The sequence below is a fragment of the Gluconobacter cerinus genome, from assembly GCF_002723935.1.
Lineage (GTDB): Bacteria > Pseudomonadota > Alphaproteobacteria > Acetobacterales > Acetobacteraceae > Gluconobacter > Gluconobacter cerinus.
Map to the genome: position 1 here is coordinate 346,029 of NZ_BEWM01000004.1, position 57,671 is coordinate 403,699.

Sequence of the window (57,671 nt, forward strand, 5' to 3'; positions counted from 1 at the left end):
ACTTCAGTGACCTTGCCGCTTCCTGCAGGTCTGATCATCACCGAATGCGTTGAATTGGCCATGACACTGGCCATTGCAGGCAGGAGCGCGTGAAGTTCGCCGTATCTGACCGGCGAGACGGAGACGCTTTCACTTTGCTGCGCTAGGGCGCTCATGTGGACTGGCTTGAGCCACGAAGGAGTTTCCGCCTGACAGGGTACGGACATGATGCCGAACATACAAAGCGGCAAAAAGCGTATGGTTTTCAAGGCAGTGTCCCTGTGGAAATACAGATACGCACGATGGCGCTATGCCAGGCAACCTCGGCCTGATTCAAGGTTAGAAGAGCGCGCCACGCATCCGTTCTGGCGCGTAGTGCTTCAATAAGGGGTGTCTCACCAAGGCGCCATGAATGTTCCATGGCATCTGCACGCTTCATGGTCTGGGATGCACTTGTCTGCGATTGCAGCAGCATTTCATGAGCAGCTTTCACCCGCGCCATGACCTGAACAAGTTCCGTATGAACGGCACGGCGTGCCTGAACTTCAGCACGCGTCGCTGCGGCGAGACGGTCCCGAGCAGCAGAGAGAAGGGGCGTATGTGTAACATCGCTGGGAAGAGGGACGCGCACATTCACGCCAACCTGTGTCGCCCACGGGCTGCCGTATTGCCCCTCATCAATTGCATCGATCCCTATTTCAGGATTGGGCATGAAGCTGGACCGGGCCAGATGCATGTCTTCCTCCGCAGCTACAACAGCGCGGTGAGCTGACTGTATGCGAGGATCAAGGCTTTCCAGAGCCTGAAGATTGCCCGTCGGGATACGGGCAAGCCACGGCGCCTGTGCAGACAGAATATCAGGAAGACCTGGAATGCCCAGCAGAGACAGTAACTCGGCGCGGGTCCGGGTTTGATTTTCTTCCGCTTCAGCGAGTTCAGAGCGAATATCCGCGAGCTGAGCATTGACTGCTTGCATCTCAACGCCGGTCGTTTCGCCTTGCGCCTTTGACTGGGATGTTAAAGACGCAATATGTTCCATCGACCGCACCAGCATATGCGCGGCTATGACGCGACGATCAGCCAAAATGGCCGCACCACTCTGTTCCAGCACGCGTACAGCAATTGCCATTCGCTCCACTTCAACGCGAGCAAGAGCGGCTTTGGCATCAGCCTGAGCCAGGTGCTCGGTGGCACTTCCCTGGCCAGGAAGCCAAAGCGGCACTGACACGCCCCCCTGCCACGTGATGTATCCCAGATTTGTTCCGGACGCCCGATCATCGCTGTAGCTTGCCGTCAGGATGGGGCCTCCCGCAAACCAGGACTTGGCTGCTGCTGCGCGAGCATCGGCAGATTGAGCATTGGTAGCCAGCTCCTGGCGCACCGGATCGTTGTCCCAGGCAGCGCCCAGAGCCGTATGGAGCGGAATAACTGTGTCGTCTGCACTGAGGGCAAGCGTTGGAAACCAGCCGACTGAAAGCAGGCAGGCGAGTGCCATCCTGCGCGGCACCACGAAGCAGAGATGTGCTGGAAACCGCACCTGTCTCGTTCCTTAAAAGTATTTTACAAGGAAAGAAAATTCCTGAATAGCGTCCTCACGGCTCATCTTGCCATCGGCGACGGCATCAACGATGCATCGTTCAAGATGATCCTGCACGAGCAGGCGCTTGGCACCACGGATGGTGCTTTCGATAGCCGCAAGCTGTTGAGCAAGCTCAGAGCAGGAGCGACCTTCCTCCATCATCTCTATAACTTTGGCGATATGGCCGTGAGCCTGCTTGAGGCGAGGTTTGATGAAAGTGTGTGTTTCGTGTGCCATGTCCATTCCCTACCCTGAGGGGGAGGGGGTAGTAAAGTCCAACTTTCGCTTGTAGGCACAAAATTTATTAAGCGTGACTCTCCATGTTCTTGCCGCCTCCATGCCTGAGGATAGCTCTCCAAAAACATGGGTAAGCCGTCGTTTTAGCGACTTTCCGTTGGGAGTTAGGGGCCACGCAGCAGGGAGGCATACACAAGGATGGAGCCAAGTATGATCAAGACCGATCATCTTAAGGTGTCCAAGCTCTCGCTCTTGTGAAGACTGTTATCGCTTTGCGTCAGATTGGTTTTTATTCTCCAATCGGCTCGGAGTGGGGCAGACGGTCTCCGTCTTGCCCCAACACAATTCAGAAGCCGACTGAGACACCGCCAAAGAGGCCGAAACCATCTCCCGGCTGCATGACCGACAACTGCTTACCTCCCGCAATATATTCAGGCACTACGATGGAGGCATAATGTTTATTGGTCAGGTTGTTGAATGACAGAAATACCTGACGATGCTTTCCGGGCCATTCATAGCCAACATTGGCATTATAGATATGATAGGACGGCGCGAAATAGGTATCGTCATAAGATCCGGAAACCTTTGACGAAACCTGTGCATTGAACCCCGCATAGAAACCATTTTTCAGATCGAGGCGGACTTCCCCCTGATAAAAATGCGCTGGAATTCCCGGAAGTTTGTTGCGCCCGAACACAGCATCATTTTTGAAATGAAAATCCTGGTAGGTATAGGACTGTCGCAGACCTAATGTTCCGCCGGACCATTTATACAGGTCGGTCTCCAATGACGCTTCTACCCCCTGATGCACAGTTGGAGAGGCGTTTGAGTAGGTCGCATTTCCGTAAAGCTGTGACAGCGGGGTCATAACTGACAGAAGTTCGTTCCTGACGGAGGAATAGTAGTACGTTAGGCTCCATTTATTGTGTAGCCAGTCACCTGTCGTGCCGATTTCGTATGTTGTTGCCGTCTGATTTTCGAGACTGGCCCCCGTTGCTGTCAAACCTGCGGCAGGTCCGGTCGTGTAGTTGGCACCAGACAGAAGTTGCCAGTCATTAGGTGGCTGAAAACTGCGACTGACGTTTCCATAAACAGAGACATGCGGACTGATGACATACCGAAACCCTCCGCGCGGGGTAAAGCCCACGGCCGAGGTGCCGAGAGAGCTTTGCGTTGGATACGTCACGGCCGTAGAGCGCTGTACAAAGTCCAGTGCTCCAGCGGCGGTCAGCCAGAAATTATGAAAGAGCTCGAAGTTATCTCTGATATGGAAATAATTGTCCGTTCCGCCGTAAGTAGCGTGCCGGAGCTTTGTTCCAAGAGGAATTCCGGCATACGTGCCCGTATATGTTCGTGTACGGGTGGTTTGCCAGGCATCCAGGTCACTATAGGTGTCAATCCCGAACAATGCGTCGTTGCTATGTCCCCACAGCTTGTCTTTGCGGCTGTAGCGGATCACGCCAGCGATCGTCTTGTATCCCCAAACACCGGCGGTCGTACCGTTTTCAATATCAATCGGAGCATCCTGATAATCAATTCCCAATTCAAGCTTGGAATGATCGTCAATGCGGATGGTTGTCATGTTTCCATACCATTTTGAGCCCGGCTGAATGCGTTTGGAATGTAGCGCAACGTAAGTTGATTGTGCCTGTTTTGGATTATCAATGATCTGATCGCGTGTCAGGAAGCCCGGATAGCCGTTTTGCGTCTGCCGATACCGGAAGAAGAACCGTGTGGAGACCTTGTCATTGAAGCGGTATCCATAGTTTGCGTTTACACCAAAACTGCTTGCCGCAGTCTGCTGCTGGTATCCGCCTCGATAGGATTTGGTGATACTGACATAGTAGTCAGACTTCCCGATCACTTTTCCTGAACTGATCTGTTGCTTGTTATAGTTGAAGCTTCCGGCTTCTGCCCGAACCTGGAATACGTCTGCATCGTAACCCGTCGGGGTCACGTAGTTAATGGCGCCCCCTAATTGCAGGCCTCCATAATCGAATGCATTGGCTCCACGGAGTACTTCGGTATAACGAACCCCAAGTGCCTCAAAGAGTTCGTATGGCGTACCGGCAGGGGTCGTGACAGGTAGTCCATCGAACATCATCAGGATGCCTGAGCGAAAATAGTTCGTACCAGTTTGAATCCCCGATCCACGGATAGAGAGACGCAATCCATCGCCGCCGCCCGAACTCTGGGCAAAAACACCAGGCTGAAATGCAAGAACGTCAGCATTCGTGAAGTTCCGACCTTTCAGAACTTCATGCGCGTCAATCACACTAACCCCGCCAGGAATAGTGCTCAACGCTGCCTTCGATTGGTCCACAACAGAACGCCGCCGAGTAGAAACCTTGATTGTCTCACTGCTCGGAGCAACAAAGGGTTTAGGAGGAGCAGGACGATAGAGCGTATCAGGAGACTGCGCACCATTTACGGTAGAGGACTTCGCCGGTTTTTTACTTAAAGCGCCTGTACGATGATGGTTCGTGTGGATTTTGTGCTCCGCAGCCTCGCTTACAAGCGGTGTCATGGCAACCGCACTTAACAGGACGGAAGACAGTCGTGCGCGAGACACACCGAGGCGAAAACCTGTGTGAAAATACACCCGATTTTTCATGCTCTTCATTTTCAAGCTCATTCGGAGGCGAAATTTTGCCTCATGTTTGTTGATGCTTTAGCTCGCTTGGGGAGCTCTGTATTTTATGTGTGAAGACTGCGATCGCACCTGTATTGACGATTTATGATTTTCTCCATTCTCGCGTTGTTTGACGCAAGATACAGCTACAAAACGTCTTTACCTGTGATGCGCCCGACGCAACTTCACAACAAGGCTTAATGCCTCTCAGGCATCACAACACTTACATCGCATCCAAGTATTCCTTGCCTGAAAATATATCACCAAATATGATGGTTGATATTATTATATTACTTTTCAGTTTTGATTTATATAGAGGTAAATATGAGTTTGATTCACGTCTTATATGACAAATCCCTGAGTGTTGGGGCGGCAATGAAATGTGAACCTGCCTCCAAAGGCTTCTTCATCAAGAGCTTTGATCACTTCCAGACCGTTGAACCAATATCAACGTGTGACGGTAAAAGTCCTTCCTTTAGAAATCCGTCAGCAACCTGTTGTTGTTCCTGAATAATCTCTGCACTCATAGGCGCATAACTGAAATCACGTGTTTTGATTGCAGAATAAACCGTGTCGTATGGCAATCCCGTTTGTGTTGCGAGAAGACGGGACACTTCAGGCTTATGGGCCTGGGCCCAATCATCGGTTTGCGTGATCTGGTGAAGTGCCTCCCGAAGAAGGTCAGGCTGACTTTCTGCAAATCCACGGCGAGCAAGGAAAAATTCTCGATTGGCGACGATATCCTGAGCCGTCGTCAGAATGCGCGGGCTGTTGGAGAGCGCACTGGAAAGGTAGGGGTCCCATATTGCCCATGCGTCAATCTGGCCGCTTTCAAAAGCGGAACGAGCAGAGGGAGGGGTCAGATAGGCTGGTTTGATGTCATGAAAAGACAAACCGGCTTTATGGAGAACCTGAAGAAGAAACCAGTGGACATTGGACGCGCGATTGAGGGCAATCCGCTTGCCCTTTAGATCCGCGAGGGTTCGGATCGAACTGTCTTTAGGGACGAGAATGGCTTCAGCCAATGGAGCAGGAGGCTCGTGCCCTACATACACAAGCGCATCAGGACTTGCAGCCGATGCAAACACTGGCGGAGCATCACCGGTCTGCCCCAAATCGAGGGCTCCCGCTACGAGGGCTTGCAGGAGTTGTGGACCAGCGACAAATTCTGACCACACGACATTCGCGCGGCCCGCCAATGCTTTTTCCAGGGCACCAGAAGCCTTGAGAATAACGAGAGTGCTATAGCGCTGGTAGCCAATACGGATGACAGGCGTGGCCGCATGTGCCGAAGAGGCAAGAGTGAGTGCAAGCCCCCCTGCCAACAGACTGCGACGGGTGATAACGGTACGTGGATCAGTCATGGAGCCGCCGTGTTGTATTGTGGTTCAGATGTTCCGAAAAGTTTTTCCCGCAGAGTTCCGGGCTGATATTCCGTCTTGTAACGGCCACGCTTTTGAAGCTCTGGCACGATATATGTCACGAAATCCTCGAAGCTTCCGGGGGTGATGGCATATGCGAGATTGAGGCCGTCAATACCTGTGTCTTCAATCCAGGTTTCGATCTGATCCGCGACCTTCTGAGGGCCACCAACGAACGTTACGCCCATTCCCCCGATCGCCGCATGTTCTGCGAGTTCCCTGACAGTCCAGACCCGTTTGGGGTCTACAACGGTCAAGGCATCGATGGCAGAGTGAATGGCATCGTTGCGGATATGACGGACTGGATCATCAAGATCGAAGGTCGAAAAATCGATCCCCGTCCATCCTGACATGAGCGTCAGAGCCCCTTCATGGCTGATATATTTTCTATATTCCGCCCATTTTTCCAAAGCAGCCTCATCGTTTTCGGCAGTGACGATGGTTACGAGTGAGAAAATCTTGAGTGATTTTCGGGAACGTCCCGTGCGTTGAAGCTCTGCTTCCAGCCCAGAAACAGCATGTCGTGCCACCTCTTTGGACGGACCGGCAATAAAGACGCATTCAGCGTAGTCGCCGGCAAAAGCCCGACCTTTACTGGACGTGCCAGCTTGATAGAGAACGGGCGTTCGTTGTGGTGAGGGTTCACAGAGATGAATGGCATCGACCTCAAAATACTTGCTTTTGTGCTGAAGACGATAAACCTTTGAAGGGTCTGTAAAAATTCCGACCTCTCTGTCTCGAAGAACGGCACCATCCTCCCAGCTTCTTTCCCACAAGCCCCTTAAAACCTGCATGTAGTCGCGCGCGACGTCATAGCGCTCATCATGAGACGTCTGCTGTTGCTGACCCACGCCTTTTGCCGCGCTGTTTAGATAGCCCGTTACAATGTTCCACCCCATCCGTCCGTTGGTCAGGTGATCCAATGTGCTGATACGGCGAGCAAAGGGGTAGGGATGCTCAAAGGAAAGTGTTGCTGTTAGCCCGAAACCCAGGTTCTCGGTCACAGCGGCCATGGCAGAAATCAGCATGGCCGGGTCATTAACGGGCACCTGAGATGCATTGCGCAATGCGGCTTCCGGTCCGCCGCCATAGACGTCGTAAATGCCAAGAACATCTGCGATAAAAAGACCGTCGAACAGACCGCGTTCAAGCGTTTTCGCGAGGTTCGTCCAGTATCTGAGGGTGTTGTAATGCCATGATTGATCGTCTGGATGACGCCAAAGACCGCTCGCCTGATGGGAGACGCAATTCATATCAAACGCGTTTACGGGGATAAGAGACACAGGCGCTCCTTGAAAACGATCAGGATGAAACGGCGAGGAGGTGGGCTCGGCTGTACTCAGCCCTGATTTACGAGGGCTGAGTGTTGAGGAGATGTGTCTTGCCGGGGAGCTGGCCTCAGCACGGACTTTAATGTGTCGTCGCCATCTGGGTCATAATTGAAGACATCCCAGCGGATCACCTGATGCAATGTCAGACCGATCAGAGGCGCGCTCAAAATGAACCAGAAAAGGTTCGTCCCGAAATTCGCATAGAGGCTTGGCAGAGCCCACATGGCCATGGTGGCGCCCAGGCCAGAAATGAGCCGGTTCATACCGATACCGACGCCCCGGATTTCGGTTGGATAGGTCAGAGTGGCGTAGATCATCTGCTGGCAGCCGGGTCCGAAACCTTGACCGAAAAGATACCCTGCAAAACCTGCGAGTACCGCTATGACGCCTGCCGTGGAATGTGGCGTGCCCACAATCGCCAGCGTTCCGATGGAGATCGCCTGCAAGATATATCCAGCGATATTGACCTTACGGGACGACACGTATCGCGCCAGACGAACCCCAATCAAACCACCCGTAAATGCGAAGACGAGGTTCAGAATGATTGATGTAATCAGAACCTGCTTACGGTCGAGGTGCAGCATTCCTGCAAGCAAACTTGGCGCCCCGAACGCGATTGCGGCGTAAGAGTAGGCACTGACGATGGAAATGATACTGACAAGAATTCCACGCTTCAGCAGGGGCTGACGGAAGAGGGGGGCAATCCCGTGAGGTTGTGGTCGGATAGGCGGCGCCTCGATCTGAAGAACCGGGTCAATGCCATGAGACGCCCTTAAAATTTCCGCTGCTTTTTCCAGATCTCCGTTCCGAGCGATCCAGATAGGGGACTCACTCATGTACCTGTTACGGACAAGGATGATCAGAAGCGCGGGCAGCGCGCCGAATGCCAATGACGCGCGCCACAGCCAGTCCGGATGAGTGGCTGGAACGACCGCATCAAGGGCAAAGACAAGGAAAAAGCAGAGCGAGGAAGCCGCATACCAGGTTGGGCACCATGCCGCGGCCCGGCTCGCTTTGCTTCCTTTTCCACTCAGCTTTGAAAACTCTGACAGGAATGCCATGGCCACAGGCAGGTCCATTCCGACGCCAAAACCCATTGCGAAACGGGCAAGGATCAGGATGGTGGCCGTTGGCGCCATGCCTGCTACGAGGGCTGCGATGACGAAGCAGATCATGTCCGCCATGAAAACAGCGTATCGACCAATCCGGTCAGTCAACCATCCCCCCGCGATACTCCCGACGATCGTGCCTGCACTCATCGCTGCTGCGACCATCCCTGTGGCGGATGTGGAAAGACCAAAGTGCTTCTGTACATCGCCGATGCCGTAGGAGAGCGTTGTCAGGTCGTAGGCGTCAAGAAAGACACCACCGAGAGCCAAAGCCACGATGATGTTTGCATGCCCGCCGCCTTGAGGTCCTGCATTGACGATGGCAGAAACATCATCAGCATGACGGATGACAGGGCGAGGCGTGCCGGATGTGGCAGTTTGAGCAGACGTCATGAATGCACCTGTTCAGAATGTGTCGAGATCTGAAGGATATCGGCCAGTCGGGCGGCGACAGATTGAGCGTTCGCTGTTACTTCCGGAAAACCCATAAGCTCGCCAAAGGTCCCACGGGAGAGTGGTCCGGCAATAAATAGGCCCGATACCGGGCGTCCGCCAACAAGGGCCGCGTGGTCTTCACCGGTCCAGAGCCCGAGACCAACGGGATCTTTCTGCACAAAGCCATCCTGAGCCAGACGAGAGAGAAAACCGGGCTTCGTCAGAATTCCGGCATGGTCCGGGCCAGTGGTATTGATCAGAATGTCTGTCCGGATTGCGCGGGTTCGCCCCCCACGTCCCCGGAGATGCAGAATAATGCCCTCAGGTGTGGCTTCCGCGCGTTCGATCCGGGCTGCAAGAACCGTGAGTGAGCCAGTTTCTGATCTCAGGTTCAGAGCGCGTTCGACCTGTGGCGCGATCCGAAACCGATGGACATCCCAGAATGGTCGAAGATGGCGGACAAGCCGACGCTGTTCCGTCGGGGGAAGTGCCGTCCAGATAGCTTTGCCCTGTCGCCGCACAGCATCCAGAACGTCTTGCCACGGGCGGTCCGGGGCTAAACTAAGTGTCTTACGAATGCGTGTGAGCAAACCTAACGCCGTCTGTTCAGGGTTGGTGGAAAAATCCCCGAAGAGACTGGTAGGCTGAGGAGAATGCCCCCGGGAGCGCAAGCCACGTCGGGAAACCGCGGTGATAGAACCCAGATGCCCCTGTGCGGTGAGCGTCGCTACAACATCTGCCATTGTGAGGCCGGTACCTACAATGGCAATCCGTGCCCGAGGATCTATGGTTTTGAAGGCATTCTTCGCCCATGGGTCGGAGATCACGCGTGGATCATGCGCGATTTCTTCGAGGGGATACGGCAGGGCCGGAGCCGGGTGAGATGTCGCAATGACGACATCCGATACGGTAAATACCGTGCCTTGAGCGGTATGGATCAGCCAGTGCTGACCATCATGCTGCACGGCCACTACGGCATCCTGAACATGCCTGAGTGTCTCGTTGACGAGAGATGGCGTTATTCTCTCAAAGAGATAGCGGCCAAACTCTGACCTCGTCGGGTAAACGTCTCCAGACGGCAAAAAGGCCTCCGGATCACAGGTTTCGTGACTGTGCCATTTGAACCACTGCGCAAAGTCATCAGGCTTATCCGTATCAATGCTCATCCTTGACGCTGGAACATTGATGCGATGCTGTGGATCTGTGCTGCCATACGCGACGCCCGCACCCAGCCGGGTGCGAGGCTCGAAGATTACAACGCTACCGACACCCAGATCTCGGCGCTTGCGAAGAAGATGATACGCAATCATCGTCCCTGTCGCTCCGCCACCAATAATTGCCAGGGTGGCAGAAACGGGAGGGCGGCTGATATGGACTTCCACGTTCATGAAGAGGCTTGGGCCGGGCGATAAGAGTTGGCAATCGTCTCACCAAACGGCCCCATATTGTTCTGACCGCCGGCTGCGCGTGTCGGATGAGCTGTCGGAAGCAGCGGAAGGACCAGTTCGCCGAAGCTGTAAGCTTCTTCCAGATGAGGGTATCCGGAAAGGATGAAGCTGTCGCAGCCAGCGCGTCTGTATTCATCAATCCGCTCGGCAATGGTGGCTGGATCTCCGACCAGAGCCGTGCCAGCTCCGCCTCTGACCAGCCCGACGCCAGCCCAGAGGTTAGGGCTGACTTCCAGCTTGTCCCGCCGTCCGCCATGCAGGGCGCTCATGCGGGACTGTCCCACTGAGTCCAGCCTTGAGAATACAGACTGGGCCTGCGCGATGGTCGCGTCATCAAGACGGGAAATCAGGCGGTTTGCCGCGGCCCAGGCTTCTTCTGTTGTCTCACGGGCGATGACATGAAACCTGATCCCGAAACTGACTTCGCGTCCTTCACGCGCAGCGGCCTCGCGAACACGGGAAATTTTTTCCTTAACAAGTTCCGGTGGCTCTCCCCACGTCAGATACTTGTCGATCCGCTTGGCCGCGACCTGAATTCCTGCCTCAGAAGATCCGCCGAAATACAGAGGCGGCCCCCCAGCCTGATGAGGAGGATAAAGGATCTGGCCGTCCGCAATATGAAAGTGCTTACCCTCGTGATTGACGGTGTCGCCCTTCAGAAGACGAGAGTAGATCGATAGGAATTCGTCAGTAATTTCGTACCGGGTGGCATGATCGAAAAAGAGACCGTCCCCTTCATTTTCCTTGGGATCTCCGCCCGTTACAACATTAATCAGAAGACGCCCGCCAGATAGCCGATCCAGTGTCGCTGTCATCCGTGCTGCAAAGGTTGGAGATTGCAAGCCGGGGCGCACGGCTACCAGAAATTTCAGCCGTTCAGTGGACGTAATAAGGGAGGACGCGACGATCCAGGAGTCTTCGCAACTCCGTCCTGTGGGGAGGAGGACACCGTAATATCCCAAACTATCCGCCGCCCGTGCGACCTGTTGGAGGTATGGCAGATCAACGCTGCGGCCACCTTCCTGCGTTCCCAGATATCGGCTGTCTCCATGAGTTGGAAGGAACCAAAGAACGTTGATTTTCTCGGGGACACCCCCGATGGCGGCATTTGTGCTCATGAAAAACTCGCTGTCTGGGCGTGAACGGTTAGGGAGGCTTGATGGGCGGGATGGCTTGTTGGAAGGCGGTCAAAACCGAACAGGCGATGACGGAATGTCTCTAAAGGGGTGTTGCGCTCTGGCAGGCGACCACGCTTGCGAAGCTCAGGGGCGATCAGCTCTCCAAAATCTCTGGCCGTCTCAAACGTGTGGTATTGGCGGAGGTTAATCCCGTCGATGCCGTCTTCGTCGAGCCAGTCCTCAACAGCATCCGCGATCTGGGACGGTGTGCCAGCGACGAAAAAGCGGCCCTGTTCAAAACTGGCAATCTGGTCCAGCGCGCTGCCAACTGTTTGATCCGGGCCAAATCGACGTCCCATGTTTCCAAACGGACGCCCCGACTGTTTAAGCGCCTCACCAATGGTCAGTGAGCGGTCAAAATTCCGCAGATCAATCTCGGCTTGCGCATGGACATGAGCAGCTTCGACACTATAGCGCGCCCGGTAACGGCTCAGCTTCTCCTGAGCTTCGACTTCCGTATTCCCAGCGATAAGGCCGGCCATGACATAAAACTTCAGGTCGTTGGGGTCTCGTCCATTCAGGGCCGCCTGTTCGCGTGTCTGTGCAATGTTGTGGCGAATTTCCTCGCGTGTACGGCCCCCAATGAAAACGGCCTCCGCATGGCGGGCTGCAAATTCCAGGCCACGCTTGGAGCCGGTCGCCTGGAATAAAACGGGCGTGCGTTGGCGTGTGGGCTGCACAAGATGCGGCCCCTCAACTTGATGATGCCGACCCTTGTGGTTGATGTAATGAACACGATCAGGGTGCGTGAAAACGTCCTTCTCGCGATCAATAACCAGAGCGTCTTCGTCCCAGCTCTGCTCCCAGAGCTTGTACAGAACCTCAAGATATTCCTCAGCCCGCTCGTAGCGCTCGTCGTGCTCGATTTCGTCCGCGAGGCCGAAGTTTCTGGCGGCGTTTGGCAGGTAGGAGGTCACAATGTTCCAGCCAACGCGCCCTTCGGTCAGAAGATCTAACGTGCTCATACGTCGGGCAAAGGCGAACGGCGGCTCATAAGTCGTTGAAAATGTTGCGGCGAACCCTAGACGCGTGGTGACAGCGGCCATAGCCGGGACCAGGGAGAGCGGATCGAGGTTCGGGATTTGCACGCCAAGCCGAAGGGCGGGGTCAAGTCCGTTAAAACGGTCATAAACCCCGATGACATCGGCAAGAAAAATTGCGTCGAAACCTGCGTCTTCCGCAAGGCGCGCCTGTTCCAGCCAGAATGCCATTTCCCCGAAACGGTGGCGATTGTTGTCAGGCGCCGTCCACATTCCGTGAACAATGTGACTCACGCAGGCCATCTCGAAGAGATTGACTTTTAACTGCTTCGGGGCCGATGCCTTACTCATGCCGGCTCCTTGGAGAGACTTTTCTTCAGGCCTTCACGGTACGGCGTCCAAAGAGGGGTATCGTTCAAAGCCAGATCCCCGAGTTCCCGACGGCGCTGGGCCGCAGGGTTGTGTGAGGACAAAACGCGAGCATTGCGCCAATGGCGATCCAGATTTCTGATCTGACTGGTAGCGGACGCCCCGCCAACTTCAAAAAGCAGATTTGCAGCTTCAAGCGTTTGATCAATAACGATTTGCTGCGCTTTAAAGGCAGCTTCTTCTGCTTCGCTAAACGTCACGCTCTCGGTATCGCCCCGCAACCAGGCAGGCTCAGCCTCAGTCAATGCATCCGAAACGCGATCGACCAAAGCAGACGTCGAGAATGCAAGGGCCGACAAACGCCCAACAACACCCTGAACAACGGAGTCTTCTCGTTGAACAACTTTACCGGGAACTCCGAACGTTCGTGTTCTAGGCCGCACAAAGTCAATAGCATCGCGCAGTACGGCAGCTGAAATTCCTGCCAGTGCTGCAAGATGAAATTGCTGATAGTAGGCGGCGAGATAAGAATGAGCCGGAATATTTCCGGGCTGAGAGCGATCCAGAACTTGTGTTGGGCCAATTAAGACGTTGTCAAAAACAGTTGTTCCGCTGCCGGTGAGGCGCTGACCAAAGCCATCCCAGTCATCAATACGTGTGACACCGGGGGCATCTGAAGGGACCAGGACGTGTGCCCGTTGCTCTCCCTCTGCGGCCCAGACAATGATCCAGTCAGCATAGAGCGTGCCGGTGGAATAGTACTTCGTCCCATTCAGGCGAAACTCATTTCCGTCAGAACTTAACTGTGTAGACACGCCTGTTTCGTCCGAGCGTTCCGCCATGGCAGCGCCAAAAAGTGCGCCTTCACGAACACGGTCAAACCATTCGGCAGATTTGTGAGCGTGGCGGAGCCTGCCTTCAATAAATGCAAAATGAGCGCGAAATATTTGCGGGAGGTTTGAATCTGCTGTCGCCAGATCTCGCAGCAGACTGAAACTCTGCTTGAGAGATGCTCCATACCCGCCAAATCTACTGGGCAGACGTACGCGACCCAAGCCTGCAGTCTTCAAGTCCTGAACGACATTTCGGACAAGCGCGGGGTCGCGTTCGAATTCCTGCGATGCACGCGTTATCGTTTCAATGATCGGCTGCAAGCGTTCTCTGGCAGAGACGAAATTGTCGGAAGAGGACATACAACGACACCTAACGGATATAAGGCAAAATCAACTAGAATTCGTAGTTCATGATGCGCACCAAACCGTCAGGAGCGTAATTTTTAATTCGTCATCTCTCACATTAATTATTTCAATGTGAACCCCTGGAATGGCTATTTTCCAAGGTATAATAAGGGAAAACTGCACCTGCAAAATACAACATTAAAAATACGTTGTTATTAACGTTTATCCATTTGGATATGTGAATAAAGGAATCGCTTGGGGAAAATGTGTCCCACAACGGCTGATTTTATGTTCCGAGATGTCACCCAAATGTTGAGAAACGAGTCATGAAAGCCTTTTACGAGCAGCGCACACGTATCCTCCTCCTTGGCATGACCGTTCTTTCAACATGCACCCTGATGCCGGCTGCTTTTGCTCAGGATATTGAACGCAACAAAAATCCGAGCCCGCGTGCCCCTCACGCCCGTCCTGGATTCAGTTCCCCGAACACTCATGTTGCATCTTCACACCCTAAAAACAGCGTTGTGCCTTCTCCAAAGAGTGAGGATATCAGTGTCACTGGGTCAAATGGTGTCCGTACCGCTGAAAAGCGCCTGAGAAAGGTGCCGGGAAACTTTACAGTTATCAGCAGCAAGGAGGTCGAGAAGGGGCGATCAGCCACACTCGAGGACACTCTGGCCTTCCAGCCCGGCATTTTTGCGCAGGCAACCAGTGGAAGCACCGGAAACAAGATTTCCATAAGAGGGTCGGGCGCAGGCGTCTTCTACGGAGGTTACAGCCTGGGAATGAAATACCTCGTTGACGGATTGACTGTCAGCGGTGTGGGAGGATTTCAGGAAGATCGCCTCAATAATACCGGCTACCAGCGCACTGAAGTTCTTTATGGCGCCAACGCATTTGACTACGCGGCTACTGCTCTCGGTGGTGGCATCAATTTCGTAACGCATACAGGCGTATCTGCCCCAGGGTTTATGGCCCGCTTTGAAGCTGGCAGCTACGGCACTCTCAAAGAACAAGTCAGTCAGGGAGGAACATTCAGCAACAAGAAAGGCGATTACTACGTCACCGCAGCGCGAACCAATCGCCAAGGATTCCAGAGCTATACGGCAATGCATCGCACTGATGTCGTCGCAAATCTTGGATACCGTTTCACCGACAAATTATCTGCTCGCCTTATTTTCAAGTGGGATGAGGGGTTCGGCCATTACGGTGGCTTGCTCACACTTGCTCAGCTTCGCAAAAGCCCGAGCATCAACCCAAACGACTGGGGAGGGCGCCCGACCAGAAGCACAATGCTGGGATTTAAAACCAATTATATTTTGGATGATGATTCCAAGCTGGAATACGGCATTACCTGGAACGATTATCCGCTCTTTAATGGGACGAATACGCAGCAGTTTAATCTGTGGCGTTCCACGGATATCAACAATTCTATCAAATATAACCGGAACGATCGCCTTCTCGGACGGAGGATCGAAAGCAACTTCATTCTAAGTGACGTGCATATGGTCTCTGGAGATTCCAGATATTACACATCGTCCGTCCGCTCTACGCAGTCTAATAGTGAAGACTGGACCCTTCATCAGCGTGTCAAATATGGCGGATCACATGATTTGGTTTTTGCAGCTGGGAATAATTTTAACATTTTCAACAGACTTTGGCTGACTAGCGGTTTTTCAGTTATCTGGATTGACCGCAATATACGCGTTGTTGACCGTCTAATACCCAACTCAGCTCTTCAAAGCCGTGAACACTATAATAATGTCTTCATTACGCCTCGCGTAGGCTTGCGTTACGAGATTAATCCTGACGTTGATGTGTTCGCCAATTTCAGTCGTTTGATCGACCCGCCTGTGACGTGGAACTACCATGATGTCAAAGGGAGCAGCCCCTACAATGACACAGGAACTGTAGGGCCACTAAAAGCCCAACGGGCTAATTCGGCTGAGATCGGCATCAGAGGCCATGTCGGCATATTCGATGGAAACCTGACTCTTTATCGGAGCTGGGTCAAAGATGAACTGCTGTCCGTTGTAGTCACGCGCGCAACCAGTACAACAGCAGAAATCACTACAACGTCTAACGCCAGTCCGACTATTCATCAGGGGATTGAAGCGGGCCTGTCAACAAAGCTCTTTAATCTGCATCAGTATGGTGCCTTATCATTCCGGCAGGCTCTCACGGTTAATGACTTCTATTACAGACATGACCCACTTCTCGGACAGAACAAACTCCCGTCTATCCCAACATGGCAATATCAGGCTGAACTTCAGTATAATAATCCGTTGGGGTTCTATGCGAACTTCGATTTCAGATCGTCTTCAAGCTATTATGTTGATTACGCCAACACATTAAAGGCGCCGAGATACGGGATCTTTGGTCTGAAGCTCGGTTACGAGGCGAAAAGCAAAATCTGGAGCACTTTTCTTGATTTCCGTAATCTCGGAAACAAGCATTACGCCACAGCCGCTTATACCGCCTACAACCTGAACCATACGGATTCCGCAATGTTTTACCCGGGTGACGGGTTCAGTGTGTTTGGCGGCGTGACTGTCCACCTCAGTGACCTCGGGAAGCACCTCTGATGATGCGCCGGTCTTTTCTTGAAGCGACGCATTGGTCAGACACATGAGCAAACATCATAACCGCAGAAGGGCTTTGATATTTGCTCCGATCATGGCGTTTTTAGCCGTCCTGTTTTATCGGCATGATACAGACAGTAGACTGCGACATACGAGCAGGCAGCAGAGCTCGTCGCCTCAAAAAGGCGGGACTCTCGTCTTTGCGACGGAACGTGAGCCTTTGTGCCTTGATCCGCATGTTTATGGGGACATGCCGCAGGTTTATATTGCCGAACAGTATCTGGACCGGCTCGTTTCAATGGACGAACAGGGCGCTATTCACCCGTGGCTGGCAACGTCATGGGAGATTACGGACGGCGGACTCACATACATCTTTCACCTCCGTCATGACGTGACCTTCACTGATGGGACCAGGTTCGATGCGGCGGCCGTAAAGCGTAATCTCGACCATATGGTGGACCCTACGACGCAATCGGGGACTGCGGGGGGATACATCCGCCAATACACCCGAACCGATATTCTCGATCCTTATACGGCAGCGGTACACCTGTCTTCGCCATACTCAGCGTTCCTCAACGTTCTGGCGCAGGGTTTTCTGGGAATTGAGTCCCCCGCAGCGTTGGCACGGCCTCGCGATGTAAACTGCCAAAGCCCTGTGGGGTCTGGTCCCTTCATTATCAGCCACTGGGATCATCAGAGCGAGGTCGTTCTCAAGAGAAACCCAGCCTATGCATGGGCTCCTCCTACCTCCCCCCATCAGGGACCAGCATGGCTTGAAGGTATCGTCTGGCGCTTCGTTTCCGAACCGTCAGTCCGTTTTGCCATGCTTCAGGCCGGTGAGGTTGGTGTGATTGATAGCGTACCCCCTGAGGGCGAAACGCCAGCAAAGGCTAACCCGGACGTATCATTACTGATGGCAGATCGACCGGGAAATCCCACTAACGGAACCTTGAACACGCTTCGTCCGCCATTTGACGACATTCGTGTCCGTGAAGCGTTCATTCGGTCCGCAGATATTGATGGGGCGTTAGGCAGTATATTTTTCCATCATTATGCGCGGGCGGGTGGCCCGCTAAGTCCGTCCACACCAGATTATAGTCCGGATTTCGAGCATACCAAGAACTACGATCCACAGCGTGCCAATACACTTCTGGATGATGCCGGCTGGAAAAAGCGCGATTCCGATGGATATCGGATCCGGGACGGTAAGAGACTGATCGTACATATCCCGATCTCTACGGTTCTTGCACCTGCAGATCGCACTCTTTGGGAGCAGGTACAGGCCACAGCACGCCAGACAGGCTTTGATGTTCGCCTGGAGCCTTTAAGTGAGACTGCGAATATCGCGCGGAGTGACGCCTGGGATTATGATGTGCGAATTGGGTATTGGAATACAAATACCCCGGATGTCCTTCGCATCGTTTTCGGATCGGCTTTTACCAACCATTTCCGGCACGGCATCCATCAGAATGCTTCAGGCTATAGCAGCCCGCTCTTCGACGGTGTCGTGGAACAGGCATTGGCCACGCAAGACCAACAGCAACGGAAAGCGTTTTACCAACAGGCGCAAGAGATCATCGCCAAGGCACAGCTTCAGATCACAACGTATTCGCAGACCACGCGTCTAGGGGTGTTCAGCAATGTCCACGGTGTACGCATCGAGCCATCATTACGCGTCATCAATTTTCATGATGCCTGGATGACGCCGTGATGAAACGCTTGGCTTCTCAGCGGCTGATCGGTCGGATTGGTTTGAGTCTCGGCATGCTGTTCGCATCTGCCACGCTGACATTTCTCGCGGTACGTATGATGCCAGGTGATCCGGCAACGATCATTCTCGGCGGAGCGCTGGCCAACCCCACACCGGGTGCGGTCGCAGCGATCACAAAGGAGTACGGCCTCGATCGCCCCCTTATCGTGCAATATGGTTTCTATATATGGCGCCTGCTGCACGGGGATTTGGGCGTCTCCTTCAGCCAGCATCTGCGTGTTGCGGAAGTTTTACGCCAACAGATGCTACCCACGCTGGCACTGGCATCCATTTCTCTGCTCCTCGCATGGACGCTCGCACTGCTATCAGTGTTCTGCACAGTGCGGCGCGGAAGAGTACTCTCGACCATTGGAGCCTCTTTCGACATCTCGGCTGCGGCGCTTCCACCATTCTGGCTTGGAATTGTGCTGCTCTGGATATTCGCATTCAGATTACATCTGCTACCGCCTGCTGGAAGCTCATCGCTAGCCTCACTCATTATGCCGGCATTTTCTCTCGCCATTCCCTTGGGCGGATTTCTGGCACAGGTCACGCGTGAGTCTTTGGAAATTGCCCTCGATCAGCCGTTCATTCTCAGCGCAAGAATGCGAGGGCTTAGTCTGGGGCAGGTTTTGCGTCGTCATGCCCTGCGTCACGCGCTTCTTCCGGGTATCGCACTCTCAGCGTGGGCTCTCGGCGCTCTTCTTGGTGAGACGGCGGTCATCGAAGCCATATTTTCGCGTAAGGGACTTGGACGCACCTTGGTTTATGCCGTTTCCGCGCAGGATATGCCCTTAACAACGGGCATCGTTCTGTTCGTCACGGTCGCATACATATTCGCCAGCCTGGGTATCGAGCTCATCCATGAACTGGTTGATCCGCGCCTCGCAGCATCTCGTGGGCGGAGAGACTCGCCATGACCATAACCGCAAAAAGACTCATGGCATGGAAGCAGATTCCCATTGCAGTGCTTCCTGCCTCTGGCTTTCTGGTGTTCCTTTTGGTGTCAGCCATCATTCCCAATGCGATCAGCGCAACTGATCCCTATGCCATCGCACCACGGCACGCTTTCTTATCCCCAGACTGGAGCCACCCTTTCGGAACAGACCAGTCTGGCCGGGATATTCTGACACGTGTCATCCACGGTACACGCCAATCTCTGCTTGTGGGGGCAGGGGCTGTCGCAATCAGTTTTTCCGGTGGGATTATCCTAGGATTGGCAGGCGGGCTTGGCCCTAGATGGCTTCAGAAAAGTATTGGCGCGATCATAGATGTGCTGTTTTCGTTTCCCGCCCTGATACTGGCGCTTCTCTTCTCTGCAAGTCTAGGAACCGGAGCAGGACCGCTGGCTTTAGCCATCGGGATCGCTGCGACGCCCGGCTATGGCAAGATGGTTTTCAGTCAGGTTTTATCAGTCAGATACTCCGGATACGTTGAGGCTGCTCGTGCCCTTGGTCACACGCCGTTCTCCATCGTTCAGCGGCATATTCTCCCCAATGCACTTCGCCCGCTCATAGTGACCGCCACCATGGGCGTAGGCCAGACAATAGTCTGGGCGTCAGGATTATCTTTTCTGGGGCTCGGAGCACCGCCACCCACTCCGGAGTGGGGAACCATGATGTCCATGGGCCGCGACTTCATCGCTGATGCCTGGTGGCTCACTCTCTTTCCCGGCCTTTTCATCGTGCTGACTGTGCTGTCCACAACAATAGTCGGGCGCTTCTTGCAACGTCGCCTCGAAGGCAGACCCTCGTGAGGTACTCACTATGACCGGACAGGACCTGACGGTTGAAAAGCTTTCCATATCATTTGGTGGAAAGCAGGTCGTACACGACCTCTCTTTTCAAATAACGCCTGGCAAAATTCTAGCCATGGTGGGTGAGTCCGGATCGGGCAAAAGCGTAACCGCGCGCAGTCTCGTCGGGTTAGCGGGCGACCGGGCTCAGGTTACAGCAGCGAGCCTTCGCCTCGGTGATGATGAGATCCTGCGGCTGGATGACGCTGCCTGGGGGGTGATCCGTGGGCAGAAGATAGGGTTCGTTCTTCAGGATGCGCTGACATCACTCGATCCGTTACGAACAGTCGGGCAGGAAATAGAGGAATCGCTGACGGCAGATGGTAAGTGGCGCGGCTGGCGTAATCGTGCAGCGCGTCGAAAGCAGGTGCTGGAGCTTTTGAAAAGCACATCTGTGCCGGAGCCTGAAATACGTGCACGGCAACGGGCCGATGAACTCTCTGGAGGACTTCGGCAAAGAGCGCTCATCGCCTCTGTAATAGCTCTGAACCCAGGAATAGTGATTGCGGATGAGCCAACGACTGCGCTGGATGCCAGTGCGGTCTCTCATGTCCTCGGCCTGTTTCGTGACCTGAAAAATGCGGGTCATGGAATATTGTTGATCAGCCATGACATCGAAGCGGTGTCTCAGGTCGCTGACTCGATCATCGTCGTCAAGAACGGGCAAATGATAGAGCATGGCGAGACTGAGCAGATTTTGCGCCATCCTTCGCAAGATTATACGCGCTTGCTACTAAGTTCGGTTCTGAAGCAAAACCGTAAGTCCCCAGAGCCTTCAACTCTGCAAGCAAAAGACGAGACCCCGTTACTCGTCGTGAATGATATCGTCAAAAGCTATCCTAATACGACTGGAGCATCGAGGCTCGCAGTAGATCATGTCAGTTTTACCCTTCAAAGAGGCAAAACACTCGGCATTTTGGGTGAATCTGGCTCAGGGAAGACGACAACAGCACGGATCATCGCCGGGTTTCTGGAACCTGATGGGGGTAATGTATGGTTTGACGGGAGATTATGGAGCGGAGTTCAAGCGAAGACCAATCGAAGCGTTGAAGAACATGAGCGCCGACCGTTTCGACATGAAATGGGTATCGTTTATCAGGATCCACTCAGTTCCTTCGATCCGCGCTGGACTGTTCAGCGTATTCTTGCTGATGCTCTAAAAGCCAGTGCCATCCCACGCGCCGAGCATAATGATCGCATTGTGGCTCTTTTGACATTAGTGCGGTTAACACCAGATATATCCCGCCGGTTTCCTCTTCAGCTCTCAGGCGGCCAGCGCCAGCGCATCGCAATTGCACGTGCCATCGCGGGAAATCCCAAGTTGATCGTCTGTGATGAACCTGTTTCAGCGCTTGACGTCTCAGTGCAGACACAGGTGCTGGAACTGCTCACAGAGCTACAAGAACGCCTCAATATCTCTTATTTGTTCATTTCTCATGATTTGGGCGTCATTCGTCAGATCAGTGACGACGTCCTTGTAATGCAGAATGGTCGCGTAGTTGAAGCCGGACCGACACAACAGGTCTTTGAAGCGCCACAGCATAACTTCACGCGGCTTTTACTCAATTCAAAACTGCCTGATTATGTATAGTAAAAAGGCGATCTCTGCTTTTTTTGGAGGGCCCTTAAGGTGATTCTAGCAATAATAATTTCAATCTAAACGGGATTATTATAAGAGCTCATGCAAGGTATGAACCCCCGCGGTAGACGCAGGCATGAGGCAAGGCATTGAACGGGCGCGTTAAGCTTTCTGATATTTCAAAGAAAACCGGCCTGAACGTTTCCACAATCAGTCGCGCGCTCTCAAATCCGGAGCGCGTGAGCGAGGAGACACGGCACCTTGTTCAAGAGGTAGCCGCGCAACTGGGGTACGTCGGCAATGCCGCAGCTCGCAATCTAATCCTTGGAAAAACGGACACCATCATGGTGCTGATCCCGACCTTTCCAGGACAACCGATTTCGCCAGTTTTTACCGAAGTTCTTCGAGGGATTTGCGAAGAGGCGGAAGCTCATGGATTGAGCGTAATGCTGCAACAAAATCTAAGTCAGGCGATCTCGTCTGACGATGCCACAAAATTTTTAAGAGCTGGAACGGTGGACGGGGTATTACTTCTCGCAGCAGAGAAATGGACATCGCCTCATGCTTTCAGACCGAAAGAACACGTCCTTCCTGTTATCAGTGTATTAAACGATTTGACATCTTATGGCCTTGTTAGCGTCGTAGCCGAGGAAAAGCAGGCATTCTCGGAAATCGTGGATCATTTGGCGGCGCGCGGTCATCGTCATTTTGCTTTCGTCTCCGGGCCACGCGAGACTACCCATGAGCAAATACGATTTCAAGCGACTACCAGTCACCTGAAAAGATTAGGCCTTTTAGCGGACCTCGTCAGACTGGAAGGGGGGCCATTCGATCTACAATCTGGGAAACGCGCTGCACAAGCATTTCTAAAACTCAAGACACGGCCAACGGCTGTCATCTGCTGCAGTGATTCATTGGCTTTCGGCTTCCTGCATGAAGTTCAGAATGCCGGACTGAAGGTGCCTGCAGACGTAGCAATAGCAGGCTACGATGGCCTTGATTATACGGCGTTCACAACGCCTTCGCTCACAACATCATCACAGCCATCTTCTGAGATGGGATGCGTTGCTGTGCGAATGTTAAATGATATTTGGAACAAAAAAATACTGAATCCCACCCTTGCAGCGTTAGTGCCATCCCTATTGGTGAGGCAGTCTACCTGAGTAGGTATCCGTATTAAGCCGTAGCATCTATGTGAAGGTGGCATCATCAAGATTGGTCTTGATGATGCCACAAGTTCTTTATTTTTTTTCTGTAGGAATAACTGTTGCCCCACTTTTTTTGAATTCTTCTACTAACAGAGTCGATGCAAGGTGGAATGCACGTTTTGCGTGGGCATATGGTAGCCATTGTCCCATCATGTTCCATGGCATGCCATTATTATACGTAGCGATAGCAACAAGTGTTTCGTTGTTAGAACCATCTACCGCAATGAGTTCTTCGCTAGCACCGCCTGGGAACGGCGGAGGAATGGGAGGCATACCACCTCCGGCGGCACCTGCGGCAAACCCTGCAACGACAGGAATAGCGTTGTAGTACCATTTGCTACGACGAATATTGGTAATCGCAGCGCGAATATGTATTGCGTCTGTGCAAGGTGCGCATGTTGATGCATCGACGACGTTATAGATCGTTCCGACCTGCTTTCTAATTTCTGTAGTGAACGCATCAGTCATACGTGCAGCTACTTCGGGTTTGAGGTGAGGCGCGTTGGCAACAGGGTGCCATGCAACAGGATCAATCACCGCAATTTTGTATTTAGAAGCCTCCAAGCCAGGCTTTACGTAGATATGATCATCCACATGCCCTTTTTGGGGTGTCATTTCAGTGTAGGTCTCTTCCGGTAGAAAACCTGAATGCGTCACTTTCTGTCCAGCGCAGCCCGTTATGTCCAGAAATAGGAGTATGGAGGTTCCTAATTGCGCGGTATTTTTTACTGCTCTTAGCACGGATATTTTCCTTCTATTTAGCTCGGTTTTGCGTTTCTATTTATAAAAAGAGAAAATATTGTTGTTTTCTCTTTAAGGTTTCCAGTTGGATTCGCTTACAAATCCTTTTTGGTGCGGATCCATGGCAAAGAAGAAATAGAGTAGAATAGATTCCTGTTGTGGCCCTGGAAGTGCTTTGAATTCGCGTGCGTTTATACCGTTTTTGCAACGGATGATCGTCTCAAGAGCAATTCTAAATTCTGGCCAAGAAAGACGACCATCATGATCTGCATCTAAGGACGCAAAGCCTGATTTCTGAACTACTGTTTCAGGGCATTTATCTGGTGATTTAGCATTTACGGTGAACGCGAAACTCATCGCGTTGATGCAGAACAGATAGCCGAGAAATCGTAAGTAGGCCGCCATGGCGAATTTACAGCGCATCTGCTCAGCCATTTTTACCAAGAAAGGATGAATCAGATAATTCCATTGAATAAACCTCACCAGAATATAGACTACAAGAGAGGATTACCTCAAAGGTAATATCGAGGATCCTCTATGTCGTTAATCTACAAGATAAGGATTTCTAAAATATCTCTCTATTATTTCAGAATTGAAACACAAGATAATATTTTTATAAAATTAGATTGAATTATATTCGCAGAGTTTTTATTTAAAATTATTTGATGTGGATAAGAAAATAGAATTCTGATTAAGCAGACTGACACGTACTTCAAGGCCGCCTTCGAAATGATTGCAAACATCAATTGAGCCGCCATGAGCCTGAACAATTGACAAAGCCGATGTAAGCCCCAGACCCACGCCACCAGTTTCTCGGTTGCGGGATTTATCGACCCTAAAATAGGGCTCAAATATTCGTTCGATTGCACTTTCAGGAATGCCAGGGCCTTTATCTCGAATGGAGACGATGTACCGCTCTTTGGTGCATATTAACTCTATCGTCGGCGGAGTAGCATATTTGATCGCATTTTCTACCAGATTGGTAAAAACACGCTTGAGAGCAAAGGGTCGACCTTGGCATGTCGCGCGGACTGGACCGATGTAGTTTATTGAAATATTCTGGTCCGCAAAATCATTGACAATCGTATGCAAAATTCCGGGAAGATCAAATGTTGTAATATTTTCACTTATGGCATCGTCACGAAAGAAAGAGAGCGCGCCGTCAATCATCGCCTGCATTTCATCAACATCACGAAACAGCTTTGCTTGCTGTTCCGGGTCTTCGATGAACTCCCCTCTAAGACGGATACGGGTCAAGGGCGTTCTCAGATCATGAGAAATCGCCGCAAGCATGGTTGTACGGTCAGCAATGAACTTCTGAATCTGTGCCTGCATGGCGTTGATCGTTCTCACAACCAACCGTAACTGCCGGGGCCCGGTCTCCGGAATGGGGGCAGTATATGGTTTAGCGCCGTAACGTCCCACGTCTTTTGCAAGTTTCTCAATTGGGTGAGATAGTTGACGGGAGGCAATAAGCGATACTGCGATGATCCATGACACGAGAATTGTGAGTTCTAAAAGAAGGCGTTCGCGGGCGTAAAAGCCCCAACTACGCACAAGCGCGGAGCAAAGGAGCCAGCTACCGTCCTGGAGTTGTAGAGCCAAAAAAGTCGCATTCGGGTATTTGCGCTTATCAACACGAATACCCTCCGCTGCGGAAACAGGGTTTTCTATCGAGAATGCATCAAGACGCCGTGCTGTATTTCCGATGAATGACGAAATCAATTGTTCCCCAGACTGAACTTCGGACGGCTTATAATTTGCCGTTTCAAGGGCCTTTGCTGTGTTGCTTCCCGTTTCAAACCACTCAAACGTCAGTCTCTCCGTTGAAGCTGCATTAGAAAGCTTGACGCGATCAAACTGTGGGGCAGCACTGATTACGCGGCTTACTGTAGCAACTTCCTGTAAAAGTCCGGTTTGTTCAATATTAGGTGCTGCCCAATACCCCCCAAACATGAAGAATAACTGGAGAAACCCGATTGTCGTAGCGGCTGCAAGCGCAACAGTGGTGACGAGACGAAGGGTAATGGTGTCTTCAAACCATAGGCGGCGTTTCATAAACGCTTGACCGCAGGGGAGAACAAATACCCTCCATTCCGAACAGTACGAATTACGGTCGGGTTTTTAGGGTCATCTTCAAGTTTATGCCGTAGACGACTGATCTGCACATCGATGCTGCGGTCATAGGCCGTGTGGTTTCGTCCCCGGGCAAAATCCAGAAGCTGATCTCTGGTAAGAACCCTCTGCGGATGCTCTACCAAAGCTAACAGAAGCTCGAATTCTCCACCTGACAGGAGAACCAGGGCATTATCTTCGGATCGCAGTTCACGGCGCGCGACGTCCAAGCGCCAGCCCCCGAATGCCAGGAGGGGACGGGCTTCATTCTCAGATGAAATTTCATGCTTGCCGGATGTTCGCCGCAAAACTGCTTTAACTCTGGCAAGAAGCTCACGCTGATCGAACGGCTTTGTCAGATAATCGTCCGCTCCGATTTCCAAACCGACGACCCGGTCCGTATGTTCTGCCATAGCAGAGAGCATGATGACTGGTACATTCGAGGACGTTCTCAGTCGACGACAGAGGCTAAAGCCATCTTCATTGCGTAGCATAATATCTAGAATGACTAGATCAACATTTCCTGCCGATATTGCGGAGAACATGGCTACGCCATCCTCAGCTATGGACACGGTATAGGAATGTTTACCGAGAAAGTTTGTCAACAAGGCAAGAATGTCCTTGTCGTCATCAACGATAAGGAGATGAGGCATCACAGTCATCCAGTCTTGATAGCATGTGAGATCATCCTGATGATGTCTCTTATGTGAGCAAATTATTTCAGCACGGACATATTCCTCTCATCCACAATTTCCTTTTGCCTTTCAATCCATCAAGTACCGTTTTGATATCTTAAAAGGTATAGCATTTCTAAGCTGACATATTACGGACATCTCATCGAAAAAAATCGCTACTACAACGGCTAAAGGTAGTCCTTCCTTCAGGTTGGCCCTAAGAATTTGTAGAAAAAAGGTGCTATTATGCTGGGGCGAGTTGCGGTTTTTAAGTTTAATTTTGGATACATGGCATACATAGCCTTGTGCATAATGGATATTATAAACAATCCATTTAACGTTTATATTTATTTTGGAAAAATAGCAGTTATCAGGAATATAATCGGAAAATTTGTTTTTGAATTTTATCAAACCATTGATAAAATGAAGAGAGACGTTTTAGAAATCTACTCTGTTAATAATTAATATTATACTTGAAAATTTATCCAACGCATCCCCGCAATATGGGCATGTCGCAAGTACGGGAGCGCGTTAGAAATGACCTTACTAGCTCTTACTGCCTCTTGATCGGCAGGTGATGAAAATCACGGGAAAACCACGTGAGGCCATGTTCGGCTTCAGGGTTGTTATATATGGACTGAACTTCGCAAAAGAGCACATCATGTGTTCCGGCGCTGTGTATCGTTCGTATCACACAATCAAGCGTTACAAGAGCGTCTGACAAAAGCGCAGCACCAGTTTCACCAATTTCCCATGTTCCGTGAGAAAATTTCTCTTGAGCATCAAGAGACCGGCTCGCAAATACGCGTGCCAGATCGCTGTGATTTGGCGACAACACACTAATTCCTACAATACCGTTCTGCAAAAAAGACTGATGCGATCGATTGCTGCGATTCAGGCAAACAAGCACTGTCGGCGGGGTATCGCTGACGCTACTAATGGCTGAAACCGTGAGTCCTTGGCGTCCACCAGGGCCGTCTGTCGTAACCAGAACGACTGGTGCCCCGAGTAGGCTCATTGCCTCGCGAAACTCTTCCTGACTGACATGGGAAGAACTGTGCTCGGGAAGCAACGCAGCGGCAGGGTTATGTGGCATGAAAACTACCTTTACTAGCTTTAGGGTTCAAGACGGCATATCTGCCGAAGAAATTGGCAAGGGCCTCACGAGGCACCAGAGAGCCTGCTGCCTGTGGTACCTCGGCTTTACTCATTGGTCAGAAGCTGCCTGCACAAGTAGCTCCGCCAGATCTTGAGCCGCATCGGGCAGGCCGTTTCTTTGAATCAAAATTGTCTCGATTTCGGGGACTTCGGGAAGTAATCCGGCAGGAAGAGTAGAAAGCCCCTCCGCTGCAGCAAAGCGACGCGTTCGGCAACTGGCACCCAAGCCGCTCCGGACACCGGCACGCATGGCAGGAAGGTGTGGCGTTTGGAGAACGATGCGATAATCACGGCGGGCCTTCGCTAGGGTTCCAAGCGCGGCGTCCCTGAAACGGCATGGCGGCTCTAGCAAAACCAGAGGAATTTCAGGCTGATCCAAAGTGCTGGGATCTCCTATCCAAACCATTTTATCATGCCCGACAATACGCCAGCTTGAGTTGGGTCGATCGCCATGTTGGCCAAGGCACAGGACAATATCCAGCCGGGAACGGTCAAACATCTCCAGCAGTTCCACTGAGCCGCCTACGCGGATTGTCAGACGGCACCGGGGATGTTCCAGTCGAAAACGGGCCAATACATCCGGCAGGAGCGTGTCGGCAAAATCCTGCACCATCCCAACGGTTATCGGCTCAGGATCAGAAATATGCCCAAGTTTATGCATGATGCGGTCATTGAGAGTGAGAAGCTGCCTGGCATATGCCACCAATTCTTCACCCGCAGGCGTCAGAACCAGCTTTCGTCCATCACGTCTGAACAGCTTTTGTTGAAGCACGTCTTCCAAACGCTTCATCTGAAGGCTTAAAGCTGACTGAGTCAGGAAAATGGTTTCGGTCGCCTGAGCCATGGAACCAGCTTCAACAATTGCAACAAAAGAACGCAGAAGCTCAGTCGGAACATTGCGTGCCATGCGCTGGGGCAGAGAAGAGGTGGACATAGCAACACTCCAAGGCGAACAAGACATAAAACTATATTATGTAGTTGTACTTATATTTTTCACTTGAGTCATGACGTACAAAAAAGTGTATATTGTCAATACAACGATATAATATCGTTTTTTTAAGGAGGCTGTGTCGTGCCTGTGGACTTCATCGGCTTTGTTGGCAGTCGCAATCATTCAGAGATCATTCCGGCTCATGGCCCCATCATTGATCTTGCTCATGTTGAAGCTGCGGCAAAAACCCATGAAGCTGCTGGCTTTGACAGGGTTCTGGTAGCCTTCCATTCAAATTCTCCTGACAGCATTCTGCTTTCACAGCACATTGCAGCCACGACAGAGCGTCTTGGGCTCATGGTCGCGCATCGTCCTGGCTTCACAGCTCCCACGCTTGCAGCCCGACAGTTCGCAACCCTTGATCACATCAGCCGTGGTCGTGCCGCCGTGCATATCATCACCGGAGGAAGCGATATTGAGTTCCAGGCTGATGGAGACCATACGACCAAAGCTGAGCGCTATGCCCGGACGCACGAATACATAGAAATCCTACGCCAGGAATGGAGCAGTGACGCTCCCTTTGATTATCAGGGCCGATTTTATTGCGTGAATGGCGGTCAATCGCGCGTATTGCCTTATCAGGGTCACACCATCCCAATCTATTTTGGCGGCTCTTCAGACGAAGCCATCGCCGTCGCCGGACAGCAGGCAGATGTCTATGCACTTTGGGGAGAAACGTACGAGCAAGTACGGGAAACCATCGCTCGCGTACGCGCTATTGCGGATAAGGCTGGACGGACCATTCGTTTCTCGCTTTCGTTGCGTCCCATCCTGGCCGATACAGAAGAGAAGGCTTGGGCCAAAGCGGATGATATTCTTGCCAAAGCCCGGTCTCTTCAGAACGACACGGGTTACATCCGGGCCACATGCATTCCAAATGAAGGGTCCCGTCGACTATTAGCCGCCGCTGAGCAAGGGGTGCGGCTGGATAAACGCCTCTGGACCGGCCTCGCCGCTCTGACAGGGGCAAAAGGAAATTCAACCTCCCTTGTCGGAGCGCCAGATCAGGTTGCTGATGCGCTTCTTGATTACTATCGCTTGGGAATCTCGACATTCTTGATCCGGGGTTTTGAGCCAATCATGGATGCTTATGAATATGGCCGGGATCTTTTACCCCGAGTGCATGCCTTGATTGAAAAAGAAGATCACCTCAACGGTGAAGAAGGGATGAAAATTTCAAGAAAATAGATGAAATTATTTCAGTGTTGGAAAATGATTATGACTACCAAATCACAAAATATTAGAAGCGCTGAAAATGGCTTCAGGAAAAAAACTTTCCATTTGCAACCTCGGATGCCCGCACAAACTTTTGAAGAAGAACGTCTTCATCGAAAACAGCGGTTGGCCGCAACATTTCGATTATTCAGTCGATATGGATTTGATCAAGGCCTGGCTGGCCATGTTACCGCGCGAGATCCAGAATTTCCGGATCGATACTGGATCAACCCTCTCGCTGTCCATTTTTCGCAAATCCGGGTTTCGGATCTTCAATTGGTAGACCACGACGGCAATATCCTGATTGGACAGCGACCTATCAACACGGCTGGATTCACTATTCATTCTGCGCTTCATCGTGCCAGACCGGACATCATTGCGGCCGCCCACACCCATTCGACATACGGGAAGGCCTTTTCAGCCTTAGGAACCGAGCTTCTTCCGATTACTCAGGATGCCTGCTCGTTTTATGAAGATCATGCAATCTTCAATCCCTTCAGCGGGGTCGTGCTGGATGACAAGGAAGGCGATCGCCTTGCGCGAACTCTGGGCAGCAAAAAAGCCCTCATACTGCAAAACCACGGCCTTCTGACCGCAGGACCTACCGTGGAAGCCGTAGCCTGGTGGTTTTTAGCCATGGATAACGCTGCACACACACAGCTTTTGGCACAGGCTGCTGGCCCTCTAAAACTCATCGCACCAGACATTGCAAAACTGACTGGCGGGCAGGTGGGGAGCGCAGAAGGCGCCTATTACTCGTTTCAGCCCCTGTGGGACTGGATTGTGGCCCTTGAGCCTGACCTTTTTGACTGACCCGACGATCCCAACGAGCCTAGTTTTGTTTTTTCAGTGCTTCGCGGCCAGCCGCTAGAAGAGCGCTATCTCCCTGAGGCGTATGAATTCGCCCACACAAAACGTTCCGATAGTGGCGTTCCAAAGGATTATCTTGGCTTAGACCAGGATTTCCAATGGCTGCCACCGCCTTGCCCACGGCAAGGATGGCGTTCTCAGTGACTGAGTGCTTGGTTAAACCCGCCAGTATGGTGACTTCAGTGCCTTGCTCTTGGAGCTGAAGGGCTTGATCGATGAGCCCGGCATTAGAAAGGAGCAGTGCGTCGATTTCGCCAAGAAGAACCTCGAACCGCGGCAAAGTCGCTAGAGACGCCCCCAGATTGGACGGGACGCGCTGGTGCAGGAAGTTAATCAGCCAATTACGGGCCGCCACAGCAATACCATTATACAGCGAAGCAATAACAATGGCATGCCAACTGGCAATGGCTACAGTAGGGCGCCCCTCATTTGACGCAGACGCTGAGAGCAGACCAAGGTATCGCTCTGGAATTTCTACATTATCAAAGATAATCGTATGGCTTCCGGTCGCGCGCATACCCATCTGGTGCCAGCTTTTCTCAATGCGGACACCTCGAAGGTCCAGCGGAACCAAGACAGGACCAACCTTGGGGTCAGTCTCGTCCGTTTTGGCCCAGACAATTCCCCATTGCAGGGCAGTCGAGCCTGTTGAGAAGATTTTGCGGCCGCTGATGCACCAGGCTTGTCCGCGCTGACTGACAGTCGTAGCTGGCAAACCGCCTCTGGCAGGCGTTCCTAACTCCGGCTCTACACGCAGAGCATTGATGAGCGCCCCCTCCTGAAGGACGCTCTCGAACAACTCCTGTTTGACCTCTTCTGACCACTCGGACGAATGAGCAAAAGCTGCAGTTTGAAGATACTGCATTGCCAGAATAAGGGCAGTTGACGGATCTCCTTGCGCTATCTGTCCGACAATCCTGACTATCGCGCTCAGTGAAATATCTTGGCCGCCTGCGCTTCTGGGAAGAGCGAGCGATAAAAAACCTGCATCTTGAAGATCCTGAAGGTTCTCGAGGGAAATGCTACCACTCCGGTCATACCGCGCAGCCCGCTCTTCGAACAATGGAATGAGCTTTTTGAGAACCTCGTCCATGCCCTCTGGGAGGCAGTGCTCTAAAAATGGCTTGTCACCCATGGGGGATCTCCGATCTCAGTCTGGCCGAGATTACAACATCTTTGACGGGGCGCGGAAACCAAGGGCTGAAAATATCCCGCACAACACACGCTCTTCTCTCTGGATTAAAAAGCTGCACACGCCAGTGTGTCGGGCAGGAAAGGTCGAGAGACGATCGTCAAGTCCTGTAAAACTCTCACATTTAGAATATTCATCTGACATCTCCGCGCAGAGTTGAAACAATCATTGCTTCTTTCGGTTGTGGAGCAAGCCAATGTCAGACACCGTCGTCTTGACCGAGACGCAAAGCGCCACCGAAGTTCCAAAAGGGCCATTGTCGTTTGTAAACCTCGCGTCTTTGCGGAGATACGCGTCCCCCGTTTTTTTGGTCTGCTGCTGGCAAGCAGCGTGCTCCTCAGGTTTCTTGTCAACGCGACTTGTCTCATCTCCTGCGCAGATAGCTGTCACAGGATGGGCGCTCACCCGTGACGGAACGTTGCCATATAATCTTGGTGTCTCCCTTCTGCGGGCTGCAAGTGGGTTAGGACTAGCTCTCACCTTAGGCGTCTTACTGGCTCTTATCTCAGGCCTGTCCAAAGCAGGTGAAGACATTGTAGATGCACCCCTACAGATATTACGTACCCTTCCTGCGCTGGCGCTGGTTCCATTATTCATCCTGTGGTTCGGAATTGGCGAAACACCTAAAATTCTGCTCGTCGCGCTAGGCGCCATATTTCCGATCTATCTAAATCTTCACAGTGGAATTCGCTCCATTGACCCTAAACTTCTGGAGATGGGGTCCACACTAGGCCTGTCGCGCTGGCAGACAATCAGGGACATTTTTCTACCGGGAGCGCTACCAGATTTCCTTACAGGCTTGCGGTACGCCGTAGGGGTTTCCTGGATGATGCTTGTGGTTGCAGAGCAGGTGAATGCCGAAAGCGGGATTGGCCATATGATGATGGATGCACAGGACTTCATGCGCACAGACATCATTCTGGTCGGGCTTCTCGTCTACGGGGTCCTCGGTCTGCTGTCAGATCAAATTATCCGCTTTCTGGAAGCCATATTTCTGGCCTGGCGCCCCAGCAATGAAAAGAAGCGCACGACATGACTGCTTTGAAAGCTGCTCCACAAGATGCAGCAGTTAGCATCCAACAACTGACAAAACGCTTCGACGGCGGCTCTCCCGTGTTGGATAGGCTCAATCTGGCCATAGCTCCAGGCGAATTCGTAGCATTGCTCGGACATAGTGGCTCAGGAAAATCAACTCTCCTGAGAACACTTGCAGGACTAGATCCAGTGACAGAGGGCATTGTGACCAGACCACAACGCGTTTCGGTCGTTTTCCAGGAATCCCGGCTGCTGCCTTGGAAAAAGGTCTGGAAAAATATTGTTCTAGGCCAAGAAGACGCGGGTACCAGACAGCGTGCCGAAGTCGTTTTGGAAGAAGTGGGGCTGTCACATCGAACCAATGCATGGCCTGCGACCCTTTCCGGTGGTGAAGCGCAGCGGGCTGCCCTGGCCAGGGCACTTGTGCGGGAACCTGCCTTTCTCATGCTGGATGAACCCTTTGCGGCCCTTGACGCACTCACACGCCTGAAAATGCAGCAATTGGTCGCCGACCTCTGGAAGAAACATGGCTGCGCTGTTTTTCTTGTCACACATGACGTGGATGAGGCGCTGTTACTTGCAGATCGAGCCGTTGTGCTCGAACAGGGGCAAATCCGGGTCGATCTTCCAATTCCTCTTTCACGGCCGAGAAAACACTCCGATGGTGATTTGGAGGCTCTCCGGACAACCTTGCTCAATGCGCTGGGGGTTCATGGCGCATGAGCATTTCTTCTAAAAAGGCTATATATATGACGACCGCTCCTGAGCGCACCGCTCATTCTTCTGTCGAACCGCTCATCCTTAATCGCTGGTCTCCAAGGTCTTTTAGTCCGGTAGATATTGATCCTCAGGATCTTCTGGCCTTTCTCGATGCGGGACGGTGGGCACCTTCAGCGTATAATAGCCAGCCGTGGCGTTTCATTTATACTCGGCGCAACATGCCAGAATGGAACCGTTTTCTATCGTGGTTAATCCCGTTTAACCGCTCATGGGCAGAAAACGCATCGGCTATCGTGTTTGTCGCATCCAGAACGATTACCATCTCAAGTCGAACTGGCGAGCCATCTCCTCTGACGACGCACGCATTCGATGCTGGTGCGGCTTCTGTCCTTGTCCAGTTACAAGCATCTCAAGCAGGGTGGGCCGTTCATCCTATCAGTGGCTTTGATCATGATCTCGCCCATGCAGGCTTGGAATTACCGGAAGACTATCAGCTTCATGCAGCATTGGTCATTGGAAAGCAGGCGAATGGGGAGAACCTCTCAGATGAACTGCGGAAACGTGAGCAGCCCTCCAGCCGGGTCAGTCTTAAAGAATTGGCGTTTAAAGGGCGTTTCAACGCGTCGGAAAAATCTGAAGACTGATCAAGTTGGATTACCTCTCGCGAGCGGTATTTCTCTAGTAAGCCGCATCATTCTCTTATAGTTTAAAAAATAATTATACCTTTCTATATTAATTAGAAAAGTATAATTATACATACCATACCGATAATAATTTATTCAATAAAAATAAATATGGATAGTTATGGAGATTTACTTCCATTGTTTATTTTATATAATTGGTAATTTTAACATAAATTACTTTATTAAACTACTTTATCAGCCCAATAAATTTTTCTTTTGAGGTTTTCCTGAAAATATATTCCCTCTTATGTCAAAAAAATTCAGTACCAAGGAGCCAAAGGCAGAATCGGTTTACAATCGTAATTAATAGGTATTAGAAAGGTATTATTCATGGTTTACCTATGACGGGCTGAGGCTCGGGAGAGAGAACGATGCGTTATCGTAAGGTTCTTATGCTGGGGGTAGGGTGTGCCGTTTGGGCAACCGCTTCCGTAGAGGCAAAATCTACGTCGCAGGCTGCATCCGAAAATAAAAAAGAAAAATCCATTTCCGCTTCGGGTGACGCTGAAGAAGTAAAGGTCACGGCGAAAAATGCTCCCGATGGAGCGAGCGGGCATTCGGCAGGAGCGGGTATGATGCCTGTTCAGACTGTACCCAAGGCCCGGAGCGCCTTTACTCGAGACTTTATTGCGCATCAGCCGCCGACGCAGAATACCGCATCCATGATTGCCAGCATGCCGGGTGTGGCCGTTGGGCGAAATGATCCACTCGGACTTGATGATCAACGCATCAACCTTACGGTTCGAGGGATGGCACAAACTGAAATTGGCTATCTGATGGACGGAATTCCTGCTGCGGACCCGTCGAATTACAAGCTTTACACAACGCAGAACGTAGATAACGAAAACCTGGCTCGCGTAGACCTGACGCAAGGCTCAGCTTCACCTACATCTCCCCTGTATAATGCTGTCGGTGGTGAACTGACACAGACCTTACGAACGCCTTCAGATCATGCTGGCGGCTATGCAGACTTCAGCGGCGGCTCCTACAGCCTGGACCGTGAATTTTTCCGGATAGATACCGGAGAAATCGGGCATACCGGCATCCGATCCTATGCATCTTTTTCCCATACGCATGCAGAAGACTGGCGTGGTCCGGGCTACACAACCCGCTACCATATGGACAACAAGACCGTAAAAGAGTGGGGACATAGCGGGGCGGAACTATTGGTTTCATACAACACCACGACCAGTTTCTATCCGCGCTTCCCAACACTGACTCAGTGGAAGCAGTACGGTACCAATTTTAACTGGGAAAAGGATTATATCCCAGGCAGCGCCAATTATTATCGTTTCCAGCAGAACGTCCGAAACGCCATTACGATCGGCGCTCCCATGCATTTTGACTTGGGACATCAACTGACTGCCCACTTGACTCCGTATTACATGCATTCCGATGGGTATGGAGACGTCGGTAGCAGTCTGAGCAACACTGGCAGCTATTATGGAAACATTCCAGCGGGGAACCTGAACGTATCCCCATCTTATAACGGTTCTTTCCCCGTTTCGATTACGGACACGTTCAAAGAAAACAATGCTGGGCTCAACGCCTCGTTGTCATGGAAACATGGTCACAATACTCTAACGGTCGGGTACTGGTACGCATATTTTGCGCAGCCCGAAGCTGCAACATATGCTGCGGCAGATGCGAACGGTAGTATCGCCAGCATGTCTGGAAAATACCCGGTTGTTTCTGCGTCGGGTAATGTGCTGCACAGTTACAATATTAACTTCATGCAGCAGACAAATACGGCGTACATTGTCGATGAATATAGTGCGTTGAATGACCGCTTAAAGCTTTCTGCCGCATTCAAAGAAAGCATGATTACGAGGCAGCTTACTCAAATCATGCCTGGCCTACCGTCATACAGAAACGGCAACAGCGATGCCGTGCCGCTTCCTCAAGTGATGGCAAGTTATCAGATCACACCGAATGACCAAATTTTCGTTAACGGAACAACGGGCTTTGCCGAACCTGCTGGGTGGCCGAGCTACGCTGATTTTATCAGCGTCGCCACCGGCAAACAGACGCGTGGCCATGCACAAAATCTAAAGCCGGAATACGCAATTTCTGAAGAGCTGGGATATCGCCATCATGGCTTCGTAAACGTCAATATTGCCCTATTTAATTACAATTTTACGAACCGTCAGGTTTCTACGACAGAGGTCGTAGGCGGAACGAGAGTGAGTTCGTCGATCAATGGCGGTGGACAAACATCTCGCGGAGCAACTATTGAACTGGGATTGAAGCCTTGGCATCATTTCAGCCCCTACATCTCAGGCCAGTATATCCACGCGACGATCGATAATAACTTGAGAGCGTCCAGCGGTGACTATCTGAGAACTAAGGGAAAACTGGCTGTTAATACACCGGAATTCACAGCATCCGTCGGAATTTTGTATGACAATGGCAGCGCATTTGGCGGTCTTTTGTTCAACTATGTTGGAAGTCAATACTCCACATTCATGAACGATGAGAAGATGCCAGCATACGAAACTCTGAATATGAATTTAGGCTACAGATTTCAGTCTGTTGGTTTCCTGCATCGCCCACAAATTCAGCTGAATTTGGTTAATCTTGGGCTTGGTAACAAGGGTTACCTCTCTTCGACGTATTCTGTTGCAACGAACGCTCATGCCACGACGGGCGTGTATGGCACAGCGATCGCCGCCAGCGCACCAACTTACAACGTCGCAGGCGGATTTGCAGGAATTGTCTCGGTCTCCTCTGGATTTTGAGATACGCGAAAAAATGAGCGCTCTGGAAATGTTCAAGACTATCCCAAGCGCTCATCGATCGCATGGGTAATTTCAAACAGAGATCTAATTTCCATATCTGAGGCAAAAGGCAGGAACGAGTTATCAGGTATTTTTTTGGTATTATTAAGGTTCTATGGCAGTTGAGGTCTACGAGGAAACATTCATGCAGTTTGCCGATATTGCTGTAATCTGTGCTTATTTCATTGCACTGCCTGTCCTGGCGATCACGCTTTCACGCCGAAAGAACTCATCCGGAGATTTTCTCTCAGCCGCTCATGACCTGCCGTGGTGGGCGATCTGCCTGTCTTTGGTCGCCACCGAGACCTCAACCCTGACATTCATCAGTATTCCAGGAGTAAGTTATGGAAGCGGTATGGTGTTCCTGGGGCTCGCGGCAGGATATTTTATTGGCCGTTTGATCGTGACCATATGGTTTTTGCCGCTGTATGCACAAGGCCGCATGACAAGTGCATACCAGTATCTGGGTCATCGCTTCGGTGCTGGATTGCAGCAAGCAGCGTCAGTCGCATTTCTGATAACGCGACTGCTTGCGGAAGGCGTTCGTTTATCGGCAGGGCTTATCCCACTCATGTGGATGCTTGATCATGAAGGGATCAGCATAAACCGCGCCTTAGTCATGGGCATCATTATGGTATTTACACTGACTTATACGATGATGGGTGGTCTTCGCGCGGTCGTGTGGTCTGATACTATTCAGCTGTGCATTTATCTTTTTGGCGCAGTCATCTGTGCTGTACTGCTGAATAACGAGATCTCTCCTGAAGGTTGGTCCAGTGCGTGGAGATCAGGGCATCTGGCACCTTTCCATCATATGACTATGGGCAACCTGGTGTCTGATCCCTTTACGCTTTTAGCCGCGTTAGTCGGAGGGGCTATTCTCTCAGTTGCCTCTCACGGAACTGACCAACTCATGGTTCAGCGCCTTCTGGCTGCACGTAGCTTGAGAGATGCGCGCTTTGCACTAATGGGAAGTGCTTTTGTTATCGCGTTTTTGTTTGGGATCCTGTCCCTAATCGGCGTGCAACTCTGGATACGCAATGGAGGCACCTCTCTCACGTCTCTGGGGCTGAATTCTCCTGACGACCTTTTCCCAACTTTTATTGTTTCAGGGCTGCCAGCAGGCTTAGGCGGGTTGCTTCTAGCCGGTGTATTAAGCGCGACTATGGGTTCGCTATCATCTACACTTAACGCAATGGCGAGTGCTGTTTTAACAGATTTTGGGCCTTTACCGGCACGTGCCCTTCAGACGTGCCAAACACGCTTAAATTTAGGGCAGGGTAAGCTGTTCGCACCTCGGGTCCTAACGTTGGTGTGCAGCCTTGCCCTTTTGTTGACTGCGCTGTGGTTCACAGGAAGCCGACAATCAGCGGTCATTCTGGGCTTAACAGTCGCAGGATGGTCTTATGGGCCAACACTAGGCACGTTCCTGTTTGGAATGCTGTATCCATCAGCATGCTTGAAAGATGCGTTAACGGGATTTTCTGTTTCTCTGGCAGGCATGGCCGTAATGATGGGGGCATTACAGTATTATAGCTGGCACGTGGCTTTTCCCTGGTTAGTGCCGTTAGGAATTACCTTGATGGTCATATCGGGATCTATTTCAATAATGTTCACAAAAGGCGGGCTCCAACACTTTCCGTCTGCCCCCGACACTTCAAAGGACTGACAATCATGGCCATCAAGGACCCCAATAACCTTTCAAAGGTTTCTTCTGGCACGGAATCTCAGGACCCCCGTTATGTCGACGTTGACCTTTGGCCGGCTACCTCCATTCTGGACGCACTTGCGGAAGCCCAGATGTCCGCAACAGCAGTTGTTAAAACGTCAGTCCCGCAAATTGCAAAAATCGTCGCTGCGGCGCTTCCTCGGCTACAGGCAGGAGGGCGCCTTTTTTACGTGGGTGCCGGTACATCTGGGCGTGTCGGGCTTCAGGACGGTGTAGAACTTACACCTACGTTTGGGTGGGAGCCTGAGCGTCTGGTTCTCATGCTGGCCGGAGGTACCAAAGCGCTTTTCGAAGCTGTCGAAGGAGCGGAAGACCGCGAGGATACGGCTCGTGCCGAGATATTGTCTCACACTCCAGGGCCGAATGATGTTGTCCTCGGGATCGCAGCAAGTGGTGCAACCCCCTACACGTGTGCCGCGATTGCAACTGCCAGAGAAATGGGCTCGCTGACTGTCGGCATAAGCTCCAATCCGGCCGGCCGACTTCTCAGTGAGGCAGAGATGGGTCTCAGTATCGTCACGGGTCCTGAAGTTATTGCCGGGTCAACGCGTTTGAAGGCAGGGACGGCACAAAAAGCGGCTCTAAATCTTCTGTCCACTACGCTCATGATTCAGATGGGTCATTGCTACCGGGGGCAGATGGTGGACATGCGCGTCGTCAATGCAAAACTGGAAAGACGAGCAGCACAGATGGTGCACTTGTTAGCGGGCGGAACTCCCGCGGAAATCGCTGATGCACTTGCAGTGAGTGGTCAAAACGTCAAGCGAGCCGTGCTCGTTCGGTCCGGCATGACAATTGACGACGCCGAAAGTGCTCTTGTTGCCCACGAAGGTAATTTGCGCGCCGCTCTTACGTCCCGCCAGGAACACGAGTAATTTTCATGCACGTGATAAGTTCGCAAAAGCTGTTCGCTGCCCTGACGCCTGATCCCGCAGACCGCAAGCCTCTCTACTTGCAACTTGCTGAGCAACTAAGGGAATTGATTGAGAGTGGAGCCCTTAAGGGTGGAGATGCTGTTCCTCCAGAGCGGGAAATTGCAGAGTTCACCGGTGTTTCACGAGTGACAGTCCGCAAATCGTTAGAGCAGTTGGTAAATGCGGGACTTCTAACTCAACGCCCAGGTGCTGGAACCTTTGTCACCCGACGCATCCAGCAGCCCCTGTCTGCCTTGATGGGCTTTTCCGAAGATATGCGGGCGAGGGGCTATGAACCCGGCTCAATCTGGCTAGGCAAGCGCATGGCTGGGGCCAGCCCGGACGAAGCAATGGCAATGGGTATGGCCCCGGGCGCACCCGTGCTTCGCCTCAAGCGGATCAGAACCGCAGATGGGGAACCTCTGGCCATTGAGACCGCCGTTATTTCTCGCAGGGATCTGGCATCTCCCGAGTTAGTCAAAGATTCATTTTATGAGGCGTTGAAAGAGCGAGGCCTGTTGCCAGTCAGAGCGCTTCAGCGCATTCGTGCCAGAATGGCGACTACTCAAGAGGCGGAGCTCCTCCACCTTGTGCAGCCGAGTGCCATTCTTGAAATTGAACGAAGATCTTTTTTGGCAGATGGACGAATACTTGAGGTGACATTCTCATGCTATCGCGCCGATCTCTATGACTTTGTCGTGGAACTCCGAACATCCGCAGAGCGTGGCTGACCGTGTGGTCTTTCAGGAGATAAAAGCAGGATGACAAGTCCCAATCCCTCATCGTCCAAACGTAACCTGACGGTTACAAGTCGGCGCATTTTTCTGACGGGCACCGCAACATTGGTCTGTGGCGGTCTGTCTGCTTGTGCTCAATCTTCAGACGACAGGTTCTTGCGAGTAGATACCTTAGCGCAGCGAGCAGTCCGGAAGGGGGAGGTACCGGGGATTGTTCTTGCAGTCGGGCATCAGGGACAGATTGTACATCGTTACGTTTGCGGCAACCGAGCATTGGTTCCGAACCGGGAAGCGATGACCTGGGATACGCGCTTTGATATGGCTTCTCAGACCAAGCCTACCATGACAGCGTTGTCTATTATGCAACTTGTCGAGAGGGGGCAGGTGGGTCTGGACGAACCTGTCAGCCGTTATTTACCCGCCTTTGCCGCGAATGGAAAAGCGCCTGTCACAATACGCCTGCTCCTGACCCACTATTCCGGCTTGCCCCCGGACCTCTCTTTGGACGATGCGTGGTATGGCAAAGCCGAAGCCGTTCGTCGTGCGATGACTTCTTCGCTGGCCAATCCCCCAGCCGAAAAATTTGTTTACAGTGATATCAACTTCATCACGCTGGGACTTGTGGTCGAGAAAGTCAGCGGGCTTTCTCTGAACACATACGTTCAAAAAGAAATTCTGGGTCCTTTGAGGATGACGGAATCCGGCTATCTGCCTGATCCATCACTCAAAATGATCATCGCTCCAACACAATATGATGAACACGGCATGATGCTTCGTGGCGTGGTACACGACCCGACTGCGCGCCGTATGGGCGGAGTGGCCGGGCATGCAGGTCTCTTCTCAGACGCTCATGACATGTGCCTGTACGCACAAGCATTGCTGGATCGGATTGCGGGCAGGCCAAGTGCATTTCCACTCCGCCGCGAAACTCTGCAACAGATGATCTCCCCACAACAACCACAAGGAAAAACAGAACTTCGTGGCTTTGGATGGGATAACACGACCCATTACTCCTCGCCCAGAGGCAGCTCTTTCTCTGACACTTCCTTCGGCCACACAGGTTTCACTGGAACGTCGCTTTGGATCGACCCGGCCAGTGATTCATACGTCTTAATCTTAACCAACAGGGTTCACCCGAATGGGAGAGGGAATGTCTCTCAACTTCGATACGATATTGTCACGGAAGCCGCGCATGCACTCGGTCTCTACAACAGGGCCTAAAGCATACAATGAGCACTGAAACGACTGCTGCACGACATGTCTGATTGGATTGATCCGTGACCTGTTCCAGCATCGCGGCAATAGATGGCGGGGGCACCAAAACACTGCTTGTCGTTCTCCACCGAGACGGCACTCTAGGCCCTGTTATAAGAGCCCCTGGCTCCAACCCATTCGATCAAGTCGACTGGCAGTCCATCCTGATATCCTTGATGTCCCGTCTTCCCTCAACCACGAAAGCCCTATCTCTTGGGCTCGCGGGCTACGGAGAGATGCGGCCATCCGGCCGAAAACAGAAAGACGTCGTAGCGGCAAATTTCCCGCATATTTTCAATATTACCAACGACGTGGATATTGCCTGTACCGGAGCATTTGCCGGGCATGGCGGCCTTCTTCTGCTGGCAGGAACAGGCTCTGTCGCGTGGGTCGTTAATGGCAAAGGCGAACAAGACCGTGTTGGCGGATGGGGAAGTCTGTTTGGCGATGAAGGCAGTGCGTTCTGGATTGGTCGACAGGCTCTGTCATTACTGGCGATGCTGTTAGATGGCCGCAATCAAAAAGATTGGGCATTCCTCGAACCGTTTGCTGACGTTCTCGGGTTATCTTCTAAAGCGAATTCTTATGATGCTGGGCTAATGGAATGGTACAGCCGCCTCGAAAATCCTCGTGCATCAGTGGCATCGCTGGCAAAAACGGTTTCAGATCTAGCTGAGCAGGGCATTGTGCCAGCTCAGCGTATAATGGTTGAAGCCGCAGCTCTTTTGGGAGCACACATCACTGCTGCGAGACGCAAATTTCCCGATACATCTCTCCCCTGGAGCTACGCTGGTGGAGCTCTCCAAAGTCGTCTCCTTCGAGAGACACTAGCCGCTCATCACGGTGCGCCCCTGGTGCCCCGTCTGCCACCGGTGGGCGGAGCTTTGCTCAACGCCGCTCAAATGGCCGGATGGAATCCCGATGAACGCTGGATCTGTAAAACAGCTGCAACCTTACGGTTAGCGGGCATCAGTTCATGAAACGAAAACAGAGGCCGTGACGAGTGAGCTATGAGTATGCGGTCTCTCAGCACAATATGGCAAAATCCTGTGATTTAAGGAGCCTGTCGCCATGCTGCTGAGGGGCATGGTAAGGAACGAGTATCATGAGCAACCAAACTCCTACGCCCGTCTCCAGCCACGCTGATCGCCCTGACAGCGCTAACACGCTCTCCGCATTTCTGACGCTCAGCATGGCTGTAGCTGCCGGCGTTGCGGTTGCGAACATTTACTATAATCAGCCCATGCTTGGCATCATGAAGCGTGACCTGCCAGGTTCGACCACAAACATGATTCCAACCGGCACTCAACTTGGTTATGCCGCGGGACTGTTTCTTCTTGTTCCTGTCGGGGACCTTCTGGAGCGCAAACGGCTGATTGTTCTTCAGTTTGTTCTGCTCGCGCTTGCCCTTGCCGCTGCGGCAATAGCACCAAACGCAGCCCTCCTGCTTGTGGCGTCCGTCGCGGTTGGTGCACTCGCAACTGTTGCACAGCTCATTGTTCCTTTTGCCGCGCATCTTTCCTCTCCGGAAAGACGCGGCCACACTGTCGGCATTGTTATGGCAGGCCTCCTGTGCGGCATTCTTCTAAGTCGGACCTTGGCCGGTGTCGTCGCTACATATGCCGGGTGGCGCGAGATGTTCTGGCTCGGTGCTCCGATCGCTCTGGGCACAGGCGCCTTGTTGGCGTGGGTTCTTCCTGCCAGCAAGCCGACCTCGAAAATGCATTATGGGCAATTACTTGCGTCCCTTGCAGGCCTTTGGAAAGAGTTTCCGCAGTTACGCCTCGCAGCAGTCACTCAAAGTCTCCTGTTTGGAGCTTTCAGCGTCTTTTGGACGATCCTCGCCCTTCACCTGCAAGAGCCCAAGTTTGGATTAGGGGCGGGCACTGCAGGTCTGTTCGGCATTGTCGGAGCCGTTGGCATCCTTGCGGCCCCGATTGCCGGAAAAATTGCCGATCAACACGGCCCTCATAAAATGATTATTCTTGGGGCCATGTTGACACTTCTGTCATGGGGCATTTTCGGTCTCTGGAATTCGCTTCCAGATCTGATCGCTGGGGTGATCGTTCTGGATTTTGCAATTCAGGGCGCGCTCGTGTCGCATCAGCATGTCGTTTATGCCCTGCGGCCTGAAGCGCGAGCACGCCTGAATACCATTTTTATGGGAACAATGTTTCTTGGCGGAGCTCTTGGCTCCGCCGCGACGATGATGGTTTGGCCCACATTCGGCTGGACTGGAATTGTCCTTCTTGGTGCGGGCCTGGCACTTTCGGCTACTTTGCTCCAACTGCGCAATTGGAACAATTCATAAGACCGGGCACATCATCAGAGCAAAACTGTTTTATCTCATGTATCCAGAGTGGCTTCGGGAAGCACAAATCCCAAGACTTTTGAAAGGTGTTCACGGTAGCGCCGTATGACGTTATCGACGGCAGGGACTTTGATGACGTCCGTTGCCAGATACGTAGAGAGAGAACTCATTCCCAAAAACTGGTTTGCCTTGTGAAAAGGAAAGTAAACAGCATCCACCCCTTTACCTTCAAAGAACTGGGCCGGATCTTCAAAGGCTTCTTCCGGCGCGTTCCACGTTAAGGAGAGCATATAATGCTTTCCTTGAATCAGGCCGCCTGAACCATATTTCTGATTGGGATTGGAGCGGCTTCGTCCGTCGCTGGCGTACAGGAAGCCATGACCAGCCGTGAAAACTTCATCGACATACTTCTTGACGATCCACGGCACGCCCATCCACCAGCCTGGCATTTGATAAATAATCAGATCTGCCCAGAGAAAGTTCTCGACCTCGCTCTGCACATCATAGCCTGCATCAATTTTGGTCTGACGAATATCGAACCCGGCGCTTTTTAGAGTTTCGTAAGCAACCTCATGGAGCGTGTCATTGAGACGGCCCTGCGAGTGGCCGAAAGCTTTCGAACCATTCAGAAGAAGAATATTTTTCATAAAAGTTATCCTGAAAACCTGAATACTATGGGAAGTTACTGGAAACGGGCCTTACGTCGCCTGTTCCAGAAGTGTCTTTGCGTGATTTAGGGCAGATGCATAAGCAGAGCGATAACGCGTTTCTGCTTCTGAGCTGCTTATTCCAACCGGGCTAAACTGGCTCCCCCAACTTATACAACAGCGTTCAGGGGAAAGGGATGTAACTGTGACCTTCCCAAGGTAGTCTTCAACCGGGTCCGGCCCCTCGATATAGGCATAAGTGTAAGTGCGTTTGCGCTGATCGAAACTGACCAAGCGCTCTACAATCACAGACCCGTCTTTGGCCGTCAGTCGTCGAACGCGACCTCCGTCTTCCAAGAAGCTCCTGGTAATCATTGGGATCCAGAGGGGAAGATTATCGAAGCCGCCTAACAGGCTCCACGCCTTATCGGCACTCACCGCCACATCTACATCGCTGCTTGCTTCAATCATCTTTTGATCTTTACAGCTCGCCGGTCGGGAGAAACCATGCCGTTCATAAGATAGAGCATGAGGCCTCGCTTCGGCTCGGTTACATCAGATGTGCAGTATGCAGTCCTCAATCTTGTGCGATAATAGCCTGTCTCTGCATATGAATTATGAACAGAATTCACAGACGAAATCTAACCGTGAAAGTTCAGCTTCCTTGTGATGCTAGGCCTTGATCATCCGCCATACCCATGACCCTTCATCGCAAAAAGTAGAACACAATAAATGGCTGATCCTCAGGCTAACAAATGATAAGCTAAAATTCGTTGAACAGCCCAGGATAGGCCAATTGCTGCGATAAGAAGCGAGGCCGGGATCGCAATTCGTCTTCTAAACCATGGACGGTTTCTGAAAGCGCCTACGGCCAGTGTTGCGAGGAGAATGATAAATAGCTGTCCCGCATCAACGCCAAAGTTGAAGCCTATGAGAGCCGCAATGAAGTCACGATGAGGGAAGGGCACTTCACTCAGGCTGCTGGCGAACCCAAAGCCGTGAATCAGCCCGAAAGCAAAAACAACCAACAGACGTATTCGTCCCAGTTTTGGACTAAATACATTTTCCAGACCTATTAACGAAATCGACAGAGCGATTGCTGGCTCTACAAAACGGCTTGGAAGATCAAAAATTCCATAGGTTGAGAGAAACAATGTGGTGGCATGGGCAATTGTGAAGACCGTTGTTTGGGACAGCAGCTTGCGCCAGCTAATTCCAAGAAAGAAAAGCCCTAAGACAAACAGGATATGGTCTGTCCCTTCCGGGACGATATGCTTGAACCCAAACTTCAGATAAACCGGAAGCTGTTGCCACCATGACAGCGTGTCTGGATCAAAACTTGCAGGCTGATCGACATGACCAGTTGGAAGCTTCCCCCTATAGTCAAAGGTAACGCTCTCATGCTGCCCGGCATCGAGCCATCGCGTTTGTGTAAAATGGCGCTCAGGAAGCTGAACCGTATAGGCTACTGGGTAATCAATCTGCGCCCCCAGCGGAATACGCAGCTGTAACGGGCCACTATTGGCAGGAAGCGGTATCACGAACTGGAAATGAGCAGGTTTGTCTGCTGCCAGATCCATATACTCATCCCGGCTCTTGCTAGAAAAATTGTAGGTCACAAGAGTGGCGTGAAGTGGAGAATGACCCGAGAAAAGCGGTAGGGCCTTAGTGATTTCCTGGGCAATAGATCTGACTTCAGCCTCATGTTTTGAGCCGCGCCCAGTCGCCATCACATAATATCTGGCAGGGTCACCCATAAGAACTGTCAGATCCATATCGATCATGACCGTCGCCGTGTCGGGCCGATCCAGCGAGACCAGGACTCTCGTCATGGATTCCGGATCGGCGAACGCAGGGAAAATCATTAGAAATAAAAATGCAAAAACAATAACTTGAATTGGTTTTCTCACATTTCCACTAACGTGGAAGATGCTCGGGGAAACAGCCTTCATACCTTACCAGACAGTCGGCATTGTCTGCCCCGTCTGGAGAAGAACCAGCCCGCTCGGATTGCCTGGGTATGGAACGACCAGGCGCCATGTGAAAGGACTGCATGTGATCATCGAAATCAGAAGTCTCCGCGGATAACCGGGCGCTCCTATCCATTCAAGGCTGTCGGCTTTGGCGTAGACATTTTCCATGCTCGCAGCGGCATCCTGCACGGGACGACTGGTCATTAGACCTGCGATCTCCAACTTCATTTCGGCAAGAACCTTACCGTGGCTGACCATCACGATCCCACCTTTGAGCTCGGCGATACGATTGACTGCGAGCGCCATTGCCTCGTCGCTGGTTCCCATGACCGTGATATTGTGGAGATCGTGGGAGACGGACGTAGCGATGGCACTATCGAGCGTTTTAGGGCCATTACCCGTCCAGAACATCTTGCCCAGCCGAGCCTGTCCCATGTACCGATCTACTGTTGAAACTTTGATGATATCATGTGCGACATCGCGCTGAACGACCCCGTTCACCACAGAGAGCATTGCTGTTTTCTGAACGGGGTCAGTGTAAAATGGGGCCTGAATAGCAGCCGTAACCTGGGTTGTTTTTCCCTTGGGTGCCAGGATCTCAAAGTCTTTTGCAGTCAGTTTTCTACCGATATGAATCGTATCGGATGCCCATGTCGGCCATGTAATTTTGGGCACTGGAAGCAAGTATTTCCCATCCTGGGCCGCCAGCTTTCCGTTCGCAAAAACATACTTGATCTTCACGTCCGGCACAGAAGATAGCAAGACAACGTCAGCATACCGACCCGGTGTAATAGACCCGACAATCTGATCCAGATGACCATGCTGGGCCGGATAAAGGCTACCCATTGCGTATGACGCCTCAATGGGCGCACCCATCTTGATTGCAAGACGGATGTGATAATCCATTGTTCCTTGCTTCAGCGTATCCGCGACATTCCTGTCGTCTGTTACAAGCGCAATATTATTCCAGTTTTTCAGCCCTTTACGCACAAAGTAAGGGACGGCCCGCTCAATATTGTCATCACGGAGCTGTAAAAAGAGGCCATGTTGCAACTTGTTCCATGCCTCTTCAGGTAGCCGGGTTTCATGGTCGCTGGAGAGACCCGCTCCGGCAAACGCATTGATCGTGTCCATGTCCCATAATCCTGCACCGTGCCCATCGACGACGCCCCGATTATCGAATGTGGCCTGAATGTTTTCCCAGATCCGTTGGTGACCAGGGTGAGAAGGGTTTGAAACGGCAGGCCAGTCCATCACTTCGTCCAACCCCTGGACGCGCGGATTATCGCGAATATTTTCAGAGATTTCCTTGTAGGCATAGTTTCCGCCACCTTGCTCGAAGGCAGAAGGCGGGGTGGCTGACCCGAGAGCAGGGAAAATTTTCAACGGACTGCCAAGGTGTTCTGCCGTCAGCCAGAATTCAACGTTATGCGTACCACTGACATTCGCAAACTCATGAGAGCCTTCCGTGGTCCAGGTATTTCCCAGTGGGATGACAAGGGCCGCTTCCCACTCGGGCGAGAGCATTGAACTCTCAATATGCTTATGAGATTCCCCGAAACCGGGGACAGCCGGGAGCCCCTTGGCATCAAAGGTTGAAAGCGCCTGACCTTTCCACGCCCCAACAGGCCCTACCCAGGCAATCCGTCGCCCTGCAATGACGATGTCCTGTCCATCCTCCCAACTCAGGGTGTAGACGTTCAGAACCTTTGCATTGTGGATCAGAAGGTCAGCTGGGGCATGACCCAGGGCGACCGCGACCAACAACTGACGTGTTTTAACTTCATCACTGAAGGCAACGGGGTGCGCCACCCGACTTGCTGTGGGAACCGGAGAAGCTGCCGTTTCACCAGCGACGGCATATGATGATGTCAGAGAGATACATGACAGCGAACAGGCCAGCGTCTTTGCTGAAAAATTCGAGAACTTTCGGAAAGACAACGGAAAAAACATCTCTTAGGCATCCGGCAGCAGAAAACGATGCTGAATTCTAGCGTGGACCGTACCGGCATCATAATGTTTTTTCCGGATATTGGGGCAACTGATAGCCACCCCGCTCGCCTAGCAATTTTTGCGCCACACTACGATTGAGATCGGAAAGTAGAAATGAATGCCGTCCTCCGCGTTCCATGCCCCCAAGCCTAATCGATCCTGCCCGCTGGCAATATCTTCCACGAACATTGCTTTCAGAGCAGACCAGTCTTCGGGGGCAACCTGATCCTGCAAACGGGATTCAAGGCGATATTGCTGCGTTTCAAGAGGGAATAAGCCCGCATCGGTGCCCATCAGCAGTAACTGTTGCAAGGTGAGGGCGCTTGTATGAGAACGGTCACGCAGGGTCTCAGCAAGGTCATAGTGTGCCTGACAGTCAGGGGTTGGCGTTGCGTCAATGACAATGATCCGCCCATCCGGCCGACATACACGCACCATCTCAGCCAGGATTTCAGACGGCTCCTGCATGTGATGAAAGCTGTAACGTGTCACAACACGATCGAAGCTATCCGCTTCAAAAGGGAGATGCTGCGCGTTACCAATCTGATACTTCACGCTCACACCGGCCTTGCGTGCTCGCAGACGGGCCTGTTCGATCATAGCAGGGGTAAGATCAACTCCTGTGACGTCGGCCCCTGTCAGGGCCAGTCCGCAAGCAACAATGCCTGGCCCACATGCCACGTCCAATACCTTCATGCCCTTGGTGACAGAACAGGCGGAAACGGTCTGTGCCATGCTTTCGGCGTCTGCATGGATGGGCAATTCAGCAAACGGTTTTGCCCATCGTGTGAATTGATCAACAATCCGGGTTTCGTGAGATACGGGAGAACGGGACATCTTTATTCCTTTCCGAATAGGTTCAGGATAAAGACTGAGTGACTGGCCGACTAACGCTTCTCGGCCATAAAATAGCGGGAACCGGCCAATTCAAAACCTGACTGCCAACCAGACACAGAGCATCCTGATTGAGAACCGGATCGATACCTCGGGTGGTGTTGGTTTCGGGTTTCGCAACCCTGCAACAGCTGTGTTCTATGACTGGCACGAGCATCCACGACATCAAATCACATACGCCAGACGCGGTACAACGCAGATCGAAGGGCCGGAAGGGCGGCATCTTCTGCCGGCGTCTCATGCCATATGGATACCCGCAGGAACGCGACATCGCACCATGATGCGTAATCTGGATGGTGTCTCGGTCTACTTTGATCCCGCGCATTTTTCTGCAGAAACGTTGGAACGCATTCAAACCTTCCCAGTGACGGCCGTCATAAAAGAGATGCTGTTTCACACGCTTCGCTGGTCAGATAAATCAGGGGAGAAGATGCCTGTCGAACAAACGTTTTTTCAGGCTCTGTTTCTGCTGTGTCAGGAACAGATGAAGCAGAAAGCAGCTGAGACGTTCACGCTACCGCGCGTCACCCATCCATTGCTGGTGCGCGCTATGGATAGTGCTCTTGTCGATCCCGGCCATGCCAGCCTGACGCAGGCATGGCATCAAGCCGGCATGTCTGAGCGCAGTTTCCGCCGTCATTTTCTCAATGAAACCGGAATGACGTGGCAGGCGTGGATTACGCAGGCTCGCCTTTTCCACGCTGCGACCCTTCTGGCCGAAGGTCAGCGTGTGACTGATGTGAGTGCAGACGTGGGCTACGCATCACTTAGCGCCTTCGCAAAAGCGTTCACACACCTTCTGGGTCAATCACCTGTACGTTTTCGAAAGTCTCAGGAGAGCAATATAGGACTCAAAATCCATTAAACGTTCAAAACCCGACCTCAATGCCCACATGCACCGTACGGCCTTGCCCCCAGGAAACACGGAGCGGGGTCCCCGCGGTTGAGACGAAATAAGCTTTATTGGCCAGATTGACAGCATTGACCTGCAAAGACGTGTCATGGCCCAACAGCCGCCCGGTGTGCCATGACGCAAAGGCATCAACCGTTGTATAGCCTGGAAGCCAGAAGGTATTGTTCAGATCTCCTGCCCGTCGCCCAACGTACCGAGCACCTGCGCCGATCCGCATAGTCGTCTGAAGCCATGGCAAAGCTGCTTCATAAGTGAGATAGCCACCACCGGTATGCTTGGCCACGTTAGCGACAAGCTTGCCTTCATCCGCAGGCGTGTCACGCAGGATACGCGCATAGGTGAAGGCATAATTGGCTAAAATGTTCCAGTGCTTGTCCAGCTTGCCTGCCACACTGGCCTCCACTCCCTTGGAACCCACCAGGCCCGCCAAACGCTGGAGCGTATTCCCTGTCTCGTCCAGCCCTGCGGACTGCTGTACGTTCTTCTTGTGGATATTATACAAAGCCACATCCGCCGTCAGGAAACGATCCTGATAGCGCGCACCGACTTCAAACTGTCGTCCCATGGTGGGCTTGTATCCGCCCTCAAGAACGCTGCCAGCATCAAGCTGATTGGGCGTGAAAGACTGGGAATAATCTCCATAGAAAGAGACGCGTTTCCCTAGCTGATACACCAGCGCTACGAACGGCAGAGGCTTTGTGTATGATGCATCGGTTGTCTGCACGTACGGACGGCGGCCTCCATATGTGATGTGGAAAAACTGATACCGCACACCGGGTGCTAAAATCAGCCCATGACCCAGATGGATATTGTCTTTGAGGTATCCTGAAGCACTGTTGATGTACTGGCGCCAGTCACTGTTGCTGTTGTTTATCGGGCCGACAGGCTTGAGCAGCCCATACACAGGATCAGCGGGATAAAACCCACCCTGTCGCGTCCCATCAATGAAAGCGCCCTGGTTTTGCTGGCGGTTCTCGTAGTCGGCGCCCACAACAAGGTCATGCTTCATACCCCACAGGACGTGATTTGAGAGGTAATCTAAAGACGCATAGCCATTGGCACGGATGGTTCCGGTATTGCTTCTATAACGGCGGGTCAGGATGCCCGTAGCGGCGTTGTAGGCAGACGGATCAGCCTGCCGATCATGATAATTGTCCCGGTTCCAGCCTCCGGACAGGCGGATGCGGTCATGATCCGTCAGACGATACTCCATCGTCGTGGCCAGAAGATGCCGTTCGCCAAAGGATTTGGCCCAGCTTTCATCCAACCGCTTTGCTGGACCACTGACCGCTCGTCCATTCGAAAAGACAGCACCGCGGTCTAGCGTATTGTTATATTTCGCCCATTCGTAAGACACATCTGCTGTGAAGCGACCGTGCTCAAAACGGAGGGACGGTGCCAGAAGCTTCTGCCTGTTGGAGCCAAAATTACGCCAGTAATTCTCATTTTTGTAGGATCCGACAAGCCTGAAGCTCAGGTCATGGGTGAGGGGGCCACCCCCATCAAAGTGGCCATAACCGCCGCCGAGCGAAGACCATGTCGTCCCGAGATTGGCTCCCCATGTTTTCCGGGGCTGCTTTGTGATGACGTTAATGACGCCCCCAGGCTCCTGCATTCCGTAGAAAAGGGACGCTGGCCCTTTCAGCACTTCCACGCGTTCTGTTGTGGCTAGATCGAAGTTCCGGCCAGTCGGCATCCGCACTCCGTTGCGCAGGATCGAACCATCGTCCACGGCTCCGAAACCGCGTTTCATCAGATCGTCCTGGGTGCCGCCAAAGTTATTGCCGATGGAAATGCCGGGCACATATTTCGCCACATCTTCCATCGTCTGAGGCGTCATGTCTTCAATGACCTGATGGGTCACAACATTTGTCGTCTGGGTCTGCTGAAGAAAGGTTGTGGGAAGCTTGTCCGCTATGCTGCTGGATGTGGCTCCATAGGAATGTGCATCTGCATGAACACGAATATGTTCAGCCTTACCGTGTGATGTGACGGTTTTGGGCTTTTTGTAACGGTCTTCCTTGCTGCTTGATGTGGAAGAGGGCGCGTCATTGGATGAGGCTTCTGCACCAAACCCGCTGAAAACAGATAATCCCGCGCATGCAAAAGCGAGTGTCCTAAGGGCAGCCATCTGATTTTTCCGCAAATGATAATTACTCTCATTTACGTTTGTTACGGAAGGTTTGTCATTGGGAGAGTTATGACAAACGATATCGAGTATTTTCGTAAATGGCGGCAAAATCGTGAATTTCGCCGCCGAAGAAGGTCGCAAGAGAAGGAAGCGCTACAAAACGTGGTTGATCATGGCGTTTTTACGAGCCGGAAGGGTCTCGTTCCATCCGCCTCCAAGCGCTTTGTAGAGTGTTACCGTATTAGACATCTGCTGAAGATGGGTCGTGATCGCTCCAAGCTGAGCACTATAGAGTGTCCGTTGTGCGACGAGCGTATCAAGATAGGGGTCATAACCCCCTTTAAAACGCGCGAGTGCGAGTTGATACTGGCGGCCACCAGCCTGAACCAAGGCGTTCTGCGCATGCAACTGCTCCAGGTAAGTGCCTCGCCCAGCTAAGGCGTCAGCAACTTCCCGGAATGCAGTTTGCACCGTCTTCTCATACCGTGCGATTTCCTCCTTCTTACGAGCCTTTGCCTGGTGGAGCTCTGCTGTCAGACGCCCGGCGTCAAACAGTGGAAGAGTGATCTGAGGGGCTACGTTCCAGGCACCCATCCCACTTTGGAACAAGCGAGTGATATTGTTGCTCGCCGTACCATTCGCCGCCGTGATCTGGATTTTGGGGAAAAACTCAGCTCGCGCTGCTCCGATATCGTCATTTGCCGCCCGCAAAACCTGCTCTGCCGAAAGGATGTCAGGCCGACGTGCAATCATGTCTGAAGGAAGCCCTTCCGGAACATCCGGAAAAGGCACCACATCCTCAAGGGCAGCCTTATGTTCCATATCAGCACGCACTGAAGGCATTAGAGGTGTGCCGACCAGGAGTTCAAGTTGGTTCATCGCCTGCTCGCGCTGACGCGTATAGATCTGAAGATTGGTTTCTGCGTCCCGCAGAGCAGCTTCCGCCTCGGCAACATCAAGTTGAGTTCCGGTGCCGACATCGGCTGTCTGCTTGACCAGATCATAAGTGTGACGGCGGTTCGCAAGGACGTTCTGTGTAACCAGAAGGGCCTGATTGTTAGCGACCCAGTTGAGCATTGCTGTCGAAACGCTTGCAATGATGCTGAGGCGCATACTCTCACGCCCCAGCTCATCTGCAACATACCGATCAAACGACGCACGAGAGGCGGACCGGATACGTCCCCACAGATCGACCTCATAAGCCGAGACACCAAACCCCACGGCATATTGCCGCATGTAGAACGGACCATTCCCCTGTGACAGGCTCCATATCCTGGAATTCATTTTCTGAATATTCGCACCCGCCGTCCCATTCAGCGTTGGGAACAGGGCAGCATTTTCAATGTCGAACTGCGCGCTGGACGCTTCGACCTGATGCTGGGCAATCTGCAGGTCCCGGTTATTGGCCAGAGCCGTCTCGATCAGCGATTGCAGAACGGGGTCGCGATAAAATGTACGCCAGTTCTCAAGACTGCCCCCATCCGTAGCCGCCACATCGGCGGCTTTATTGGGCCACGCGGTTGCCACTGGGGCTGCAGGGCGATGATAGTCCGGAATCATCGTGCAGCCGCTCAGCAGGAGCGCTAATCCAGCCGTAAGAGTTGTGGTGGAAGAACGCATCTTCACGCTCCCTTCGATCCATTCACATCATGCGGTGCAACCTGACGGCCATCTGTCAAAGCCGATGGAGGATGCATGATCAGGCGGCTTCCTTCAGCCAAACCGGTTTGGATCTCAATCCGATCTCCATAATCCCGTCCAACAGTCACCTTGTGAAGACGCAGTCGGTTCCCGTCTTCGACGGTGGCCACGGACAGGCCGTCCGCGTTGTAAATCAGTGATTCCGTTGGAATCAGCAGGGTCGGGGCAGGGCGTGGCAAGTCAAAATGAATTGAACCATACACACCGGAGGCAAGCTTTCCGTCACGATTATCCAGCTCGATTTCAACTGGCAGCATCCGGCTCTCACGTTCCAGCGCATGGCCTGTCCGTGTGACGGTGCCTGCAAAGCTTTCTCCCGGATGATCCGGCACAGTCAGACTGACAGGTGTACCCGTCTGCACTGTGCCGGCCTCCTCCTGTGGCACATGCACGCGAACACGCAGTCTATCCGTGCGAGCGACCACAAACAGCGGGACTGACTGAGCACTATCCGCACTCACCAGATCGCCAACTTCCACGTTCCGTACCGTCACAACACCATCGAAAGGGGCCGTCACAGTCGTGTAGGCACGCCGTTGTGCGGTTTCCGCCAGGGCTGCGTCGGCTGCTGCACGTGCAGCATTCTGAGCCTGTTGGGTAATGCGATCCGTATCGAAGTTCTGCTTGCTCACCGCGCCGCCACCGACGAGGCCACCAGAGCGCCTTGCCGTAACACGGGCGAGATCCAGATTGGCGCGAGCCTGTTCGGCCGCGGCCTTGGCGCGTGCTTCCTGTCGATCCAGTTCCGGCGCATGAATAATGGCAAGAACGTCTCCCGCTTTGACACGAGTGCCGATATCAACACGTCGTTCGGCAATGTATCCTGATGCTCGCGCACCAATTGCCGCTGTCTCGAGAGGGGCGGTTTCTCCGGGAAGATCAAGAGAGACAGGCCTCGTCTCTCTGTGAGCAATCATGAAGCTGACATCTGGTGTCTGGTTCTGACGCGTCTCAGCGAGAGCGCGAACTGCGATGCCGCGTTCACTATGCGCGTAGATCCCGTAGCCGAGCAGCAGGATAGCCCCGAGGCCAATCAACGGCACGATGGGCGGCCCACGGCGTTCTTCACGGACGCCGGTCGAGGATAAAACGGGTTCAGACATGACTGTATTCCTCAAGAATGCGGCTTTCTCGTTTTCTCAGGCGTGTGTAGAGCCAGGGCACAATGAAGAGCGTGGCGCAGGTGCCCATCATCAGGCCGCCAATCACGGCGCGTCCGAGCGGGGCGTTCTGTTCGCCGCCATCGCCGAGCCCCAGAGACATGGGCAACATGCCGATGATCATTGCGAGTGACGTCATCAGAATGGGGCGCAGGCGTGCCTGTCCGGCAGCGACGGCGGCTTCGACGGCACTCAAGCCTTCGGCACGTCTTTCCTTGGCAAAGGTTACAAGCAGGATCGAATTGGCGCTGGCGACACCGACACTCATGATCGCCCCCATGAGGGAAGGAACCGAGAACGTTGTCCCTGTGACGAACAGCATGAACACGATCCCGCACATGGCGCCGGGAAGGCCAAGGACGACCACGAACGGGTCCATGAAGGACTGGAAGTTCACGACCATCAGAAGATAGACCGCAATCGCTGCGACCATCAGGCCGATACCCAGCCGGGTAAAGGCAGAATGCATGCTTTCGATCTGCCCTTGAACGGTGATCACATTGCCTGGTGAAAGCTCCCCCCGATGGCGCGCAATGACCCGGTCAATGTCCCGGGCAATGCTCCCCAGATCACGCCCCTCTGCACTCGCATCGACATCGAGTGTCGGCTGGATGTTGCTGTGTGAAATGACGTTCTGTGCCGTGCCGCGCTTGATGGTTGCGACGTTGCTCAGCAGAGCCGAGGAGTGCTGTGACCCGATTGCGGAGGCAATGACGGTGTTACGAAGATCACCCAGATTGTTGACCCGATACTGCGGTGTCTGGACCGCGAGCGGGTACTGAATGCCCGTTGCCGGATCGACCCAGAAGTTCGGGGTTACGGTATTGGAGGACGCCAGTGATACCATCACGTTGCGCGCAACGTCATTGAGCGTCAGGCCGAGGTCCAGAGCGCGCTCACGATCAATCGCAATTGCAAGTTCTGGGGCTGCAATCTGCTGGTGCAGATGGACGTCCACCAGGCCGGGAATGCGGGAGACTTCCTGACGGACTTCCTGCATGACCTTGCGGTTATTTGCCGCGTCATAACCCGAAATGCGGATATCCACTTGCGCGGGAAGCCCGAAATTCAGGATCTGGGTCACGATGTCGGCTGGCTGGAAATAGAACACGCTGTCCGGGAAACGGCGAGCCAGTTCGGTCCGGAGTGTGCGGATATAGTCGGCGGTTGGACGATGCCCTTCCTTCAGCTCCACCATGATCTGACCGTCATTCGGTCCAACGGTCGTGCCGTCGTCGAAAGGCATGGAATACCGGAATGGTACACCCATGTTATCGAGGACCAATGACCGTTCATGCTCGGGTACGACTTCACGGATGACGTCTTCAACCTGATCGAACAGTCGTTCCGTGCTCTCGATGCGCGTGCCTTCCGGCGCGCGGACGTGGAGCTTGAATTCGCCGGCATCAATCGTGGGGAAGAAATCCTGCCCGACCTGAGTTGCGAGGAAACCGGCAGCCAGAACAGTCACACCTGCCAGCGCAGGAACTTTCCAGCCACTTTCGATGAGGCCATGTAACTGACGGACGTAGCTATCCCGCAGCCGGTTGAAGCGCCGATCAAAAGCAATGCCGAACCGGGTAATGACATCAGGTGGCAGCCCGGCATCGCGGCGGCGTATGGTCTGCCGTTCTTCAGACCGAAGAAGGATAGCTGCGAAGATTGGCACCAGCGTCCGGCTGATCGCATAGGAGGCGAGCATGGCGTACACAACAGCAAGGGCCATCGGTGTGAACAGGAAGCGGGACGGCCCGACAAGGAACTCTACCGACACAAATACGCTGGAGATGGCCAGTGTCGAAACCAGTGTTGGCAGTGCGATTTCCGACGCGCCGTTGAGCACGGCCTGTCGCAGTTCTGTTCCTTCATGGCGAATACGATGGATATTTTCGATCGTTACAGTCGCATCATCCACCAGAATACCGACGGCAAGGGCCAAGCCTCCCAAGGTCATCAGATTCAGTGTCTGGCCAGTCCAGGATAGCACGGCAATCGAAGACAGGATGGCCAGCGGGATGGAGACGGCAACGATAATGGTCGAACGCCAGCTTGCGAGAAACGCAAGGATCATTGCCGCTGTCAGCAGGCCGGCGATGACAGCTTCAGACGCCACTCCGGTAATTGCCGCTTTGACGAACAGGGACTGGTCAAACAGCTCCTCGATCTTCATGCCTGCCGGGGCTGCTGCACGCGTGACAGGAAGAACCTGATTACGAATGGCGTTTACAACACTCAGCGTCGAGGCATTTCCGGCCTTCATGATGGAGAGCAGTACGGAGCGGCGGCCTTCGCGGCGCACCACATTCTGCTGCACGGCCGTTCCATCACGGACCTGCGCAACATCGGCAATACGA

The 57,671-nt window shown here is 52.6% G+C and carries 46 protein-coding genes (2 of these 46 cut by a window edge); 19 read left to right on the forward strand and 27 right to left on the reverse strand.

Annotated elements, in window-relative coordinates:
• The 11 genes from GCE01_RS11355 to GCE01_RS11405 all read right to left on the reverse strand — a co-directional run.
• Positions 1-248 carry the beginning of an efflux RND transporter periplasmic adaptor subunit gene (locus tag GCE01_RS11355; protein ID WP_244591185.1) on the reverse strand. The gene continues 910 nt to the left of window position 1, outside the view, so the window shows 248 of its 1,158 coding nt (coding positions 1-248); the start codon lies at positions 246-248; its stop codon lies off the left edge, out of view.
• A complete protein-coding gene (locus GCE01_RS11360) occupies positions 245-1,516 on the reverse strand; it encodes a TolC family protein (protein ID WP_244591186.1) in 1,272 nt (423 codons plus the stop codon). The genes GCE01_RS11355 and GCE01_RS11360 overlap by 4 nt, the downstream gene beginning before the upstream one ends.
• Positions 1,517-1,528: 12 nt before the next feature.
• Positions 1,529-1,795: a metal-sensing transcriptional repressor gene (locus GCE01_RS11365; protein WP_064275554.1), complete on the reverse strand. Its 267-nt coding sequence runs from the start codon at positions 1,793-1,795 to the stop codon at positions 1,529-1,531.
• Between the two features lie 346 nt (positions 1,796-2,141).
• Positions 2,142-4,418, reverse strand: a complete 2,277-nt coding sequence (locus GCE01_RS11370) for a TonB-dependent receptor family protein (protein WP_244591187.1) — start codon at positions 4,416-4,418, stop codon at positions 2,142-2,144.
• Between the two features lie 431 nt (positions 4,419-4,849).
• The gene (locus GCE01_RS11375) at positions 4,850-5,791 is read right to left on the reverse strand and encodes an aliphatic sulfonate ABC transporter substrate-binding protein (protein WP_099212955.1); all 942 of its coding nucleotides are present in this window, start codon (positions 5,789-5,791) and stop codon (positions 4,850-4,852) included.
• Complete coding sequence (locus GCE01_RS11380) at positions 5,788-7,101, reverse strand: LLM class flavin-dependent oxidoreductase (protein WP_099213050.1); 1,314 nt, start codon at positions 7,099-7,101, stop codon at positions 5,788-5,790. Before GCE01_RS11380 ends, GCE01_RS11375 begins: the two co-directional genes overlap by 4 nt.
• 86 nt (positions 7,102-7,187) lie before the next feature.
• Positions 7,188-8,681, reverse strand: a complete 1,494-nt coding sequence (locus tag GCE01_RS11385; protein WP_099212956.1) for an MFS transporter — start codon at positions 8,679-8,681, stop codon at positions 7,188-7,190.
• Complete coding sequence (locus GCE01_RS11390) at positions 8,678-10,111, reverse strand: FAD/NAD(P)-binding protein (RefSeq protein ID WP_099212957.1); 1,434 nt, start codon at positions 10,109-10,111, stop codon at positions 8,678-8,680. The genes GCE01_RS11385 and GCE01_RS11390 overlap by 4 nt, the downstream gene beginning before the upstream one ends.
• Positions 10,108-11,289 carry an FMNH2-dependent alkanesulfonate monooxygenase gene (gene ssuD, locus GCE01_RS11395; RefSeq protein WP_099212958.1) on the reverse strand — a complete coding sequence of 394 codons (1,182 nt, stop codon included), beginning with the start codon at positions 11,287-11,289 and terminating at the stop codon, positions 10,108-10,110. Before ssuD ends, GCE01_RS11390 begins: the two co-directional genes overlap by 4 nt.
• Positions 11,286-12,680: an NtaA/DmoA family FMN-dependent monooxygenase gene (locus GCE01_RS11400; protein WP_244591189.1), complete on the reverse strand. Its 1,395-nt coding sequence runs from the start codon at positions 12,678-12,680 to the stop codon at positions 11,286-11,288. The genes ssuD and GCE01_RS11400 overlap by 4 nt, the downstream gene beginning before the upstream one ends.
• Positions 12,677-13,891, reverse strand: coding sequence for an acyl-CoA dehydrogenase family protein (locus GCE01_RS11405; protein WP_099212959.1), 1,215 nt, complete (start codon positions 13,889-13,891; stop codon positions 12,677-12,679). The genes GCE01_RS11400 and GCE01_RS11405 overlap by 4 nt, the downstream gene beginning before the upstream one ends.
• Positions 13,892-14,202: 311 nt before the next feature.
• Here GCE01_RS11405 and GCE01_RS11410 point away from each other — a divergent pair, with 311 nt between their 5' ends.
• The 6 genes from GCE01_RS11410 (at position 14,203) to GCE01_RS11435 (ending at position 22,745) form a co-directional block, all read left to right on the forward strand.
• On the forward strand, positions 14,203-16,461 hold the full coding sequence (locus GCE01_RS11410) for a TonB-dependent receptor family protein (RefSeq protein ID WP_099212960.1): 2,259 nt from the start codon (positions 14,203-14,205) through the stop codon (positions 16,459-16,461).
• Between the two features lie 43 nt (positions 16,462-16,504).
• Positions 16,505-18,169, forward strand: a complete 1,665-nt coding sequence (locus GCE01_RS11415) for an ABC transporter substrate-binding protein (RefSeq protein ID WP_244591190.1) — start codon at positions 16,505-16,507, stop codon at positions 18,167-18,169.
• Positions 18,169-19,128 carry an ABC transporter permease gene (locus GCE01_RS11420; protein WP_244591203.1) on the forward strand — a complete coding sequence of 320 codons (960 nt, stop codon included), beginning with the start codon at positions 18,169-18,171 and terminating at the stop codon, positions 19,126-19,128. Before GCE01_RS11415 ends, GCE01_RS11420 begins: the two co-directional genes overlap by 1 nt.
• Complete coding sequence (locus tag GCE01_RS11425; protein WP_099212962.1) at positions 19,125-19,964, forward strand: ABC transporter permease; 840 nt, start codon at positions 19,125-19,127, stop codon at positions 19,962-19,964. The genes GCE01_RS11420 and GCE01_RS11425 overlap by 4 nt, the downstream gene beginning before the upstream one ends.
• A gap of 10 nt (positions 19,965-19,974) precedes the next feature.
• Complete coding sequence (locus GCE01_RS11430) at positions 19,975-21,594, forward strand: ATP-binding cassette domain-containing protein (protein WP_099212963.1); 1,620 nt, start codon at positions 19,975-19,977, stop codon at positions 21,592-21,594.
• 137 nt (positions 21,595-21,731) lie between these two features.
• On the forward strand, positions 21,732-22,745 hold the full coding sequence (locus tag GCE01_RS11435) for a LacI family DNA-binding transcriptional regulator (RefSeq protein WP_099212964.1): 1,014 nt from the start codon (positions 21,732-21,734) through the stop codon (positions 22,743-22,745).
• 78 nt (positions 22,746-22,823) lie between these two features.
• On the opposite strand, the gene GCE01_RS11440 is transcribed toward GCE01_RS11435, so the two are convergent.
• From GCE01_RS11440 to GCE01_RS11470, 6 genes are all read right to left on the reverse strand, one after another.
• Positions 22,824-23,531, reverse strand: coding sequence for a DUF3313 family protein (locus tag GCE01_RS11440; protein WP_244591191.1), 708 nt, complete (start codon positions 23,529-23,531; stop codon positions 22,824-22,826).
• Positions 23,532-23,603: 72 nt separating this feature from the next.
• Positions 23,604-23,966, reverse strand: a complete 363-nt coding sequence (locus GCE01_RS11445) for a hypothetical protein (RefSeq protein WP_099212965.1) — start codon at positions 23,964-23,966, stop codon at positions 23,604-23,606.
• A 213-nt stretch (positions 23,967-24,179) separates the two neighbouring features.
• Positions 24,180-25,589 carry a sensor histidine kinase gene (locus GCE01_RS11450; protein WP_099212966.1) on the reverse strand — a complete coding sequence of 470 codons (1,410 nt, stop codon included), beginning with the start codon at positions 25,587-25,589 and terminating at the stop codon, positions 24,180-24,182.
• Complete coding sequence (locus tag GCE01_RS11455; RefSeq protein WP_099212967.1) at positions 25,586-26,308, reverse strand: response regulator; 723 nt, start codon at positions 26,306-26,308, stop codon at positions 25,586-25,588. Before GCE01_RS11455 ends, GCE01_RS11450 begins: the two co-directional genes overlap by 4 nt.
• Positions 26,309-26,873: 565 nt before the next feature.
• Complete coding sequence (locus GCE01_RS11465; RefSeq protein ID WP_099212969.1) at positions 26,874-27,416, reverse strand: flavin reductase; 543 nt, start codon at positions 27,414-27,416, stop codon at positions 26,874-26,876.
• 111 nt (positions 27,417-27,527) lie between these two features.
• Complete coding sequence (locus GCE01_RS11470; RefSeq protein WP_099212970.1) at positions 27,528-28,412, reverse strand: LysR substrate-binding domain-containing protein; 885 nt, start codon at positions 28,410-28,412, stop codon at positions 27,528-27,530.
• A 138-nt stretch (positions 28,413-28,550) separates the two neighbouring features.
• Between GCE01_RS11470 and GCE01_RS11475 the strand changes: the two genes are divergently transcribed.
• Both GCE01_RS11475 and GCE01_RS11480 read left to right on the forward strand, forming a co-directional pair.
• On the forward strand, positions 28,551-29,657 hold the full coding sequence (locus GCE01_RS11475) for an LLM class flavin-dependent oxidoreductase (protein WP_099212971.1): 1,107 nt from the start codon (positions 28,551-28,553) through the stop codon (positions 29,655-29,657).
• A 30-nt stretch (positions 29,658-29,687) separates the two neighbouring features.
• Positions 29,688-30,497 carry a class II aldolase/adducin family protein gene (locus GCE01_RS11480; RefSeq protein WP_167386159.1) on the forward strand — a complete coding sequence of 270 codons (810 nt, stop codon included), beginning with the start codon at positions 29,688-29,690 and terminating at the stop codon, positions 30,495-30,497.
• Positions 30,498-30,516: 19 nt separating this feature from the next.
• Here GCE01_RS11480 and GCE01_RS11485 read toward each other — a convergent pair whose 3' ends face one another.
• Positions 30,517-31,689 (reverse strand): acyl-CoA dehydrogenase family protein, encoded by a 1,173-nt coding sequence (locus tag GCE01_RS11485; protein ID WP_099212972.1) that lies wholly within the window; start codon positions 31,687-31,689, stop codon positions 30,517-30,519.
• A 253-nt stretch (positions 31,690-31,942) separates the two neighbouring features.
• On the opposite strand from GCE01_RS11485, the gene GCE01_RS11490 reads away from it, so the two are divergent.
• The 10 genes from GCE01_RS11490 (at position 31,943) to GCE01_RS11535 (ending at position 43,906) form a co-directional block, all read left to right on the forward strand.
• Positions 31,943-32,782: an ABC transporter permease gene (locus tag GCE01_RS11490; RefSeq protein WP_099212973.1), complete on the forward strand. Its 840-nt coding sequence runs from the start codon at positions 31,943-31,945 to the stop codon at positions 32,780-32,782.
• On the forward strand, positions 32,779-33,504 hold the full coding sequence (locus GCE01_RS11495; protein ID WP_099212974.1) for an ABC transporter ATP-binding protein: 726 nt from the start codon (positions 32,779-32,781) through the stop codon (positions 33,502-33,504). The genes GCE01_RS11490 and GCE01_RS11495 overlap by 4 nt, the downstream gene beginning before the upstream one ends.
• 26 nt (positions 33,505-33,530) lie before the next feature.
• The gene (locus GCE01_RS11500; protein ID WP_099213055.1) at positions 33,531-34,145 is read left to right on the forward strand and encodes a nitroreductase family protein; all 615 of its coding nucleotides are present in this window, start codon (positions 33,531-33,533) and stop codon (positions 34,143-34,145) included.
• A gap of 410 nt (positions 34,146-34,555) precedes the next feature.
• Positions 34,556-36,922, forward strand: a complete 2,367-nt coding sequence (locus tag GCE01_RS11505) for a TonB-dependent receptor (protein ID WP_099212975.1) — start codon at positions 34,556-34,558, stop codon at positions 36,920-36,922.
• Positions 36,923-37,106: 184 nt separating this feature from the next.
• Entirely contained in the window at positions 37,107-38,630 is a 1,524-nt protein-coding gene (locus GCE01_RS11510) for a sodium:solute symporter (protein ID WP_244591192.1), read from the forward strand.
• A gap of 5 nt (positions 38,631-38,635) precedes the next feature.
• Positions 38,636-39,565 (forward strand): N-acetylmuramic acid 6-phosphate etherase, encoded by a 930-nt coding sequence (locus GCE01_RS11515; RefSeq protein ID WP_099212977.1) that lies wholly within the window; start codon positions 38,636-38,638, stop codon positions 39,563-39,565.
• A 5-nt stretch (positions 39,566-39,570) separates the two neighbouring features.
• Positions 39,571-40,335, forward strand: coding sequence for a GntR family transcriptional regulator (locus GCE01_RS11520; protein ID WP_099212978.1), 765 nt, complete (start codon positions 39,571-39,573; stop codon positions 40,333-40,335).
• A gap of 30 nt (positions 40,336-40,365) precedes the next feature.
• Entirely contained in the window at positions 40,366-41,562 is a 1,197-nt protein-coding gene (locus GCE01_RS11525; protein WP_099212979.1) for a serine hydrolase domain-containing protein, read from the forward strand.
• Positions 41,563-41,618: 56 nt separating this feature from the next.
• Positions 41,619-42,575 carry an N-acetylglucosamine kinase gene (locus GCE01_RS11530; protein ID WP_099212980.1) on the forward strand — a complete coding sequence of 319 codons (957 nt, stop codon included), beginning with the start codon at positions 41,619-41,621 and terminating at the stop codon, positions 42,573-42,575.
• A 125-nt stretch (positions 42,576-42,700) separates the two neighbouring features.
• On the forward strand, positions 42,701-43,906 hold the full coding sequence (locus tag GCE01_RS11535) for an MFS transporter (RefSeq protein WP_099212981.1): 1,206 nt from the start codon (positions 42,701-42,703) through the stop codon (positions 43,904-43,906).
• Between the two features lie 35 nt (positions 43,907-43,941).
• Here the strand turns inward: GCE01_RS11535 and GCE01_RS11540 are convergent, their stop codons facing one another.
• The 5 genes from GCE01_RS11540 to GCE01_RS11560 form a co-directional block, all read right to left on the reverse strand.
• On the reverse strand, positions 43,942-44,553 hold the full coding sequence (locus GCE01_RS11540) for an NAD(P)H-dependent oxidoreductase (protein WP_099212982.1): 612 nt from the start codon (positions 44,551-44,553) through the stop codon (positions 43,942-43,944).
• A gap of 51 nt (positions 44,554-44,604) precedes the next feature.
• Positions 44,605-45,024: an SRPBCC family protein gene (locus tag GCE01_RS11545; RefSeq protein WP_099212983.1), complete on the reverse strand. Its 420-nt coding sequence runs from the start codon at positions 45,022-45,024 to the stop codon at positions 44,605-44,607.
• 272 nt (positions 45,025-45,296) lie between these two features.
• A complete protein-coding gene (locus GCE01_RS11550; RefSeq protein WP_244591193.1) occupies positions 45,297-46,385 on the reverse strand; it encodes a HupE/UreJ family protein in 1,089 nt (362 codons plus the stop codon).
• A gap of 123 nt (positions 46,386-46,508) precedes the next feature.
• The gene (locus GCE01_RS11555; RefSeq protein WP_244591194.1) at positions 46,509-48,338 is read right to left on the reverse strand and encodes an adenine deaminase; all 1,830 of its coding nucleotides are present in this window, start codon (positions 48,336-48,338) and stop codon (positions 46,509-46,511) included.
• A 249-nt stretch (positions 48,339-48,587) separates the two neighbouring features.
• Positions 48,588-49,355, reverse strand: a complete 768-nt coding sequence (locus GCE01_RS11560) for a class I SAM-dependent methyltransferase (protein ID WP_174694837.1) — start codon at positions 49,353-49,355, stop codon at positions 48,588-48,590.
• A 190-nt stretch (positions 49,356-49,545) separates the two neighbouring features.
• Here GCE01_RS11560 and GCE01_RS11565 point away from each other — a divergent pair, with 190 nt between their 5' ends.
• Positions 49,546-50,277, forward strand: coding sequence for an AraC family transcriptional regulator (locus GCE01_RS11565; RefSeq protein WP_244591195.1), 732 nt, complete (start codon positions 49,546-49,548; stop codon positions 50,275-50,277).
• A 4-nt stretch (positions 50,278-50,281) separates the two neighbouring features.
• Here GCE01_RS11565 and GCE01_RS11570 read toward each other — a convergent pair whose 3' ends face one another.
• The 4 genes from GCE01_RS11570 to GCE01_RS11585 form a co-directional block, all read right to left on the reverse strand.
• Entirely contained in the window at positions 50,282-52,456 is a 2,175-nt protein-coding gene (locus GCE01_RS11570; RefSeq protein WP_099212987.1) for a TonB-dependent receptor, read from the reverse strand.
• 153 nt (positions 52,457-52,609) lie between these two features.
• The gene (locus GCE01_RS11575) at positions 52,610-54,076 is read right to left on the reverse strand and encodes an efflux transporter outer membrane subunit (protein ID WP_099212988.1); all 1,467 of its coding nucleotides are present in this window, start codon (positions 54,074-54,076) and stop codon (positions 52,610-52,612) included.
• A gap of 2 nt (positions 54,077-54,078) precedes the next feature.
• Positions 54,079-55,260: an efflux RND transporter periplasmic adaptor subunit gene (locus tag GCE01_RS11580; RefSeq protein WP_244591196.1), complete on the reverse strand. Its 1,182-nt coding sequence runs from the start codon at positions 55,258-55,260 to the stop codon at positions 54,079-54,081.
• On the reverse strand, positions 55,253-57,671 hold the 3' portion of the coding sequence (locus GCE01_RS11585; protein ID WP_099212989.1) for an efflux RND transporter permease subunit. 767 nt of this gene lie beyond the right edge of the window; the window shows 2,419 of its 3,186 coding nt (coding positions 768-3,186); its start codon lies beyond the right edge, outside the window — the gene reads right to left on this strand; the stop codon is at positions 55,253-55,255. The genes GCE01_RS11580 and GCE01_RS11585 overlap by 8 nt, the downstream gene beginning before the upstream one ends.

Coding starts and splice junctions, on each gene's coding strand:
- GCE01_RS11410 (WP_099212960.1), top strand. CDS start 14,203: ATGAAAGCCTTTTACGAGCAGCGCACACGTATCCTCCTCCTTGGCATG.
- GCE01_RS11385 (WP_099212956.1), bottom strand. CDS start 8,681: ATGACGTCTGCTCAAACTGCCACATCCGGCACGCCTCGCCCTGTCATC.
- GCE01_RS11370 (WP_244591187.1), bottom strand. CDS start 4,418: ATGAAGAGCATGAAAAATCGGGTGTATTTTCACACAGGTTTTCGCCTC.
- GCE01_RS11485 (WP_099212972.1), bottom strand. CDS start 31,689: ATGGGTGACAAGCCATTTTTAGAGCACTGCCTCCCAGAGGGCATGGAC.
- GCE01_RS11580 (WP_244591196.1), bottom strand. CDS start 55,260: ATGTCTGAACCCGTTTTATCCTCGACCGGCGTCCGTGAAGAACGCCGT.
- GCE01_RS11400 (WP_244591189.1), bottom strand. CDS start 12,680: ATGAGTAAGGCATCGGCCCCGAAGCAGTTAAAAGTCAATCTCTTCGAG.
- GCE01_RS11420 (WP_244591203.1), top strand. CDS start 18,169: ATGAAACGCTTGGCTTCTCAGCGGCTGATCGGTCGGATTGGTTTGAGT.
- GCE01_RS11540 (WP_099212982.1), bottom strand. CDS start 44,553: ATGAAAAATATTCTTCTTCTGAATGGTTCGAAAGCTTTCGGCCACTCG.
- GCE01_RS11425 (WP_099212962.1), top strand. CDS start 19,125: ATGACCATAACCGCAAAAAGACTCATGGCATGGAAGCAGATTCCCATT.
- GCE01_RS11525 (WP_099212979.1), top strand. CDS start 40,366: ATGACAAGTCCCAATCCCTCATCGTCCAAACGTAACCTGACGGTTACA.
- GCE01_RS11575 (WP_099212988.1), bottom strand. CDS start 54,076: ATGCGTTCTTCCACCACAACTCTTACGGCTGGATTAGCGCTCCTGCTG.
- GCE01_RS11495 (WP_099212974.1), top strand. CDS start 32,779: ATGACTGCTTTGAAAGCTGCTCCACAAGATGCAGCAGTTAGCATCCAA.
- GCE01_RS11570 (WP_099212987.1), bottom strand. CDS start 52,456: ATGGCTGCCCTTAGGACACTCGCTTTTGCATGCGCGGGATTATCTGTT.
- GCE01_RS11510 (WP_244591192.1), top strand. CDS start 37,107: ATGCAGTTTGCCGATATTGCTGTAATCTGTGCTTATTTCATTGCACTG.
- GCE01_RS11520 (WP_099212978.1), top strand. CDS start 39,571: ATGCACGTGATAAGTTCGCAAAAGCTGTTCGCTGCCCTGACGCCTGAT.
- GCE01_RS11450 (WP_099212966.1), bottom strand. CDS start 25,589: ATGAAACGCCGCCTATGGTTTGAAGACACCATTACCCTTCGTCTCGTC.
- GCE01_RS11455 (WP_099212967.1), bottom strand. CDS start 26,308: ATGACTGTGATGCCTCATCTCCTTATCGTTGATGACGACAAGGACATT.
- GCE01_RS11560 (WP_174694837.1), bottom strand. CDS start 49,355: ATGTCCCGTTCTCCCGTATCTCACGAAACCCGGATTGTTGATCAATTC.
- GCE01_RS11500 (WP_099213055.1), top strand. CDS start 33,531: ATGACGACCGCTCCTGAGCGCACCGCTCATTCTTCTGTCGAACCGCTC.
- GCE01_RS11490 (WP_099212973.1), top strand. CDS start 31,943: ATGTCAGACACCGTCGTCTTGACCGAGACGCAAAGCGCCACCGAAGTT.
- GCE01_RS11505 (WP_099212975.1), top strand. CDS start 34,556: ATGCGTTATCGTAAGGTTCTTATGCTGGGGGTAGGGTGTGCCGTTTGG.
- GCE01_RS11380 (WP_099213050.1), bottom strand. CDS start 7,101: ATGAATTGCGTCTCCCATCAGGCGAGCGGTCTTTGGCGTCATCCAGAC.
- GCE01_RS11470 (WP_099212970.1), bottom strand. CDS start 28,412: ATGTCCACCTCTTCTCTGCCCCAGCGCATGGCACGCAATGTTCCGACT.
- GCE01_RS11430 (WP_099212963.1), top strand. CDS start 19,975: ATGACCGGACAGGACCTGACGGTTGAAAAGCTTTCCATATCATTTGGT.
- GCE01_RS11405 (WP_099212959.1), bottom strand. CDS start 13,891: ATGTCCTCTTCCGACAATTTCGTCTCTGCCAGAGAACGCTTGCAGCCG.
- GCE01_RS11515 (WP_099212977.1), top strand. CDS start 38,636: ATGGCCATCAAGGACCCCAATAACCTTTCAAAGGTTTCTTCTGGCACG.
- GCE01_RS11545 (WP_099212983.1), bottom strand. CDS start 45,024: ATGATTGAAGCAAGCAGCGATGTAGATGTGGCGGTGAGTGCCGATAAG.
- GCE01_RS11365 (WP_064275554.1), bottom strand. CDS start 1,795: ATGGCACACGAAACACACACTTTCATCAAACCTCGCCTCAAGCAGGCT.
- GCE01_RS11390 (WP_099212957.1), bottom strand. CDS start 10,111: ATGAACGTGGAAGTCCATATCAGCCGCCCTCCCGTTTCTGCCACCCTG.
- GCE01_RS11550 (WP_244591193.1), bottom strand. CDS start 46,385: ATGACGAGAGTCCTGGTCTCGCTGGATCGGCCCGACACGGCGACGGTC.
- GCE01_RS11415 (WP_244591190.1), top strand. CDS start 16,505: ATGAGCAAACATCATAACCGCAGAAGGGCTTTGATATTTGCTCCGATC.
- ssuD (WP_099212958.1), bottom strand. CDS start 11,289: ATGAGCACAAATGCCGCCATCGGGGGTGTCCCCGAGAAAATCAACGTT.
- GCE01_RS11535 (WP_099212981.1), top strand. CDS start 42,701: ATGAGCAACCAAACTCCTACGCCCGTCTCCAGCCACGCTGATCGCCCT.
- GCE01_RS11465 (WP_099212969.1), bottom strand. CDS start 27,416: ATGCCACATAACCCTGCCGCTGCGTTGCTTCCCGAGCACAGTTCTTCC.
- GCE01_RS11445 (WP_099212965.1), bottom strand. CDS start 23,966: ATGGCTGAGCAGATGCGCTGTAAATTCGCCATGGCGGCCTACTTACGA.
- GCE01_RS11480 (WP_167386159.1), top strand. CDS start 29,688: ATGACTACCAAATCACAAAATATTAGAAGCGCTGAAAATGGCTTCAGG.
- GCE01_RS11375 (WP_099212955.1), bottom strand. CDS start 5,791: ATGACTGATCCACGTACCGTTATCACCCGTCGCAGTCTGTTGGCAGGG.